The sequence below is a fragment of the Ochrobactrum sp. Q0168 genome (assembly GCF_016427605.1).
Lineage (GTDB): Bacteria > Pseudomonadota > Alphaproteobacteria > Rhizobiales > Rhizobiaceae > Brucella.
In genome coordinates, this window is sequence record NZ_JAELXQ010000001.1 from 342,651 (window position 1) to 400,321 (window position 57,671).

Sequence of the window (57,671 nt, forward strand, 5' to 3'; positions counted from 1 at the left end):
GCTTTGGCAGCCGGGCATGGACCATGCCGGTATCGCAACCCAGATGGTTGTCGAACGTCAGCTTGCTGAGCGGCAGGAGCCGAACCGCCATGCCATGGGCCGAGAGAAGTTCATCGAGCGTATCTGGCAGTGGAAATCCGAATCCGGCGGCATGATCTCCAATCAGCTGCGTCGGCTCGGCGCGTCGTGCGATTGGTCGCGTGAGCGCTTCACCATGGATGAAGGTCTGTCGCGCGCCGTTCTGGAAGTCTTCGTCACGCTTCACAAGCAGGGCTTGATCTATCGCGACAAGCGACTGGTCAACTGGGATCCGAAGCTGCTGACCGCGATTTCCGACATTGAAGTCGAATCCCGTGAGACGAAGGGTCATCTCTGGCACTTCCGCTATCCGCTGGAAAATGTGCCGTTCGATTCAGAGGATCCGCATACTTACATTGTTGTCGCGACGACCCGTCCGGAAACCATGCTGGGCGATACCGGCGTTGCGGTCAATCCGAAGGATGAACGCTATCACGCTCTGGTCGGCAATGATGTCGTGCTGCCGCTCGTTGGCCGCCATATTCCGATTGTTGCCGATGATTACGCTGATCCGGAAGCTGGATCTGGCGCAGTCAAGATCACGCCCGCGCATGATTTCAACGACTTCGAAGTCGGCAAGCGCAATGACCTGCGCGCGATCAATATTCTGACGCCAGCAGCTGCCGTCACGCTGAAAGACAATAACGACTTCCTCGAAGGCCTGCAGCTGACGCCGGAACTGAAGGCGCTGATTGCCGAGCTGGACGGGCAGGATCGCTTTGCAGTGCGCAAGCGCATTGTCGAGCTGATGGACGAGCGCGGCTATCTGGAAAAGGTCGAGGACCACACCCACGCCGTTCCGCATGGTGATCGCGGCGGCGTGCCGATCGAGCCTTATCTTACAGACCAGTGGTATGTGAATGCAGCCGAACTGGCAAAGCCTGCTATGGCCGCTGTTCGCGACGGTCGCACGCAGATTGTGCCTAAAAACTGGGAAAAGACCTATTTCGACTGGATGGAGAACATCCAGCCGTGGTGCGTTTCGCGTCAGCTCTGGTGGGGGCACCAGATTCCCGCCTGGTACGGACCGGACGGCACGTGTTTTGTCGAAAAGAGCGAAGCGGAAGCCAAGGCGGCAGCGAAGGCGCATTATGGCGAAGACGTTGCTCTGGAGCGCGATACCGACGTTCTAGACACCTGGTTCTCGTCGGCGCTGTGGCCTTTCTCGACGCTTGGCTGGCCAGACAAGACGCCGGAACTCGCGACCTATTACCCGACGAGCGTTCTGGTCACTGGTTTCGACCTGATTTTCTTTTGGATTGCCCGGATGATGATGATGGGCCTTCACTTCATGGAGGAAATCCCGTTCCACACCGTTTATATGCACGCTCTGGTGCGCGATAAGAACGGCGCCAAGATGTCGAAGTCGAAGGGCAACGTTATCGATCCGCTCGGACTGATAGACGAATATGGCGCCGATGCGCTGCGTTTTACGCTGGCGATCATGGCCGCGCAGGGCCGTGATGTTAAGCTCGATCCGGCGCGTATCGCCGGCTATCGCAATTTCGGCACCAAGCTGTGGAATGCGACGCGTTTTGCGCAGATGAATGGCGTCAAGATCGATGCAAATTTCCGTCCGGAAAACGCCAAGCTTGCAGTCAATCGCTGGATCCTGACTGAACTGACCAAAGCCACGCACGCCGTGACCGAAGGCATCGCCAATTACCGCTTCAATGAAGCGGCAGGTGCGGCGTATCGTTTTGTCTGGAACCAGTTCTGCGACTGGTATCTGGAACTGCTCAAGCCGATCTTCATGGGTGATGATGAAGCGGCAAAGGCCGAGGCACAGGCGACCGCTGCTTACTGTCTGGACCAGATCTACAAGCTGCTGCATCCATTCATGCCGTTTATGACCGAAGAACTCTGGGCGCTGACCGCTGGCGAAGGCAAGAAGCGCGATACGGTTCTGGCGCTGGCCGATTGGCCGGAGCTTTCCTTCGCGGATGAAGAAGCGGCTGCCGACATCAACTGGCTGGTCGATCTCGTCACAGGCATCCGGTCAGTGCGTGCGGAAATGAATGTTCCGGCTGGCGCAGTCGCGCCGGTCGTCGTTCTCGACGCCAATGCAACGACCACGGAACGCTTTGAGCGTCACGACGCTGCCATCAAGCGTCTGGCCCGTGTTGAAAGCGTGACCTTCGAAGCGCAGGCTCCTAAGGGCGCAGCGCAGATGCTGCACGGTGAAGCAACGATCTGCATTCCGCTCGGAAAGCTGATCGATCTCAAGGCCGAATCTGCCCGTCTGGCCAAGGAAGCTGGCAAAATCGCCGCTGATATTGATCGGATCGAGAACAAGCTGTCGAACGAGAAGTTCGTCGCGAATGCCAAGGAAGAGGTCGTTGAAGCCGAACGTGAGCGTTTGGCCGAGTTGAAGGAAGCCGCCGAACGGGTTGCGACGGCTGAGTCACGTATCCGTGACGCGGGTTAATTTGACCTGTTCCGTAACGTAAGGCATTCACGAATCAACACCCGGCAGCGAAACCTGCCGGGTGTTTTCTTATTTGGTATGTCGCGGGAAAGTTGCGTTTCAAGAGCTCCGAGACGATATCGAACCGGCGTTTCGATTGTTTTTTGATATTGTTGCGCATTCGCAACAAAGCCTGAATCTAGCCAAAAAAGCGGCAATTTGGGCGAATTTCTGGCTGTTATTGGTCTGAATATTTTCAGCGGACATGAAAACTCAACACATTTTAGGCATTTTTGATGTGGTTGCTTTCAGCACGTAACTGACCCGCGAATGATTGGATATTGCAGGTCGAATCCTTCCTGTTTTACGTTTGCGTCAACGTTAATGCCGTTGTTATCTGGGGAGGACATTTATGAGCGGACGCGGCTTAAAAATTGGGGGAATTGCGGCGGTACTGCTTGGGAGTGCGGTTGTCGCTCACGCGGGTGGTCTGGAACGTAGCTCGCAGGATTTCGATATTCTGTTTGAACAAGGAAACGCCGTCGATGCGTCCGGCACTTTTGTCGCTCCGCAGCGTAAGCTGAAGAACATTCGCGGCTCGGCGATCGGAGCGGCGACGGGCGGTAGAAATCCTTTCAACGGCGGTCAGCCTTACAGCACTGAAGTCGACGAAGCGACGAGCTATTGGGTGCCGAAGGCATCCGCAAAGTTCGACTTGACGTCGGATCTGGCTTGCGCAGCACAATATCGTCAGCCTTGGGGCATTCATACGGATGTTGGTCTGGACTCGGTTCGCAGCTTCGTCGCAGCAGAACAGAAGATCTCATCGAACGACTATGGCCTGAACTGTTCCTATCGTTTTGCAGCCGGTGAAAAGGGCTATTTCCGTATCCTCGGTGGCGTGAGCTATCAGGAACTGCGCGGCGAACAGACCAAGGCTATTCCGCCCATTGGTCATCCATTCGGTGGCACGTGGCGCGTTGCATCTCTCGACGTGGAAGATGAGTCCTATGGCTGGCGTCTTGGTGCGGCATACGAAATTCCGGAATATGCGATGCGCGCCAGCATCGTTTATCAGTCCGAGGTTAAGTATAATCTCGAAGGCACCATTGATAATCTGGCTCTGAACCCGCTGACCGGCAAGGGTTTGCCGATCAATGTATCGAGCGATGTCGCAACACCGCAGTCGGTTGAATTCAAGTTCCAGACCGGTATCGCGCCTGATTGGCTCGCATTTGGTTCGGTGAAGTGGACCGACTGGTCGTCGCTGACCTCGGTTGATTTCGCCTCTTCGGACAGCAAGATCGTGCCGACCGGCACAAAGATCACCAGTCTGAATCTTTACTATCAGGATGGCTGGACGGTTAGCGGTGGCGTCGGTCACAAGTTCAACGATCAGTGGTCGGTTGCAGGTACTGTGACCTGGGATCGTGGCACCAGCACGGGCCTGACCTCACAGACTGACATCTGGCTGTTTGGTCTTGGCACCAACTACAAACCGAATGATCAGGTTGAAATCCGTCTTGCAGGCGCTGCAGGCTGGCTGACTTCGGGCGAGCTGGACGATACCATCGTCGATGGAAAGCCCAGCCTGTCTGGCTCCAAGGGTGACTTCGGCAACGACTTTGTCGGCGGTCTCTCGCTGACCGCGAAGGTCAAGTTCTGATCGAACTGATCAGATACAAATCATGGGTCGGAGCATTTTTAACCAATGTTCCGGCCCATTATCTTTCAAGCCCGGCAGTTCTCGCTGCTGGGCTTTTTTGTGATATGTCCCTTTTAATTTTAAATTCCAGAAGCTTCTAAAACAACGAACCCATCATTTCGGTCGTTCAAGCACGCTGTTGTGTTTTCATAGCGAGCGAAGATATCGCCAAAAAGGGGTGATTTTGGTAGCACTGTGACCGCGACTTGTCGGATTTCCGTTGCCGAACCAGTTTGTTCGGTGCGCTCTGATCGTACAATTAAACCCGCAATTGGTTGGATATTGCCGGTCTCTTTCTTCCCGTTTTACGTTTGCGTCAACGTGAATTCCATGGCGGTCTTGGGGGGAGATTTATGGGAAGACGGAGCTTGAAAATTGTTGGTATTGCGGTGGCGCTGCTGGGAAGGGATGTTGTCGCTCACGCCGGTGCTTTCGAGACCAGTTCGCAGGATTTTGATATTCTGTTCGAACAGGGAAACGTAGTCGATAGTTCGGTCGTTTATGTAGCGCCACAGCGGCGATTGACGGAAATTGGTGGCTCGACCGCCAGTGACGAGAATGGCGGTATCAATCCAGCGACAGGCCGACCATTCGAAAAGGTAATAGAAGAGGCCAAGGGCTACTGGATGCCGAAGATTTCGGCCAAGTTCGACCTTACCAGCGATCTTGCCTGTGCTGCGCAATATCGTCGGCCCTGGGGTATCAGCACAGAGGTTGGCATTGAAACGGTCCGCTCTTACCCGTTGGCCAAGCAGAAAATCACGTCGAACGACTATGGTGTGAACTGTTCTTATCGTTTTGACGCAGGTGCTGTGGGCTATTTCCGTATTCTCGGCGGTGTCAGCTATCAGGAACTGCGTGGTCAGCAGACTCGGATGATCCCCCATTTTTCCCGGAGCCAAGACGGCATTCCGGGCAGCCCGTTTCGCGCCGCTTCTTTGGATGCAGATGACCAGTCTTTCGGCTGGCGTATTGGCGCTGCCTATGAAAATCCCGAATATGCCATGCGTGCGAGCCTCGTTTATCAATCCGAGGTTAAATATGGCCTTGAAGGTACCGTTGATAATCTGATTTTGAATCCGATCACTGGACGCGGTGTAGCGATCAATGTGGATAGTGACGTTTCGACACCTCAATCCGTCGAGTTCAAATTTCAGACAGGTATAGCGCCCGGCTGGCTGGCTTTTGGCTCGGTGGAATGGATGGATTGGTCAAGCGTGACGTCTGTTGATTTTGTCGCGTCTGATAATGAAGTTCTTCCAACTGGAACCAGGGTCACCAGCCTGAATCTCTATTATCAGGACGGTTGGACTTTGAGGGGCGGTATTGGTCACAGGTTCAATGACCACTGGTCTCTCGACGGGACTCTGACCTGGGATCGCGGCACCAGCACTGGGCTCACCACACAGACGGATCTCTGGTTGTTCACCCTTGGCACCGGTTACAAGCCAAGCGATAAGGTCGATATCCGCCTGGCTGGCGCTGCAGGCTGGCTAGTCTCAGGGAGGATTGACGCTACAGTGGACGACGGCAAGCGCAGCCTGTTGGGTTCCGAGGGCGTGCTCGACGATGATTTTGTCAGCGGCCTCTCGCTGACAGCGATGGTCAAGTTCTGATCGACTTGATGCAGTGCAAGCAGCAAAAGCCCGGCAGCGATGCCGGGCTTTTCTTTGAAATAGAAATCAAGCGAGGTTCACTTCTGCTCCAGACGCGCCAGCAAAGAAGACGTATCCCAGCGACTGCCGCCGATCTTCTGCACTTCCTTGTAGAACTGGTCGACAAGCGCCGTGACGGGCAGAAGCGCGCCGTTGCGATCCGCTTCATCAAGGCAGATGCCTAAATCCTTGCGCATCCAGTCCACGGCGAAGCCAAAATCATATTTGCCCTGATTCATTGTCGCGGAGCGGTTTTCCATCTGCCAGGAACCGGCAGCACCTTTGGAAATGACTGCGATGAGCTTTTCGATATCGAGTCCAGCCTTTTTGCCGAAATGAATGCCCTCAGCCAATCCCTGAACGAGACCGGCAATGCAAATCTGGTTCACCATCTTGGCAAGCTGCCCCGAACCAACGGGGCCCATAAGGCCGACAGAGCGGGCATAGGCGTCAATAATCGGCTTGGCGCGCTCGAAGACCGGTTCGCTGGCGCCGACCATCACCGTCAGCACGCCGTTTTCTGCGCCAGCTTGACCACCCGAAACCGGTGCATCGATGAAATGAATGTCGCGCTTTTGCGCTTCTTCCGAAAGCTCGCGTGCGACTTCGGCAGAGGCCGTCGTGTTATCGATGAAGATCGCGTCTTTTTTCATGGTCGAAAAAGCACCGTCCGGGCCGATGGTGACAGAGCGCAGATCGTCGTCATTGCCGACGCAGGCGAACACATAATCGGCATCGCGCGCGGCTTCTGCGGGCGTGGCGGCGAAGCTGCCGCTGAATTCCTTCGCCCATTTTTCAGCCTTGGCGGTCGTGCGATTATAGACCTTCACGTCGTGGCCGCCCTTGTTCTTCAAGTGGCCCGCCATCGGGTAGCCCATCACGCCCAGGCCGAGAAAGGCTACTTTTGCAGTCGTCGTCATTCGTTCATTCCTCTGGATAGTTTTTGGACCGTAGGATCAGGTGAGGGGTGTCATCACAGCTGACCGGTAGGCAGGGCGCTCTTTCAGGCGCTCGTACCATTTTTCCAGCTGCGGCAGCGAAGGGCGTTCGATGGGGAATTCGAACCAGGCATAGGCATAGCAGCCAACCGGAATGTCCCCGATACCGAACTCTTCTCCAGAGAACCACGACGCCTGACCGAGACCGTCATTCGCAATCTTCATGGAACGTGCAAGGCCATCGAGACCGCGTTGGAGTATGGCCGGGTCACGCTTGTCTTCCGGCAGGCGGATCATATGCTTCATGACATTGCTGAAATCGCTGTAGAGCGTGTTGGAGGCCCAATCCATCCACTTTTCCCCCTGCGCGCGCTTGGCCGGATTCTCGATCCACAGGCTATTATTTCCATAAGTCGCCGCCAGATAGCGCGTAATGACATTCGATTCCCACAGCACGGTCTCACCGTCTTCGAGCGATGGAATAAGGCCATTGGGATTGCGTGCGAGAAAGGCCGGATCGTCCAGCCCGCCGAACTGGCCGCCAACGTCGATCTGTTCGTAATCAAGGCCAAGTTCCTGCGCTATCCAGAGCGCTTTCTTGACATTGGTGGAATTGGTGCGACCCCAGATTTTCAACATGATATTGCCCATTGCTATGCTTCAGGAATTGGATGCGCCCAGCAGGGACGCGCTGTTGATTAAACAGATAGCCCCCGGAAGCTGCAAGGCTGCCGGGGGCTAAATTCAGGACCTTCTCGCTAAATCAGCGAACAAGATGTCGTGTCAGCCGTCGTTCGAGATAATCCCAGATATGTCGGAGCACTTCAACGATCAGCAGGTAGATCACTGCCGCCCAGAGATAGGTTTGGAAATCGAAAGTGCGGGAATAAGCGCGCCGCGTTTCACCCATCAGGTCGAGAACCGTGATGATGGCGACGATGGCCGAACCCTTGATCATGAGAATGATTTCATTGCCGTATGGACGCAGGGCGACGATCAGCGCCTGTGGAAGAATAACTTTCCAGAACGTCACGCGCTTCGAAATGCCGAGCGCCGCAGCACCTTCCCATTGGCCCATGCCAACGCTCTGGATCGCGCCACGCAGGATTTCCGCCTGATAGGCAGCCGTGTTGAGCGAGAAGGCGAGAATGGCACAATTCCATGCATCCCGGAAAAACACCCACAGGCCAATGCTTTCAAGAAAAGGCCGGAAAGTGCCGAAACCGTAATAGATCAGGAAGGTTTGCGCCAGAAGCGGGGTGCCGCGGAAGAAATAGACATAGCCGAACGCGATGGCTCTCAGCCAGCGATTGTTCGACATGCGTGCGGCGGCAATCGGGATCGACAGCGCCGCACCGACAAGGATCGACACCACGACCAGTTTCAACGTGACGAGAAGGCCGGACCAGTAGCGCGGTCCATAGGTCTCGAAGAGATCAATACGCCAGACATTGTAGAGATAGATGGCTAGTCCGACGAACATCAGCGCCCATATCCCCACAAAGATATGGCCAGCAATGCGTGCGCGTGTCCATTCACGGACGACTGGCGGCGGTGCCATGACGGCAGTGTTATTTCGTGTGACAGCTTCGTTCATGATCATGCACCCCGCGAACGATTGCTGCCAGCATCAGCCCATTGGGCGATGCGGTTGATGAAATAGGACGAGATGATCGCCAGAGCGAGGTAGAGCAGACAAGCGACGCCAAAGAATAGGAATGGCTCCTTGGTCACGCGCGCTGCAATGGAGGTCTGCCGCATGATGTCGGACAGTGTGATCACGGATACGAGCGAGGTGTCTTTCAGCAGCACCAGCCATAGATTGGCAAGGCCGGGCAGGGCGATGCGGATCAATTGCGGCAGGATGACCTTGCGCATCGTTTGCCAGTGCGACAGGCCGACCGCGTAACCGCCTTCATATTGCCCGCGCGGGATGGCGCGGAAGGCGGACAGGAAGACTTCACTCGAATAGGATGAGAAAACGAAACCGAGCGCCACCATACCGGCGGCGAAGGCATTGATCTCGACATTCGCGTTGACGCCAAATAGTGCCAACAGTTTCTGCAAGCCGAGCGAGGCACCGAAATAAACCAGAAACAGGGTCAGAAGCTCTGGAAGACCGCGGAAAATGGTCGTGTAGATATTCGAAGCCAGTCGGATTGACGGTTCGGTCGATTGCTTCCCCAAAGCAACCAGAAATCCAAGAACGAGGCCGACGGGCAGAGTGGCGATTGCCAGAGTGACCGTTACCAGAAGCCCCCAGGCGATGCTCCTCGACCAGCCTTCGGGGCCGAAACTCAATAAAGTGGCGTAATGTTCCATCGCCTTTTTCTTTTTTCTGGGCGGATACGTATCCGGCTCGCTCTGTTGCGAGCGCTTTCACCGAAGGGTCCGCCATAAACGCTGTGCGCCGGTTTGTTTTTGGGCACATCTTGTCCGAAAACCGCTACACACTTTTCGGGATATGCTTTTAATACAAACCGGCGCAGACTTCTTCAAAGAAACTTAGTTTTCGGCGCCGTAGGCGTCGAACTCGAAGTACTTATCGTTGATTTCCTTGTACTTTCCGTTGGCACGGATCGCCTTGATGGCTGCATTGAACTTTTCAACCAGCTCCGGGCGGCCCTTCTTGAAGGCAACGCCTGCGCCGGGACCGTGAATTTCAACAACCGGCGGGAAAGTGCCAACCATCTTGCAGCAGGCGCCATCCGGCGTCTTCAGCCATTCGCCGAGCGTGACGCTATCGTCATTGGCAGCGTCGAGACGACCATTGGCCAGATCGAGACGGTATTCTTCGGCGGTCGGGTAGGCCTTGATCGTGCTGTCGGTGAAGGTCTTTTCAGAGTAATTCGCGTGGGTGGTGGAAACCTGCACGCCGATCGTCTTGCCAGCGAGATCTTCCTTGGTCACACCCTTGATGTCGCTATCCTTCGGGGCGACGATGCCCGGAGGTGTATTGTAGTATTTGTTCGAGAAATCGACCTGCTTCTTGCGCTCATCGGTGATGGACATGGAAGCGATGAAGGCATCGAACTTGCCGGCCTGAAGGGCCGGAATTGCGCCGTCCCATTCCTGGGTGATGAACGTGCACTGGGCCTTCATTTCATCGCAAAGCGCATGTGCGATATCGACGTCAAACCCTGAAAGAGTGCCGTCCGGCTTGATGAAATTGAAGGGGGGATAAGCGCCTTCAGTGGCGATGGTGAGCTTCAAAGGCTCCTCAGCATTTGCGGCGCCGATGGCCAATCCGCCAGCCATGGTTGCAATGGTCGCAACCGAAGCTGCTGCTACGATACGCTTCAATACGCGCATAATTAGTCCTCTCGTTTACTCTGGCTGGTTCCCTGATTATTTTTCTGGTCAGCCATTTGTCGTGCAACTGCAATTTAAAATTGAGGATTAGTGATCGATAGTCGCTCCTCCCGCTGCTAGCAATAGATGGTCCAGCGGAGGCTGCGCAATAATTTTTCGCATGTTCGCCACCGCCCTCCAATCCGAAGACGATATTCCCACCACTTTTCACCGGAAGGCAAGATGGCTTGCGTAATAATTTTGCGTATAATTATTGCGGAATTCACAGGCTATTCCGCCGAAAGTCGGAGCAAAATAGTGAAAGCTGACGTTTCGGCGGAAAGCACTAGGGAATTGCTCAAAGCGCCATTTCATTTTGGATGAAATCGGCAATTTCATCGACCATATTGATATCGAAGACCGGCAGGCTTGAACTCTGTTGGGGATAATCGGTTGCAATGGCGACGATGCTTGGATCGTTTTCGGCGAGCGGTGGGCCGTCATGGCTGCCAATTCGACGGAGCTCGATTTTCTTGTGTGGCTCGCGCTTATAGCCCTCGACGAGAATCAAATCGCAGGGCGCGAGCTTGTCCGCGATGTCTTGCAGCGAGATCTCTGGCCCGTCGAGATTTTCATGCATGATGGCAAAGCGGCGCTCTGAAACGATGGCAACTTCCGCAGCGCCCGCCTGGCGATGTCGCCAGGAATCGGTGCCTTCGTGATCGATATCGAAATTATGATGCGCATGCTTGATGGTCGCGATGCGGTAGCCGCGTTCGGTCAGGCAGCGCACAAGCTTTTCGGTGAGCGTGGTCTTGCCGGAATTCTTCCAGCCTGTAATTCCGAACAGCTTGTGCGTCATGGCAAGGCTCCGTTCAAACGATTCAATCGCCGGGCTTCAACAAGATCGATGGGTCGGTTGATATTGAAAAATGGATCATAGCTTTCCGAGCCAACCTTCGTCGTTGCAAGTGGAAAGTCTACCGTTTCGAATTTTACATCGCGTGCAAAAGCTAGAACGCTGGCTTTCTCTGCGGTCGAAAGCCAGTCTCTCAGCCGATCCGCCAGTTGAGTGCGCCACAGGCCGAAAACCGGATGAACATGCCCAACTGAGCTGGCAAGAACGATGTCCTTGCCGCTCTGTCGTTGGCGCTCGAAGAGCTGCTCTGCGAGATTGGCAGGCAGAAACGGTGTGTCCGCTGCGGCGGTCAGGAGCCATGTTGAATTTCTAGCACGAATGAGCGCAGTGAGAATGCCAGCTAAGGGGCCACCATGGTTTGCGGGGATATCCGCGACGATCGGTTGACCAAGATCGGCCAATCGGGACGGGTCGCCATTGGCATTAATGAAAAGCGCGTCCACCTGCGGTTTCAGCCGCGCTGCAACTGCGGCGATGATACTGCTTGAACCTAAAGCCTGCAGGAATTTGTCGCCCGCTATTCCGCCTTCACGCATCCGGCTCGATAATCCGCCTGCGATGATCGCACCGACCACATCTTGCTTGATGGCCATCATTTCGGTCCGAGACCAGTTGGAATGGAAGCAAGGGTGCTTCTGCTCTTCTGTCGCTTCTTCAGCGCGTGTTCGCGATAGACCATGTAGATGCCGCTTCCGACGACGAGAACCGATCCAATGATTGTATACGTATCTGGCGCTTCGCCAAAGACCGCGATGCTCAGGCCTATCGCCCAAAGCAGGCTGGAATAACGGAACGGGGAAACGAAGGACACTTCACCCTCACGCATGGCGAGAATGATGAAGTGATATCCGATCAGCAGAAGCACGGCAGCGCCAAGCAAGGCCGCGATGGAGAGAAGGCCGACAGGCTGCCATCCGCCCATCGGGGCGGTCAGTACGCCGCCGGTTATCGCAATTGCACCGGCAGTCAGCGTTGAAAGGTAGAATGTCGGTACATGGGCGGGCACGCGGCGCGTCGCAATATCTCGCATGGCCGCAAAGCCGACGCTTGCCAGCAAAATGGCAATCGCACTGAAACTTGCCGCGCCGGCTGAACCGGGACGAATGATAATCAGCACACCGACAAGACCGACAAGAATAGAGGCCCAGCGCCGCCAGCCGACTTTTTCCTTGAGGAAGATTGCTGCGCCAAGCGTAACCAACAAAGGTGTCGCCTGAAATACCGCAGAACAGAAGGCTTGTGAGAGATTTCCTAACGAGACGATATAGGTAATTGTCGCAACGACTTCGCCCAGCACGCGCAGGACCGTCATCGGCTCCAGAGAAAGATTACGCAACGCGCCATGACGCCAGGCTAGAAAGCCGACCATTGCGGTCGCAAAAACGCCACGGATTAGCATGTACTGACCACTATTCATTTCCGTGAGAAGGAATTTGGTAATGCTGTCCCCGATGGTGAAAACACCCATGGCGAGAAGCATATAAATACTTGCGCGGAAATTCTCTGACTGCAGCACGGTATAGAATCCAATTTAGAATTCCATACCGTGTTAAAGTTTATTGCGCGACAATTATTTGCGAGTATTTTTGCTCAAAAGTAAAAGCGCCTTTAGCCGCCGGTCAGGCTCATATGCCGTGCCACCGCTGGCCGGTTATGATCACGGTCGATGATGAAATCATGGCCCTTGGGTTTGCGCGAAATCGCCTCATCGATAGCCCGGCTCAGGAAATCATTGCTGTCATTTTCCCGCAGCGCCTTGCGCAGATCGGCATCGTCATTCTGGCCGAGACACATATAGAGCATGCCCGTGCAGGTGAGGCGGACGCGGTTGCAACTTTCGCAGAAATTATGCGTCAAAGGCTTGATGAAACCGAGACGTCCGCCGGTTTCCTCAATCGTGACATAGCGGGCAGGGCCGCCCGTGCGATATGGAATATCGGTCATCGTGAACTGAACCGAAAGGTCGCTACGCAGCTGCGACAACGGCAAATACTGATCGGTGCGGTCGAACTCGATTTCGCCCATCGGCATGGTTTCGATCAGCGTCATATCCATGTCGCGGCTATGGGCCCAACGGATCAGCTCGGGGATTTCGAATTCGTTGAAATTTTTCAAGGCAACGGCGTTGATCTTCACGCGGATGCCAGCCTTCTGCGCGGCATCTATACCTTCAAGCACGCGCGCAAGGTCGCCCCAGCGGGTAATTTCGTGAAACTTGTCGGGATTTAGAGTATCGAGCGAGACATTGATGCGCTTTATGCCGCAATCTGCCAATTCATCGGCAAAGCGCGAAAGCTGCGAGCCATTGGTGGTCAGCGTCAATTCTTGCAGCGCACCGGACGCCAGGTGACGCGAAAGCCCACGGATCAGATGCATGATGTTCTTGCGCACCAGCGGTTCGCCGCCAGTAAGCCTCAGCTTACGCACGCCTTTATCGATGAACACGGTGCAGAGCCGTTCGAGCTCTTCCAGCGTCAGCAGATCCTTCTTGGGAAGAAAGGTCATGTGCTCCGCCATGCAATAGGTGCAACGGAAATCACAACGATCCGTCACCGAAACACGCAGATAGCTGACCGTCCGTCCGAAAGGATCGATCATCGGTTCGGTGGGAGAAACAAGGGGCTGTGCCTGTAAGGTTTTCATCTGTGAAGCCATTGTTTCCATGAGGGGCGACGCAGTATCTACCCGTTCTTATGAGATAAGACTTCCGCCGCGCATTGTCCAGTTTTGCCGGGCTGAAGCAGTTTCAATACCCTTGCGGTATTTCGACATGCAGCCTATCACAAGCAGGCTTCGACGATGACGGAGCAAGCTTAATATGGAGAAAAGCAATGAGCGACGTTTGGCCGACCGAACTGCGCGTTTCCAGCGACCGCAAATTGCTGACGGTGGCTTTCGACAGTGGCGAGCGATTTGAACTGACCGCCGAGCTGTTGCGCGTGCTTTCGCCGTCGGCAGAAGTGCAAGGGCATTCTCCCGAACAGCGCATTACGGTCGGCGGTAAGAGGAACGTAGAAATCATCAAGGTCGAGCCGGTCGGCAATTATGCGGTGCGCATCACCTTTGACGATATGCACGACACCGGCCTGTTTTCCTGGACCTATCTGCACAAGCTCGGCACCGAGAAAGAGGCGCTCTGGCAAACCTATCTCGATGAACTGGCAGAAAAAGGGCTCAAGCGCGACCGCTAATCCTTTTCCAGCATATCCGCGATACGCCGCATCATGTCGCCCATGGCGTTGCATTGCGACGCGGTGGAGTGGGCCATGACGCGGTCGATCAACTCGGTATAGACCGAAAGCGCTTCGCCGAGCAGCTTTTCACCATCGGGCGTGAGCGTGAGGCGGATAATCCGCTTGTCCACCGGATCGCCGCTGCGCGTCAGCAATCCCCGATTCTCCAGTTTCGGCAGCAACATCGTGATATTGGATCGCCCAACCAGAATTCTGCGAGCTAGATCGTGCTGCGATTCGCCTGGATGGCGATAAATATTCATCAACACATCGAGGTCAGCAATCTTCAGATCGAACGACGCCAGCCCCTGCGCCAGCGCGCGTTCGACCGCCTTGCCAGCTCTCGCAACGGCAATCCAGTTCTTGAAGCGCGGATTATCCCAAGGCAGCTTTTGATTCTTGTCTTGCATTTTGTTCATTCTTGTACAATTATTTGTTCAGGATTGAACATGATTGAGGCCTCGTTATGGCGACGTTATCTCTTCAGGTTACGCGATTCGGTCTGGGTGTGCTTGGCCACATTGCACCGGAACGTGCTGGTCGTGCGGCATTCAAGATTTTCTGCCGCACGCCGAGCCGCAAGCCCAAGACCAAAGCCTATGCGGAAAAGTTGCAACAGACGAGCGAAGAGTTGCTCAAGGCCAAAAGGCTCGATCTGATTATAGATCGCGGCGTTGTCGCAACCTATCTTTTCGAACCCGCAGGGATGGCTCGACAGACTGTCCGTACTTCGCTGGTTGTGCATGGCTGGGGCTCGCGCAGTGCGGATATGATGGCGATTATCAGCGCGCTGGTCGCACGCGGCGAGCGGGTCGTCGCCCTCGATCTGCCGGGACATGGCGCATCGGGGGGCCGTGAGCTCGATTTCATCCGGGCAATTGCCGCGGTAGATGCCGCATGGCGCCAGTATGGCCCGTTCTATGCGATGGTCGGGCATTCCTTTGGCGGTGCGGTCGTCGTCAACGCGGCTGCCGGGCCACTTGGCTGCTATCGCGAGCGACGTCCCGCCAAATTGGTAACCATTGCATCTCCGCATTCTATGGACGGCGTTTTCGAAGGTTTCGGAGAGGTTTTGCAGTTGAAGGCCGATGTGCGTCAGGCGATGAAGAATAGAGTTCAGCAAATCGCAGCGCGCCCGATCCACGATTTCGACACCGATAAGCATCTGCGCCGATTGTCGATCCCGACGCTGGTTATTCATGCACGCGACGACAAGGAAGTTCCGGCGCGCTGTGCCGAAATGGCTGCCAAAGCGGGGTCGCATGTCCGGCTGCATTGGGCTGATGGTCTTGGGCACCGAAGGATCATAGCCAGCCCGGATGTGGCCGGAAAAATTGCGGATTATGTGAGCGGCCCCATGCCTTTGCGGGCTGTGGCATAAGGGCGGAAACCGGAGGGCGGCTTTTAAGCCGCCCTTATCCGAATATCAATTGAGCGTTAATCAGCCCAGATTGAGTTCCTTGAAGAAATCATTGCCCTTGTCGTCGATGACGATGAAAGCCGGGAAATCTTCCACTTCAATGCGCCAGATGGCTTCCATGCCGAGTTCCGGATACTCGACCACTTCCACTTTCTTGATGCAGTCCTGCGCCAGACGAGCAGCCGGGCCACCGATGGAGCCGAGATAGAAACCGCCATGGCTTCCGCAGGCTTCGCGCACCTGACGCGAACGGTTGCCCTTGGCGAGCATCACCATGGAGCCGCCAAAAGATTGGAACTGGTCGACATAGGAATCCATACGGCCTGCCGTGGTTGGGCCGAACGAGCCCGATGCATAGCCGGCTGGCGTCTTCGCCGGACCCGCATAATAGATGGGGTGGTTCTTGAAATAATCCGGCATGGATTCGCCGTTTTCCAAACGCTCGCGAATTTTCGCATGCGCCAGATCGCGGGCGACGATGATCGGGCCGGTCAGCGATAGCTGCGTCTTGACGGGGTGCTTGGACAGCTCCTTCAAAATTTCGGCCATTGGCTGGTTGAGATCGATCTTCACCACATGCGAGGAAAGCTTTTCTTCGTCGATATCCGGCATGTATTGCGCCGGATTGGTTTCCAGCTGTTCCAGGAATATGCCTTCCTTGGTGATCTTGCCCTTGGCTTGACGGTCTGCCGAGCAGGAAACGCCGATGCCGATTGGCAGCGATGCGCCATGGCGCGGCAGACGGATGACGCGCACGTCGTGGCAGAAATATTTGCCGCCGAACTGCGCGCCGACCCCCAGTGACTGGGTCAGCTTGTGGATTTCGGCTTCCATTTCCAGATCGCGGAAAGCATGGCCGGTTTCCGAACCCTCCGTCGGCAGGCTGTCGAGATAGCGCGTGGAGGCGAGCTTGACGGTCTTGAGGTTCATTTCAGCCGATGTGCCGCCGATAACAATCGCCAGATGGTAAGGCGGGCAGGCGGCTGTACCGAGGCTCAGGATCTTGTCCTTGAGAAAGTCGATCATCCGGTCATGGGTCAAAAGTGAAGGCGTGCCCTGATAGAGGAACGTCTTGTTGGCCGAACCGCCGCCCTTTGCCACGAAAAGGAACTTATAGGCGTCTTCGCCTTCTTCATAGATGTCGATCTGCGCAGGCAGATTGTTCTTGGTGTTCTTTTCCTCGAACATGGAAAGCGGTGCCAGCTGCGAATAACGCAGGTTCTTCTTGTTATAGGCTTCGAGCACGCCGCTGCCGAGCGCATCGGCATCGCCGCCTTCCGTCCAGACGCGACGGCCCTTCTTGCCCATGATGATCGCGGTGCCGGTATCCTGACACATTGGCAGAACGCCGCCTGCGGCAATATTGGCGTTCTTCAGAAGGTCATAAGCGACAAAGCGATCATTGTCGGTCGCTTCCGGGTCTTCCATGATCTTTGCAAGCTGCTGCAAATGGCCAGGACGCAACAGATGGTTGATGTCGGCAAATGCCGCCTCGGACAGAAGACGCAGCCCTTCCGGGTCGACAGTCAGGATTTCTTGACCCTTGAAAGTATCGACCGAAACAAAGTCGGAGGTCAGTTTGCGGTATGGGGTGGTGTCTTCGCCAAGAGGAAAGAGATCGGCGGCGCTTGCATCTGCCATCGTGGTACCTCGCTTGCTTGCCTGCCGTACTGGCCAGAAATCGGCAGATCCCCAGCTTGCACGTATGTTGCTCAAAACCCGGATTTCTAGGCACCATCCGGGATAATCTGAGGGGCTTTTAGCGCGATGAGAGGCGGAATCCACTGCGGCACATTGCGCAATGAGGCAAAGAGAGGCGCTTCTGGTACAGGCCTGCTGTTGCCAGAATGCGCCTTCCTCAAAGTTTTGTGATTATTTTTGAGCAAGAAATTGAAAGAAGTGGCATTAGCGTTAAAACTTTCTATACGAGATTCATAAAATCTACGCGAATTGATTGAGACGGATTCGCCTTTTGGCGGACATGCTAACTTTGGCGGTTGAAATGCAGTTTTCTCGGCGCGCGCAGATGGATGTAAAGAAAATTCGCACCAGCGGATCTTATATTCGCAATGCGATGGTACTGGCTCTGGCCGCATCGGCCTTGTTCCCGGTCACGCAGGCTGAGGCAGCGAATTCACTTTTCGAGCTTTTTCAGCAGCGTCGCCAGCAGGCCGCGCAGCCCGTTGCACCGCTTCCGCCCGCCGCCGTTGCTCCCCGTGCTGCAGCTGCGGCCACGCCAACAGCGCCAACGCGGATCGCTCCTCCAGCGCAGCGTGTGACGGTGAAGGGACCCGAGATTTATGATTACAAGCCGGAAACGCTGATCAAGATCGATTTCACCGCGCTTGACATGCAGGTGACTGCTGCAACTGCTCCGGCAAGTGTTGTTGATCCGCTGACATCCGGCATGTCGCCGATCAGTGTGGAAAAGACGCATGAGGCCAATGATACGGCTGGCAATCGCGCTTTCGACGCCGCGATGGATTATTTGAAGTCCGTCGATGTGAAGGCTGAAAAGCCAATCGCTGAGGCGATAGTCTCCTATTATTCGACCAATCGCTCATTCATTTGGTCGGCTGACGGCAAGGTGCTTGATCGCGCCAAGGCGGTTGCAGCCTTCTTTGCTCGTGCTGGCGAAGACGGACTCAATCCGGATGAATATGCGGTCACGATCCCTTCCGATAATTTCGATCCCGCGCAGAACGAAGAACGTCAGCAGAAGCTGGCTGAGTTTGAAATCCGCATGTCGGCCCGTGCGCTGCGCTATGCGATGGACGCGGGCGAGGGGCGTGTGATCGCCGACCGCCTGAGCGGTTTCCATGACCTGCCGCGTGATCGCGTCGATCCGAAGACCGTGCTGGAAAGACTGGCCGGTGAAGCCGATCCGTCCGCTTATTTGCACGGGTTCCAGCCGGATAATGCGCAATATGCGGCTTTGAAGCAGGCTTTGTCCGAAACGGACGCGCCAGCAGGTGAAACCGTTCGCGTTTCTCTTGATGGTGTCATTCGTCCGGGCGACACCAGCGACCAGTTGGCCAATATAGTGGCGCTCATTATCAAACACGCGCCTGCTGATTATCTGGAAAAGCACCGCGATGTCTTGCAGGCTCATGCCGATACGAGCCTTTACGATCCGGAATTGGTTTCCGCGATCAAGGACTATCAAAAGCTTTCGGGCAGTGCGCCCGATGGCGTCATCGGACGCAACACGATTTCGGCGTTGCAGGGTGAGCAATCATCCGTCAAGCGCGACCGGATTCTCTATTCGATGGAACGCCTGCGCTGGCTGCCGCATGATTTTGGCACGCGTTATGTGATGGTCAACCAGCCAGCCTACCGCGCCGAATATTTCGAGGATGGTCAGGAAAAGCTGGGCATGAATGTGGTGATCGGCTCGCCGACCCATCAGACCTATTTCTTCTACAACAAGGTGCAGACGGTTGTGTTCAACCCTTCCTGGGGCGTGCCGCGTTCGATCATTCTGAACGAAATGCTGCCCAAGGTTATGCGCGACACCAGCTATCTCGACCGCAACGGCTATGAAGTTTATGTCGGTGGCAAGAAGGTTTCGGCGAGCGCGGTCAACTGGAGCGCCGTTGCATCAGGCAAATCGCATGTCGGTATCCGTCAGAAGCCAAGCCTCGACAATGCCCTGGGCGAGCTGAAGATCCTGTTCCCGAACGAACATGATATCTATATGCACGACACGCCCGCAAAGTCCTATTTCAGTCGCGACATGCGTGCGCTGAGCCATGGCTGTATTCGTCTGGAACGTCCACGCGACATGGCGGCAGCCGTGCTTGGCAAGCCCGTTGGCGATCTGGAGAAATATTTCGGCAAGAATGAGCGCGGCATCAAGGTGCCGGACCCGGTGCCGGTCTATATTTCCTACTTCACGGCATGGCCGGACACGAACGGCCAGATTCGCTATTACAGTGACGTTTATGATCGCGACTCAGGCATGCAGAAGGCCTCCGATAAAACGGCGGCATCGCGACTGGCGGCGCTTTAATCGACGCGCTGGCGTTCAGCGACAGCGGAGGTTTTCAGGCCTTGGAGACATGGCGGTTATTGTTCGCCGCCATTTTTATTGAGCCGCCTTGAACCGATCTCGGCTGTGAAAATCATTTGGGAAACAAGCGGTCGGCGCTTGACTTTGCCCCGAGCGGAACCGTATATCCGCGTCACCTTGATTGAGCCATACGGCTCTAAGGGCGCGTAGCTCAGCGGTAGAGCACTCCCTTCACACGGGAGGGGTCACAGGTTCAATCCCTGTCGCGCCCACCATTTTCCAACCGCCCCACATGCATTGCGAAAATCGTTCAGTTGCCGTTCGGTGCAGTGGCGCCTGCAACGCCGGTATTTGTCACGATATTTCTGTCGTCATCATATTGGGCGACGAGCATAAGTGCGACGAGGGCAACGATAATCGGCACAATAAGACACAACACCCTGACCGCGATCAGGGCGGTATGCCGTGTCCTTATCAGCGCTCTTTCTCTCATGGCTGATATTATCGCACGTATACGCCTCATCCGCCATATTGAGCGACATTAACAATAAGCAATCTCGGGCGGAAGAAGACGCTCCAAGTTTTTGTTTTTACCCATATATTGTCCGAAAACCGTGTCTGGCTTTTCCAGATGTGACCTTAGCGCGCGCAACGCTGTCGGTTGAGGCGCACCTTGATCTTGTCGGCTTTATCCGACCCGGAGGTTTTGGAAGAGACGATATGCGCCCGCACGGTGCAGGTTCCGGCCAGAACCTCGAAATTATTAGCCCGGATATACATGACAGTATTGATGGGGTTCTTGGGAAGTTCACGGGAAACCGCGTCGATGACAGCTTTCACTTCCTCGGCGCGCTGTTTGGGAGAAGTTACAGCTGCGCTGGTGTTGATTGCAGCGAAACCGCTCACCGATAATGCCGCGATGCAGATGAGAACAGCTTTCTTCATTGGCGTAGCCTCCGATTGAGCTCAGGAGATTCGGGTCTTCGAGTAAAAGACCCGTTGAATCGGTTATGGCCCCGAATCTATCACAGATCGGGGCCATCGCTGCCATTTGTTCAGCTTTTACTGAGCCGGGGCAGGCGCGGCGGGTGTTGTGGTTTCACCGCTCGCCGGAGCCTCGTTTTCCTTGGCTGCATTGGGATCGGCCACACCATTGGTGAAGACCTTGGAGCGGTCGAAGGCAGGGGCTGCGGTCAACTGGTCCTTCGTTGCGCTTAGAACTAGCCAAGTGTTTCCGTCGCTACGGGTCGCCAACTGCAGGACATCGGGGCTTACGGCGACATCCTTTTCGCCAACGCCGAGAAAACCGCCGACACCGATCACGGCGGCAACAACCGATCCGTCAGAACTGACGATAAGGTCATTCAGTTTACCGATTGATTTTGCGTCATTGGCATCGCTTTCATAAACACTGCGGCCGATGAAGCTGGAGACAAGGACTTCGCCTTCCTTGGGTTCCACAAAGCCGATCTTGTTTTTATCGGCAGAGGGAGCTGCTCCGAACATGTTCTTTGTCGATACAGGCAAGTCCTGTTGTGCGGGGGTATCCGTACCGGGCGTTGTCGCGGTGGGAGCCGCCGTCTGCGCAAGGGCCGGAGCACCAATCAAAAGTGCACACGCTGCCGTCAGAAGTGATGTTCTAAACATAACTGCTCTCCTTTCTGCATTGGGTGTCCATAGCTCTAACGGTTTGATTTCTGGATCGTTCCGACATTTTTGCCTGTTACGGAGCGAAACTCATGACTGTCACCATGCGCATGCGCGAAGTCTCGCGGAAAAGCAGCAGCCAGCTGCAGAATCCCGAGCAGCCTCGATTCTCAATTGTGCAGATGGAGGTTTCTAGCTGTTATTGTACGACTGGAGAGGGCGGACTTGGCTCGGATGGCGCAGGAGCGGCAACGGGCGCGGAAGAGGCGGGCCCACATCGATTTGCCCGCGGGTGGCGAACGCCTTTCGACAGGAATACAATCTCAACAGCGTCGCCAATCGGTGTGACGGTCACGTTTTCGCTGGCCTGCTGGTGATCGCTATCGCAAACCAGGTTGAGCGTAAACGTTCCCTTGTAATTGTCGAGTTTCATGACGGTGCACTGCATGTCGCGGCTATCGAAGCGCTCCCGCGAAATCGTGAAGCGCTTGTCGTTATTGCTGCACCAAGTACCCATGATCGCGGTCGGATCGACCGGCGGTTTGGGCGGATTGACGTTGGCTGAAGGTGACGTGCAGGATGCGAGCGCGGAAAGCGCCAGTACACAGGCAGCAACATTCAGTTTACGCGACATTTAAACCTCTGCGCAGCTGATCACGGAACAGTCGAGCTATTGGATATCGGGAAAGTCGCGCTGGCTCAAGCGCTGAACGCCGATCACTGTTGCGTCCGTCTTGGGAATATAGCGCAAGAAAAAACCCCGCCGTGGCGGGGTTTCATTCAGGACAGCCATTGCTGTCGATTATACCAGTCATCAATTTCGGATTTGGCCTTGTCTTTCGCGAGGCCATACCGTTCTTGAATTTTACCCTCAAGCTGTTCGCGTCGACCACTGATCTGGTCGAGATCATCGTCCGTCAGCTTGCCCCATTGTTCCTGAATCTTACCTTTGACCTGTTTCCAGTTGCCTTCAACACGATTCCAGTCCATCGGGATTTCCTCCGTTTACATTGGGAACAGGGGACTAACGCGCGAACTGCCGGATTGTTCATCGCTTTGATGTCAAACTTGCGTGTGTACCTGATGTATGGAGCGTTAAAACCAGACAGGGAGAAACCCCGACGTTTGTGTTAGGTGCATAATGACGCCGGGGTGCGCTTCAATGCTGATGCAATGAAGCGCATATGAAGATGATTGCATAAAGGCGGCAGAAAGATGAACCCGCAGAAGTTGAAACAGAAGAGATGCGCAACAAGGCTAGCATCAGGTGATAAACAATTATTATCGTTATAAAAATTTCTTGAAGAGTATTTTGTTTATCTTTTAAATCGATCACAGATCGTTGAATAGATGAAGCTGTTCATTTTGAGTTCATGCGTTAGGTTTCATGATGCTTCCTATCAAGAGGAGTAAAAAGAATGAAGCTCTTTAGTGGACTTATTGCAGGAATTGTTGGCGTTGGCTTGTTGGTGGGCGCCGGAGCAGCTTCCGCTGCACCTGTGGCCAATCTGGCAAAGCCCGGCGTGACTTCCAATGTCGAACAGGTTCGCGATCATCGCGGCTACCATTCGCATAAGCACTGGAAGAAGCGGCATTACCACAGACGGGACCACTGGCGGTCCGATCGGCGCCACTATCGCGATCACCGCTGGCAATCGCACCGTCACTATAAACGCGATTACTATCGCGGATATCACCGGCATCACAGCAGCCGTTGGAACGGTCCGGCCAGTTCCAACCGATAAAATCAGGGGCGCAGCAGCGCCCCTTTTTATATGGTCAGTTGTCGGACGGTAATTGACTGCAATCCCGTTTCGCAGAAACATACCGCAAGATGAGATTTGCATATTGCCCTGCTCAGGCAGGTTTGCCCTGAAAGAAACGGTATTTCATGTCGAAGTTTTTAAAGCGATTTTTCACGTTTCTCGTCGGTTTGGTCGTTCTGCTGTTAGTCGGCGTGGCGGCATGGCTCGGTTTCAACCCACCAGAGCTTTTGCGGGTGGGTACGGGTTATGCAGCAAAGATCGTGTGTTCCAATGTGTTTATTGCCAAACGAGACGCCGATGCGGTTCTCGCCGACGATGTTCAGGCGCCGGGAAATCCGCTGCTGAAATTCCTCAATGTTGCCGTGGATGAAGACACTGACACCGTAACTGTCCGGATTTTCGGCTTTTTTGCGCCCAGCAAATCTGTGTTTCTTCCCGGACAGGGATGCGCCAATGTTCAATCGACGGACAGCCGCAGTGTCGCGACCGATGAAACCGTGCAGACGTCGCCCAATCCGCTGCACGTGGCGATTTCCGCAGAAGTGCAGAACGTTATCGAAGACAACGAACTGGCAGGCCCGGGCATGCGGGCCATTGCGGTCATTCACAACGGTCAACTGATCGCCGAAACCTATGGTGAGGGCTTCAATGCGAATACACCGCTGCTTGGTTGGTCGATGACCAAATCCGTAATGGCGACGCTGATCGGGATGCGGATTGCTGAAAACCGCATGGATCTGGCCAAAAGCAATCTTCTGCCGGAATGGCAGAACGACGAGCGCGCCAAGATCACCGTCGCGAACTTGATGGCGATGGACAGCGGTCTGCGTTTTAACGAGAATTACGGTGCGGTGGCAGATGTCACCCGTATGTTGTTTCTGGAAAAGGACATGGCGGGATTTGCCGCTTCGCTACCGCTGGAAACGGAGCCTGGAACGAAGTTCAACTATTCGAGCGGGACGGCGAATATTCTATCCAAGCTGTTTATGGATAGTTTCGATAACCGGAACGAGGCGCTAGCCTATCCGCGCACTGCCTTGTTCGAACCGCTCGGCATGAGCAGCGCCCTCGTGGAAACGGACGCGTCGGGTGTGTTCGCTGGGTCGTCCTATATGTACGCGACCGCGCGTGACTGGGCCCGTATTGGCGCGTTTCTGGCGGGAGACGGAAAGCTCGATGGAAGACAGGTTCTGCCTGCCGATTTCGTGTCCTTCATGCGCAAACCGTCTGCGGCCTCGGATGGCCGTTATGGCTCCGCGCAGGTCTGGTTGCAGTCCGGTGGCGCCAAAGCGGGCGAGGATGGCATTCCTGATGATGCGTTCTGGATGTCTGGCCATGACGGTCAAACCGTCATGATCATACCGTCCATGCATCTTTCTGTGGTGCGTCTCGGGCTGACGCCATCCCGTTCAGGCTATACCGTGCAGAAGCTGGATGCAAAGATCATCAAGGCTCTCCGTTAGAAGTTTGTTTTCGTTGATGGTTGCTGTTCAAAGGGAGGCGGTTATGCCGCCATCAACATAGAGCACATGGCCATTGACGAAGGAGGAAGCTCCCGACGCAAGGAAAATGCAGGCGCCGACGAGCTCATCCACCTTGCCCCAGCGCCCCGCAGGCGTCCGCTTTTCAAGCCAGCTGGAAAAGGTCGGATCAGAAACGAGGGCGGCATTGAGTGGCGTGTCGAAATATCCGGGAGCAATGGCGTTGCATTGCAAGCCGTATCTGGCCCAGTCGGTGGCCATGCCCTTGGTCAGATTGCCAACGGCGCCTTTGGTGGCGGTGTAGGGGGCTATGCCCGGTCTGGCGAGGGCAGTCTGGACGCTTGCGATGTTGATAATCTTGCCCGCTCCGCGCTTGATCATATGTCTGGCAACAGCCTGCCCCACATTGAAAACGCTCGATACATTGGCTTTCAGCAAGCGCTCAAAGGCATCGGCTGGGAAGTCTTCAAGCGGGGTACGATGCTGCATACCCGCATTGTTGACGAGAACGTCGATAGGACCGACATCCGCCTCGAACCGGTCTATGGCCGCGCGAACAGCTTCATGGTCTGTCGCGTCGAAGGCCAGCCTGTGCTTCACCCCAAGGCTTTCTGCGGCGGCCTTCAGCTTGGCCGCATCGCGTCCGTTAAGAACGACATCAGCTCCGGCGGCGGCAAGGCCCTTTGCCAGCGCATAGCCGATCCCTTGCGACGAGCCGGTCACAAGCGCGCGTTTGCCCGTCAGATCGAAGAGTTGAACGCTCATATTTCCTCCTGGAGCGATAGAACCTGTCTCGCACTTTTTTGAAGTTCCTTAGTTGAATGCAATCTGGGTTTTCATCGATTGCGTTTTATCTGACGCGATATCGAAGGACCTCAGCGCATCAGTGAGCGGCAGAGTTTGCGTGATGAGTGGTTTGACGTCGATCAATCCGTCTTGCATGAGCTTTACAGCGAGAGCGAATTCTTCGTGGAAACGGAAGGAACCGCGCAAATCGAGTTCTTTGGCCGTTATCGTGTTGATCGGCAGGTTCATCTCACCACCCACTCCGAGCTGCACGATGATACCGCGTGGTCTAAGCGCGTGAATGCCTGCCACAAGGGCAGACGCCGCGCCAGAACATTCGTACAATATGTCGAATGCTCCTTTGTTCTGGCTGAATTCGGTCAGACCTTCAGGGTTCTGCGAGAGGTTGACGGTACGGTCCGCGCTGACCTTGCGGGCGAAATCAAGCGCTGGCCCGGAAATATCCGCAGCGACGATCTCCGCAGCACCAGCGCGACGCGCCGACAGGATTGAAAGCGTGCCGATGGGGCCACAGCCGGTCACCAGCACGCGTTTACCCAATATCTCGCCTGCACGGCGGGTGGCGTGCAGCGTGACCGCGAGCGGTTCAGCCATTGCCGCTTCACCGGCGCTGAGGCCGTCGGCTTTCACGCATTGGCTGGCTTTTGCAACGAGCCGTTCACGGAATGCGCCTTGAATATGCGGGAAGGGCATAGCCGATCCATAAAAGCGCATGTTGAAGCAATGGTTGGGTAGTCCCTGGTGGCAATATTCGCAGTGACCACAGGGACGGGACGGCGATATGGCGACCAGATCGCCAATGGCAAGCCCGGAAACGCCTTCGCCAAGTGCAGCAATGTGGCCGGAAACCTCGTGTCCGAGGATCATCGGTTCCTTGACGCGTACGGTGCCAAATCCGCCATGGTTGTAATAATGCAGGTCCGAGCCGCATATGCCGCCCGTGGCGAGACGAATTTCAACCTCGCCGGGACCGGGCGTCTCGGGCTCACGCTCGTCAATGCGCAAGTCCCTTGCAGCGTGGATGACAATCGCTTTCATCGCGTCCTCACAGAACCGGAATGGGGATCGGTCGACCCATGAAGTGAGCCGACAAATTATCGAAGCAGAATGTACGGCTTGTTTTCGCCCATCACAAATGGAAAGAGCGCCCCGAGAGGCGCTCTTTATCTCAATGAATATGGTCGCGGTTTTACGTCGCCATTCGATCAGCTGCAGCCGCTGGTTGCGCCGCAGGTGTCGCACTTCAGGCAGGTGCCGTTGCGCACCATGGTGAAGTTCTGGCACTCGGTGCAGCTGTCGCCGGTGTAACCCTGCATCATCGACTTGATGCGACGGTCGGCTTCTAGCTTCTTTGCCGAGTTGGCGCTTTCGGCGCGGGCCGAAGCGGCGTCGGCTGCAGCCTTGTCGGAGAACAGTTCCGTTGCAGCCGAGGTTTCCTGCTGCTGTGCCGGAGCAGGAGCTGTCTGTTCTTCGAACTCACGCTTGAAAGCCGTCGCACCTTCCGTCACCAGACCGATGGTCGCTGGGCGACCAGCCGGGGTAGCACTCGACTTCAAGGTCGTGACATTCGAAGCCTGCGGCGCGGATGCCGAGGATCCCTTGGCTTCACTGCCGCCCGGCATCGTGTTGGTCACCAGTGTCGGCTTGTAGCCGCGTGTCCAGCCGGTCGAAACCAGATTGGTCTTGCCTTCCTGGATACCCTTGCCGAGCGCCGTGTTCGAGAAATCGCTGGTGTCGACATGAGCGAGATCGTTGCGGCCCAGATAGGACACGGCCAGTTCGCGGAACACATAGTCGATGATCGACGTTGCGGTCTTGATCGCGTCATTGCCGATGACGATGCCAGCCGGTTCGAACTTGGTGAAGGTGAACGCCTCCACATATTCTTCCAGCGGCACGCCATATTGCAAGCCGAGCGACACGGCGATGGCGAAGTTGTTCATCATCGCACGGAAAGCAGCGCCTTCCTTGTGCATGTCGATGAAGATTTCACCGAGGCGTCCGTCACCGAACTCGCCAGTGCGCAGATAGACCTTGTGTCCGCCGACGACTGCCTTCTGGGTGTAGCCCTGACGGCGGTTCGGAAGCTTTTCGCGCTCATGCACGATCTTCTCGATGACCTTCTCGACGATGCGTTCCGTCACCTGAACGGCACGGGCGGCTGCCGGTGCCTCGATCAGCGCTTCGACTGCATCATCTTCGTCTTCATCATCCGAGATCAGCGCGGCGTTGAGTGGCTGCGAAAGCTTGGAACCGTCGCGGTAAAGCGCATTGGCCTTCAGAGCCAGCTTCCAGGACAGCATGTAAGCGTTCTTGCAGTCTTCGACGGTCGCATCGTTCGGCATGTTGATCGTCTTGGAAATCGCGCCCGAAATGAACGGCTGCGCGGCTGCCATCATTCGGATGTGGCTATCCACCGACAGATAACGCTTGCCGATCTTGCCGCACGGATTGGCGCAATCGAACACGGCGTAATGCTCTTCCTTGAGGAACGGTGCGCCTTCGAGGGTCATCGCGCCGCAAACGTGGATGTTGGCGGCTTCAATGTCCTTCTTGGAGAAGCCGAGCGTGGGCAGCATTTCGAACGAGAAATCGTTCAGCTGTTCGTCGGTGAGTTTTAGCACGTCCTTGCAGAAATCTTCGCCCAGCGTCCACTTGTTGAAAGCGAACTTGATGTCGAAGGCGCTCTTGAGCGCTGCATTCAGGGCTTCGATCTTCTCATCGGTGAAGCCTTTGCCGCGCAGCGACGAAGGATTGACGCCCGGAGCCTGATTGATGTTGCCGTGACCGACAGCATAGGCTTCGATTTCGGCAATCTGGCTTTCCGAGTAGCCGAGCGTGCGGAGTGCTTCCGGCACGGCGCGGTTGATGATCTTGAAGTAGCCGCCACCGGCCAGCTTCTTGAACTTCACCAGCGCGAAGTCAGGCTCGATACCGGTCGTGTCGCAATCCATGACGAGGCCGATCGTGCCGGTTGGCGCGATAACGGTCGACTGGGCGTTGCGGTAGCCGTGCTTTTCACCGAGTTCCAGCGCCTTGTCCCAGGCCGCACGGGCATGGGTGATCAGGTCCTGATCCGGGCAGTCCTCGGCAATCAGCGCCACCGGGTTGACGGCGAGGCCTTCATAACCTTCCGTTTTGCCATGAGCGGCCAGACGATGGTTGCGCATGACGCGCAGCATATGCTCGGCGTTTGGTTCGTAGCTTGGGAAGGTGCCCAGTTCCTTCGCCATTTCAGCGGAGGTTGCGTAGGCAATACCGGTCATGATCGCGGTCAGCGCACCGCAGATGGCGCGGCCTTCATCGGAGTCATAAGGAATACCGGAGGTCATCAGCAGGCCGCCAATATTGGCATAGCCGAGACCGAGCGTGCGGTATTCGTAGGAGAGACGGGCGATTTCCTTGGACGGGAACTGCGCCATCATCACCGAGATTTCGAGAACGATGGTCCACAGGCGGGCCGTATGCTCGTAAGCCGCAATGTCGAACGAACCGTCCTTGTTGCGATAGGTGAGCAGGTTGATCGACGCCAGGTTACAAGCCGTATCGTCAAGGAACATATATTCCGAGCACGGATTGGAGGCGCGGATCGGACCGGCGACCGGGCAGGTGTGCCAGTCGTTCATGGTCGTGTTGTAGTGCAGGCCCGGATCAGCGGACGCCCATGCCGCATAACCGATCTTTTCCCAAAGATCGCGCGCCTTCAAGGTCTTCATGACCTTGCCGTCCTTGCGTGCGGTCAGGTTCCAGTCGCTGTCGTTTTCGACGGCGCGCAGGAATTCGTCCTTCAACGAGACGGAGTTGTTCGAGTTCTGGCCCGAAACCGTGAGATAGGCTTCCGAATCCCAATCCGTGTCATAGGTCTTGAACTGAATGTCGGTATAGCCCTGACGCGCAAACTGGATCACGCGCTTGACGTAGTTTTCAGGAACCTGGTTCTTCTTGGCCGCCCTGATTTCGCGTTTCAGGGCAGGGTTCTTCGACGGATCGAAGCAATCATCATTATCGGCTTCGCAGTTGATGCAAGCCTTCATGATCGCAGCCAGATGCTGCTTGACGATCTTGGAGCCTGTGACGAGCGAAGCGACCTTCTGCTCTTCCTTCACCTTCCAGTCGATATATTCTTCGATATCCGGATGGTCGATGTCGACAACGACCATCTTCGCGGCGCGGCGCGTCGTGCCGCCCGACTTGATGGCGCCCGCAGCACGGTCGCCGATCTTGAGGAAGCTCATAAGGCCAGACGACTTGCCGCCGCCGGAAAGCTTTTCGCCTTCGCCGCGCAGATGGCTGAAGTTGGAGCCCGTGCCGGAGCCGTATTTGAACAGGCGCGCTTCGCGAACCCAAAGGTCCATGATGCCGCCTTCATTGACCAGATCGTCAGCGACGGACTGGATGAAGCAGGCATGCGGCTGCGGGTGTTCATAGGACGACTTGGATTTGGTCAGCTTGCCGGTCTGCCAGTCGACATAGAAATGGCCCTGGCCGGGACCGTCAATACCATAAGCCCAATGCAGGCCGGTGTTGAACCATTGCGGGCTGTTTGGCGCGACGCGCTGGGTGGCGAGCATATAGGCAAGCTCGTCACGGAAGGCGAGCGCGTCTTCCTCCGAACCGAAATAGCCGCCCTTCCAGCCCCAGTAGGTCCAGGTGCCGGCTAGCCGGTCGAAAACCTGACAGGCATCCATTTCAGAGCCGTAACGCTCGTTCTGTGGCAGCGACGCCAGCGCATCCTCATCGGCGACCGAGCGCCACAGCCACGACGGAACGTCGTTTTCCTCGACTTTCTTCAGACGCGCGGGCACGCCAGCCTTGCGGAAATACTTCTGCGCAAGAATATCGGCTGCAACCTGACTGAACTGAGCCGGTACATTGATGTTTTCCAGGCGGAATACGATGGATCCATCGGGATTCTTGATCTCGCTGGTCGCAGTCCGAAACGCGATGTCCGCATAGGCCGACTGATTCTCTTTCGTGAAACGGCGTTCGATCTTCATCTTTTCCATCCAAACGTTCTATATATAGTAGCCCCAAGGGTGAGTTTCCACCATGGCCTGCCACGTACTGTCTGTACCGCGTCTCTGTTTTGAAAGCCCACCTGCGGGGAAGGGCTTCTTGGTGAGGACACCGGTAAAGATCCGGGGTCCCAAAATCCTGCTCCTGCTTCCTCTGGCGCGCAACAAAACACCCCAAGGCGGTCGGAACCATCCTCGTCAGGGCATTGCAAACCAACAAATCAGCAGATCGAGAAATACTCTATCTTGTAAGAAGCATGAGCGCAAATACTAAATCTAGTGTTAACGCTCTTTCGTCATGTGGCTGCATCTGCTTCTCCAAAGGTGGTCCGGCCCGGAAATCGGGCACGACGAAGCCCGGAGCGAAAACTACACTGAATAGCGCAACGCCCGTTCCAGAACTTGACTAACCTGAAAGAAAGACCGGCTATTCAGACGCCCGGCCACGCCACTTACGCAACGATAAGTTCATAAAAAACGACTCGGCTTCGAGCGTCAAGCATTGGTTTGTTGTAAGGCGCCTGACGCTAGATATTGTGCGTCAGCTGCTGGGGGCGAGTGTGGATAACGGGGAGAAGAGACGCTTTTGTGAACGAAGCCGGCTAAAACGCTTTTACCCCTTTTTAACCAATCCTTGAGGGCGATTATTTTGCAAAAACAGCAGGATCAGGCCGCTCGCTAATGCGAGCTTTGAGCAAAATGCGTCTTCAGGTCTCGCCATTCACGCTGCAATTGCCGAAAAATGCCGCCGTTGGAGGCTCGAGATTTTCCCCGTCGGCGTGATGCCCACGGGGATCATAAGGCTCCATGGCTGGAATAGCCGCAGGAAACGCCGCATCAAAGCCGAATGACGATGGATAAAAAGCGTTGAGGGGGAAACGACGCTGTTATTCGGCGGCGGCGACCATACCCGAATCACCAAAACGGAGAAGAATCTGCTTCAACTCGGTCTCTTCGACGCGCCGGGCGGCTTCGTCCGGGCAAACCCATTCGCAAATACGCTGATCCCGCTCCGGCCAGCTCTTTTCCTGGCCGGTAAAACGGACGGCATAAACAGCGACTGAAAACTGATTGATCCGTTCGGGTGGCATATCCATTTTGCAGTAATTATAGCTGCCAATTGGTTCGGAAGAGACATCGCCGCGTATGCCTGCTTCTTCGAAGGCTTCGCGCAAGGCTGTTTCCGCAAGCGTGCGACCGATTTGCGGCCAACCTTTGGGGATGATCCAGCGGCCCGTGCCACGGCTTGTGATAACGAGAACCTGAAGGGCATCCATTTCGCGGCGATAGACAAGGGCCGCAACCTGCTGCAAACGACCAGAAGGCGTGAGAATACGCTTTTCCGTTGCAATAAGTTGTTTGGCTGCCGACTTCACTGCTGGGTTCCCTCTTTTCCTTAAAATGGAACGATTCGTCAAAATAACAACTGATCAAATGCGCAACAGTTCTTACAAAGGGCCAAAAAAGTCCTTTATTTTAAAGCCGCTATTAAAATACAGGGGAGGCGTCTCGTTTTCGAACGCCGAACCTGAGCGCGATCAGCGTCATTTCATCTATTTTCTATAGCACGTGAATACGGCAAAAATATCCTTTTTTTGCTTTCGCTTTCTTTCGTTTTCGCACGTCCTTGAAAAGCCTCGTGGTTTTTTGAGAAAGTACCGATTATGCAGTCGGTCTCGGCTCGAAACAGCCATAGAAATAAAAAATGCCAGCCGGTGAGGCTGGCATCTCCAATTTACTATCGCGTGTTAGAGCGCGCATCCTGTCTGAAAACGGTTTCACACTTTTCGGGATGCGCTCTAAGCGAAGACTATCCGCGCTTGTCGCCTGCAATCGGTTCCAGATAAGTGTAGCCCATATCCCAGGGGAAATAGATCCAGGTGTCCTGCGATACTTCGGTCACGAAGGTATCAACCAGCGGACGGCCTTTCGGCTTGGCATAAACCGTTGCAAAATGTGCCTTCGGCATCATTTCGCGCACGATAGCGGCGGTCTTGCCGGTATCGGTAAGGTCGTCGACGACGATCACGCCTTCGCCGCCATTTTCCAGCAGCTGTTCGCCGATGCCTTTCAAGATCTGCATTTCGCCCTGCGACGTGTAATCGTGATAGGAGGCAATGCAGACGGTTTCGATAAGGCGGATGCCGAGTTCACGGCAGATAATGGCCGCAGGCACCAGACCGCCGCGCGTAATCGCGACGATTGCACGCCAATCGCGCCCCATGCCGGAAATGCGCCATGCAAGCGCGCGGGCATCGCGGTGGAACTGATCCCAGGACACGGGAAAGGCTTTATCGGGCAAGGACATCGAAACGCTCCATGGAACAGTCCGTGGGCTGTGGCCCACAGACTGGCTAAACCAAAAATGCGCGATGACCACCGTCAAGCGCGCTGAACTGTGTAGACCTTCGCTTTCGCCATCTGCGCCCGCCATCAAGGGGGCTGCAATACGATGAAAAGGTTTCTTCAACCCGGCACAGTCAGCGCCGGGTAGTGCTGATAACCGCAAAAACACTGATCTTGCAAGTCTGTTATGGCTTGAAGGGGCTTGATGCGACGAATTGGGGATAATTGCTCGCTAGAAATGAGCGGACATGTCACCGCGAAAACAGTGTCAGAACGGGGAGATCATTGAGCATCGAGCGCGTTACGCCACCGAAAACCAGCTCGCGCAGGCGCGAATGGCTATAGGCGCCCATGACGAGCAGATCGGCACGTTCCGCAACGATGTGCTCCCGCAGCGCATCCTGCGCATAGCGTCCATGCGAGGCGAGCGGCGTAACATCGACCTCAATGCCATGGCGGGCGATGGATTCGGCCAGTTCGGTTCCAGCGAGCGCTTCGTCCTCGCCCTCGGCTTCCGGTGGATCGACCCAGACGATTTCCGTTCGTCCTGCCTGTTTCATTAGGGGCAGCGCATCGAAAGCGGCGCGCGCCGCTTCCCGCTTGCCGTTGAAGGCAACGACGATCCGGTCCAGCGACAATTGCGGCAAGACTGGCGCGTAAGGCACGAGCAGCACCGGGCAGCTTGCATTGAAGACAATCGTGTCGGCGGTTTCGTCATTGGTAGCCGGATCATCCGGGTCCGGCTGACCCGCGACCAGCAATTCGGCGCCGAGACAGGAGGTCAACACACCGTCAGCGGCGGTACCGGTTTCCGAGCGGGTGATACGGAATTCGAAATGCGCATCCTGTCTGCGCATTTCTTCTTCAAAGGCGTGTTTCAGCCGCTCGGAGAGTTCCTTGTGCTGCTTGTCGTGCAGCTCGAACATGCCGGGATCGATAAAACCGTTGGGATCGGCATAGACGATAGGAGAGGGGATGGAATAGAGGCCGATGACATGAAGATCGGGGACTTTTCGCATCAAAAGCGCGACGGCGGATAGTACCCGCTTCAGCTCGGCCTCGCTCCTGGAATAGGCAACCACCGTTTTGTAGGTCATGACCGATCTCCTTCCAGCTGTGTTTCTATTTTAGCATAGAAAGCAACGCGTTGCGTAGGCAAAAGGTTGCAAGGCATAAAGACATGTCAGCTTGCGCCGGAAATAATCAGTTCAGCAATCATTGCTTCTATTTCGACAGCCGCGGCGTCAATTTTCTGCGGATCGCTGCCGCGCACCACAAGCTCGGTGCTAAAACGCCCATTTTCGAATTTTGGATAGGATCCGATGATCGTGTCGGGGTTCTGCCTCTGGATTTCAGCCAGCGGCGCGCCGATGACGCCTTCGCCGAAAGGGCACAGCACCGCGCGCGACAAGAGCTTGCGGCCGGTCCGCAATGTGGGGATTACATTGTCCAGCATGGCCTGAAAAACGGAGGGAACGCCCGCCATCACATAGACATTGCCAATATGAAAGCCCGGTGCGGCAGAAACCGGATTGTCGATATGTTCCGACCCCTGCGGCATACGGGCCATGCGCTTGCGGGAATCGGTGAATTCCAGACCGCGCCGCGCATAATTGTCGCCGAGAAGCTTCATGGCCTTTTCATCATAGATGCAGGGCACACCAAAGGCTTTTGAAACGGCGTCGGCGGTGATGTCGTCATGGGTCGGCCCAATGCCGCCAGAAGTGAAGACATAATCAAAATTCGGACGCAGGGCATTGAGCGCGGCGACAATGGCGTCTTCCTCGTCCGGCACGATGCGCACTTCCTTGAGATCGATGCCCACAGCTGTCAGCAGATCGGCGAGATGCCCGATATTCTTGTCCTTGGTGCGCCCGGAAAGAAGTTCGTCGCCGATGGCGAGCATTGCAGCCCTGACGGCCTGCTGCGAAGTGTCGGTCATGCCCAGACTCCATTTCAATTTGGCGACAGTTAAGCCTCAGGCGCACCGCGCCGCAACCGGTTTGTCGCAAAAGACAAAATGTTCCTCCCGTGGGCCATCTTTCCAAAATGAAAATGCTCTCTAGTTGAGTGATTGCGGAAAAGGGGTTCCGTAAAATCGAAAACGGAGACGTCAGATGGTAAAAGTTCTGGTGCTGTACTATTCGTCCTATGGACATATGGAGCAGATGGCCAAGGCTGCGGCCGAAGGTGCGCGCGAAGGCGGCGCAGAGGTCACGATCAAGCGGGTGCCCGAACTGGTGCCGCTCGAAGTCGCCAAGGCTTCGCATTATAAAGTGGATCAGGACGCACCCATCGCATCGCCGAACGATCTGGTCGAATATGACGCCATTATATTGGGCACGGCGACCCGCTATGGCATGATGGCTTCGCAGATGAAGAATTTTCTCGACCAGACCGGTGGCCTGTGGGCTAAGGGCGCGCTGCTCAATAAGGTTGGCTCGGTGATGGTTTCAACGGCGACGCAACATGGCGGTGCGGAACTGGCGCTGATTTCGGCGCAGTGGCAGTTGCAGCATCATGGCATGATCATCGTGCCGCTTTCCTATGCCTATCAGGGGCAGATGGGCAATGATGTGGTGCGCGGCGGGGCGCCCTATGGCATGACGACGACGGCAGACGGCGATGGTTCGCGCCAGCCATCGGCGCAGGAACTGGAAGGCGCACGTTTTCAGGGCAAGCGCGTCGCTGAAATCACCGCCAAACTGCACGGGTGACGGCATTTCATCAAAACAAAAGCCGCTGGGAAAACTCGGCGGCTTTTGCATGAAAAATTGTGGTGCGGTCGGCGGGACTTGAACCCGCAAGCCTAAAAGGCGACGGATTTTAAGTCCGTTGCGTATACCAGTTTCGCCACGACCGCAGCGACAGGATTTCTATGTCATGATTTGCGCGTCGATTTCAAGACAGAAAGCTTGCCAGCAATAACAGCTGAATTATCGAATATCCTTATGTTCTAAAATAGAAAAGCGGTATGATCGGCGTGTTTTCCCGGCCATGAATTTGATCGGTTCGCGCCAGATGCCATTATTTCCGCAAAAGCCTGTCAGCTGACGAATTTTGGATATGACAAGCTGTCAGGAATGATTTACGCCTACAGATGGACCGCTACGCGGCGGTCCGGGGCGTAGCAACCCCTTATATCACTCAGCGGTTGGTGTCACCGAAAGACGCCGAACCTTCGTCCTTTATGGTCAGGGTGCTTGCGACGTATGTCCAAGCTTCTCTGAAGCCAAAGGTCGTGAGGCCGTCTGAGTGCGGTTGCTAACACCCTGATCACCAAAGATCGAAGGGCACAATGCGGGGGCGTACCGCGAAAGTGCTTTGGGGGCGTGACTGGTATGGCAGATACTGTAACCTATTACACAATCACCTATGATCATGTTCAGGATTGGTGCGGCGGATTTTTCCGCCAGGACCAGCGCGCAGAAGCCGAGGCCGCGCTTCGTTTGATGCATCGCGAAATACGGAGGGAACGGTCAGTTTCGTGGCAGGCGCTTTACCTCGAAGAAATAACGATCCCGCTTCCAATTAACGAAGCCGTTCTGTTCGAACTCCTGAATGACGGTCCGCTGGTCGTCTTCGGAGACCGCAAGATCGTCAATATTTATTACGTTGGTTAGAGACGTTCCCTTCATCCTTGTTTGCATGGGCAAACCCGTATAGCGATAAGCCCTATCGAGTAGGAATGAAGAGAGTTTCAGTATGACCGCCTTCGTCAAATCCGTGGCTCAGGCCGAAAAGGCAATGCGTGCGCTTTTCCCCGAGACGCAATTGCAGCTCAACGATTATCTCTCCCGCAAATATGGTGCAGAGATTTGGTTGAAGCGCGAAGATCTGACGCCGGTGCGCTCCTACAAGATTCGTGGCGCTTTCAATTTCATCTCCAAGGCAGTGAAAACGACCGATGAGAACGTCGTGTTTGTCTGCGCTTCGGCAGGCAATCACGCGCAGGGCTTTGCGTTCGTCTGCCGCCATTTCGGTCGCAAGGGCGTTGTTTTCATGCCGGTGACGACGCCGCAGCAGAAAATCGACAAGACCCGCGCTTTCGGTGGTGAATTCATCGAAATCAAGCTCGTCGGCGATATTTTCGACGTCTGCTATGCTGCTTCGCAGGAATTTGCGGCCAGCAACAATGGCGTCATGGTGCCACCTTTCGATCATCCGCGTATTGTGGAAGGTCAGGCGACCGTCGCGCTGGAGATCGCACGACAATTGCCGGAGGGCAAAAAGCCGGATCTGGTTTTGTTGCCGGTGGGCGGCGGCGGGCTTTCCGGCGGGGTGACGCAATATATTTCCGATCTTGGCTGGAAAACCGCGTTTCGCTTTGTCGAACCGAAGGGAGCGGCAAGCCTGCAAGCCAGTCTGGAAGCGGGCAAGCGTATCAAGCTTACCCATGTCGATAATTTCGTGGATGGCGCGGCTGTCGCTGAGATTGGCAAGGAAAATTTCAAGCTTCTCAAAGGCTTCGACGCGAAATCTGTCATAACGGTTCCGGAAAATCGCCTCTGCGCGACGATCATCGAAATGCTCAATATCGAGGGCGTGGTGCTGGAACCAGCAGGCGCTTTGGGCATTGACGCGCTGAAGGATTTCAAGAAAAGCGAAATCAAGGGCAAGCGCATCGTGATTGTCGTTTCGGGTGGCAATTTCGATTTCGAACGCCTGCCGGATGTTCGCGAAAGAGCGCTTCGCTTTGAAGGTTTGAAGAAATATTTCATTTTCCGCTTCCCGCAGCGTCCGGGCGCATTGCGCTCGTTCCTTGATCTGCTGGGGCCGGAAGATGACATCGCCCGCTTCGAATATCTGAAGAAATCCGCCCGCAATTTCGGCTCGGTGCTGATCGGCATTGAAACGAAGGATGCCGCGAATTTCAAACTTCTGGAAAAGAAGTTCGGCGAGGCCGGTTGGGCTTATCAGGACATTACGGACAATCAGGTTCTGGCTGATTTCATCATTTGAACCGAAGCCAAGCGTCTGAATCAAAAAGGCGAAAGGCCATGGCGAAAATGGTGATTTCGAGAACCGGAGCGGAGCGTACTTTTGGGTACGTGAGCCTAGGTAAGCGCAGAAATTGCCATTTGCAGACCGGCATGACGGCTTTTGGATCACGCGCGAAAACGAAATCATTTGCTTTTTCGCTCAAACCACCCCATATGGGCGGCAGGCGCATGGGCCGACGTTAGTTGTCGGCTTTCCCGGCATTGGACTTGTTGCGTCACACCTTCGTCTTCTGGAATGGTCTGGAAGCGGAGTGGACCTGAGATTTGCTCGGGCACGGCTGCGCAAGTCGCCAGGGGTTTTCCCGGCGTCCCGTCGTTATCATAAAAATGGATTTGGCTCGGGCAAGTTGCGCTTTCCCGGCATTGAAAGCGGACCGCAAATGTGCGGTGCCGCCGAAAGAGATTGAATTGACAAATGAAAATACGGGCGGCTTTGCCGCTCTTGGCGTCACCGGCGTTTTGCTCAAAGGTGTCGAAGCTGCTGGCATGACCGAACCCAAGCCGATCCAGACGCAGGCTATCCCGCCGCAGCTGGAAGGCAAGGACATTCTCGGTATTGCGCAGACCGGCTCGGGCAAGACTGCTGCTTTCAGCCTGCCGATCCTGCAAAAGATCATCGGTCTTGGCGATAAGCGCCGCCCGAAGACGGCGCGCGCGCTTGTGCTTGCACCAACCCGCGAACTGGCCGTCCAGATTGAACAGACGATCCGCAACGTTTCCAAGGCCGCGCATATCTCGACGGCGCTCGTGCTTGGCGGCGTATCGAAGCTGACGCAGATCAAGCGTATCGCACCCGGCATCGACGTGCTGATTGCAACGCCGGGCCGCCTGACGGATCTGATGCGCGAAGGTCTGGTTGACCTTTCGCAGACCCGCTGGCTGGTGCTCGATGAAGCGGATCGCATGCTCGATATGGGCTTCATCAACGATGTGAAGCGCATCGCCAAGGCAACCCATGCCGACCGTCAGACCGCGCTTTTCTCGGCAACCATGCCAAAGGAAATTGCAGCACTCGCAGGCAGCCTGCTTCGTGATCCAGTTCGCGTGGAAGTTGCGCCGCAGGGCACGACGGCTGCCGAAATCACCCAGGTCGTGCATCCTGTGCCGACCAAGGAAAAGCGCCGCCTTCTGTCGGCTCTGTTGGCGGATAAGAACATGCGTTCGGTTATCGTCTTCACCCGCACCAAGCATGGTGCGGATGCGGTCGTGCGCCACCTTGAACGTGACAAGTTCGACGTTGCGGCCATTCACGGCAACAAGTCGCAGAATGCCCGCCAGCGCGCGCTGAATGGTTTCCGCGACGGCACGCTGCGAATTCTGGTTGCAACCGATATCGCTGCGCGCGGTATTGATGTTCCCGGCATCAGCCATGTGGTCAACTACGACCTCCCGGACGAGCCGGAAACCTATGTACACCGTATCGGCCGCACCGGACGCAATGGCGCCAGCGGTGCCTCGATCACCCTGTACGATCAGGCGACCGAGGATTCGAAGCTGCGTGCAGTGGAACGCGTGACCCGCACCAAGCTTCCGATCAAGGATGCTCCGGTCAAGCTTGCACCGGCACCAGCAGCAGCACCGCGCATTTCGATTGTGGGCGAGGACAAGCCGCAGAAGACGCAGCACCGCAAGGGCCCGTCACCGCAGCAGCATCGTCGTCCAGCGCAGAAGCCGGGCGAGCATCGTTCAGGCAATCACGCTTCCACAGGCGGCCATGCCAATGCGACTGGCGAAGCGGCACCAAAGGCAAAGCGTCCATTCCGTCGTAAGCGCCGCAACGGCAATGGCGGCGGCGGACAGCGCGCTGCCTGACCTCTCGCAGAACATCTTTTACAAAAGCCGCCCATTTCGGGCGGCTTTTTCTTTGGAACCGCTTTTTTGTGGTTTGAGTTTGCGGGTTGTCTTGGAAAATTATTCCATCCTTCCTTGAAGGGCAGGGCGGTTCCTCATACTTTCCGGGCAAACAGCTCGGCCCAAGATGAAGGATGGAAGCTATGCTCCAGTCGGTTCTAGACGCAATCGGTAACACGCCATTGATTCGTCTCAAGAAGGCTTCCGAGATCACCGGCTGCGAGATTTACGGCAAGGCTGAATTTCTCAATCCGGGACAATCGGTCAAGGACCGCGCGGCGCTTTACATTATCCGTGATGCCGAAAAGCGCGGCCTGCTTCGTCCGGGTGGCGTGATTGTCGAGGGAACGGCGGGCAATACGGGCATTGGCCTGACCCTTGTTGCGAAGGCGCTCGGCTATCGCACGGTCATCGTCATTCCCGAAACGCAGAGCCAGGAAAAGAAGGACGCGCTGCGTCTGCTCGGTGCGGAACTGATCGAGGTTCCAGCCGCGCCTTATCGTAATCCCAACAACTATGTGCGCCTGTCTGGCCGCTTGGCCGAACAGCTTGCCAAAACCGAACCGAATGGCGCGATCTGGGCCAACCAGTTCGATAATCCGATCAATCGTCAGGCGCATATCGAAACCACCGCGCCGGAAATCTGGCGCGATACCCATGGCAAGGTCGATGGTTTCGTGGCGGCTGTCGGATCGGGCGGCACGCTTGTCGGAACGGCCTTCGGCCTGAAGGAACATAATCGCGATATCAAAATAGGGCTCGCCGATCCCTATGGCGCAGCACTCTATTCCTATTACACGACCGGCGAATTGAAAGCCGAGGGCGATTCGATCACCGAAGGGATCGGGCAGGGACGAATCACGGCCAATCTGGAAGGGTTCACGCCTGATTTTTCCTACCGCATTTCGGATGCAGATGCGCTCGATGTCGTGTTCGATCTGGTGGAGAATGAGGGGCTTTGCCTCGGCGGTTCATCCGGCATCAACATCGCCGGTGCGATCCGGCTTGCAAAAGATCTCGGTCCGGGCCACACAATTGTGACGGTGCTTTGCGACTATGGTAATCGTTACCAGTCGAAAATGTTCAATCCATCCTTCCTGCGCGGCAAGAACTTGCCGGTGCCAGGCTGGCTGGAAACCAAAACCGAGATAGACATACCGTTCGAGGAATAAAACAATGGCCTATGAGACCGATGCGCTTTTCCGTGAAGATTCCTATCTTTCAACGGCGGAGGGCAAGGTTCTCGCCATGACCGAAACCGGCGGTATTATTCTGGACCAGACGAATTTCTACGCCACCTCCGGCGGACAGCCGGGGGATATCGGCTTTTTCGAGCGCGCCGATGGATCGCGGATCGAGATTGCAGCGACCGTTACCGGCGAAAACAAGAATGAAATCGTTCATGTGCCAGCCGAAGGGCAGTCAGCGCCGACGGTCGGTGAAACGCTTGTCCTGCATATCGATTGGCCGCGTCGTTACAAGCTGATGCGCATGCACACCGCTTGCCATCTTTTGTCGGTCGCCTGTCCGTTCCCGATCACCGGTGCAGCAGTCGGCGAAGATGAAAGCCGTGTCGATTTCGATCTACCTGATCCGACCTATACGAAGGAATTCGTGACCGAAAAGATCATGGAGCTGGTTAAAGCCAACGACCCTGTTTCGATCAACTGGATCAGCGATGAAGAGTTCCTCGCCAACCCCGATATCGTGAAATCGAAGAATGTCCGCCCGCCTGTCGGGCTCGGACGCATCCGGCTCGTCGCCATTGGTGAAAATGGCGCGGTGGATTCCCAGCCATGCGGCGGCACTCATGTGTCCGAAACGCAGGAAGTAGGCGAAATCCATATCGGCAAGATCGAGAAAAAGGGCAAGGAAAACCGCCGTTTTCGTATTCGCTTCGGTGCTTTGCCAGAAGCGTGAGCATTCAGGAGTATTATTATGGGTGAGAAAAGCGCATTCGTCGTTTCGCGCGACTGGTTGAAGGAGCGGCTTGAAAAGCCCGGCATCGCAATTGTGGATGCGTCTTGGTATCTGCCAGCGGCGGGGCGCAATGGACTGGAAGAGTATCATGCGGCGCATATTCCGGGCGCGGTCTTCTTCGATCAGGACGTGATCGCCGACAAGGATTCTGGCCTGCCGCACACCTTGCCGTCGCCGGAACTCTTCGCACAGCATGTCGGTGCGATGGGCATCACTGCCGATGAGACGATCATCGTCTATGACGGTCCGGGCATGTTTGCAGCGCCCCGCGTTTGGTGGATGTTCCGCGTCATGGGCGTCAAGAACGTGTTTGTTCTCGACGGCGGTTTCGATGGCTGGAAGGCAGCTGGCTACCCCGTAACCGACGAGCCGACGAAGATTGCGGCCACGCTTTTTACGCCTGATTTTGACGCAGCAGGCGTTGTCGATTTCGCGGAAATGCGGGAAATCGTTGACGAACGCCGTTCACAGATCGCCGATGCGCGCGCGGCAGGACGTTTTACCGGTCAGGAAGCCGAACCGCGCGCAGGAATGCGTTCCGGTCACATGCCGGGTGCGCGTAATGTTCCCGTGGGTACGTTGTCGGAGAATGGCGAACTGAAAGACCTGGACAGTCTGCGCGCAATTTTTGACAAGGCTGGTGTCGATCTCGCCAAACCTGTCGTCACAAGTTGCGGTTCGGGCGTCACGGCGGCGGTCATCATGCTGGCGCTGGCGTCGCTCGGGCATGAGGATAACCGGCTCTATGACGGTTCATGGAGCGAATGGGGCAGCAGGCAGGATACGCCGGTGGTGACAGGCGAAGCCGACTGATCATGGTCGAAAAGCTGAAAGCTCGAATTACGCATCTGGAGATGCAGACGCGACCGGCGATTTCTGTGCCGGTTCCCTCCGGTGTGCGGCTGGCCATCATGCGGGCCAGCGGCATGCCGGTGCATTTCTATCGCTATCTTTACGAGCAGGTAGGGCGGCGGCATCACTGGATGATGCGCCGCATGCAGAGCGATGTGGAAGTGGCCAGCATTATCCACGCGGAGACGAGTGAAATCCATGTGCTTTACGCGGATGGCAATCCAGCTGGTTTTGTAGAGCTCGACCTGACGGCTATACCGGAAACAGCGGAGATCCTGTATTTTGGCCTGATGGCCGATTTTCAGGGGCGGGGACTTGGCCGGTTCTTCCTGAGCGAAGCCATTTCTGCCGCCTGGGCTCATGGCCCCCAGAAAGTCACCATCCATACCAACACGCTCGACAGTCCGCGCGCATTGCAACTCTACCAGAAGATGGGGTTTGTTGCAGTCAGTTGGTCGGAGGAAGAAGTCACGCCGTGGGTGGACTAACCATTTAAGGCTAGCTCCGCGCTCTTTCGCGGCCATTGTTGATTGAAACAACAGAAGCGCTCGCCAGTCGGGCGCTTTCTTCATCAAGCACCACGCAATTGCGTCCGCGCTGCTTGGCCATATAAAGGCAGCGGTCGGCACGGCTCATCACTTGCGAATTTGTCTCGGTTTTTGGAGCCGACGCCACGCCGATGCTGATCGTCAGCGGATAGACCTGATATTCTGTTGAATGAAAGGGCGTGCCTTCCACTTCGGTGCGGATGCGTTGCGCCACGCGCATACCGGTTTCACTGCTGGCGCCCGGCAGGAAGACGCAGAATTCCTCGCCGCCGATCCGCCCAACCAGATCACCTTTGCGCGTTACGTTTTGCAGGGCGAAGGCGATCAGCTTCAAAGCGCGGTCCCCGGCGCTGTGGCCGAATGTATCGTTGATGGCTTTGAAGTGGTCGGCGTCGATCACCATTAATACGCCTGTTTCAATGCGTGAGCGGCTGACTTTCATGGCATCGAACAGGGCTTCGCGGTTGAGCAATCCCGTCATATGGTCGATGCGTGAGCGCGCTTGCAGCTCAATATGTGTTCTTTCGAGCTGGGCGTAGGCATCTTTCAGCCTGTTATGCTGCCGGAAAATATAGGCGAGCGACGGAAAGGCCGTGGCGAATGGAATACCAGAGCTCAGCGCCAGCGCCAGTATACCCGGCCTTTCGCCAGAGAGAACGGCAAGGGTCCAGGTGAGGGCGACAGAAAACAGCACAACAGAAAGGGTTATCACTCCTGCTTTCCATAAGGCTGCCTTCATTTCCTTGCTCCCCGTCCCCGGATCAGGATTATTTATTTGTCGCTCGAAACCTTACGTTTAAGGGAGCAATTGACTGGACGGCTTATAAGAGCATCTGCTCGTCAGGAAAAGATGCCAAAAGTCATGGGTGCAACTTTTTCACGAACCGTTTCATGAAAGACACAATTTAGGGTTTCAAAACCTAGAGCTGATCAAGACAAAAATCAAAAAAGAGCGGGGGATATATCGGGATTTTCGAATAATCTAACCGAATAATGTAATGGCTAACATAAGGGAAGGACCGAGACAACCATAGAGTAGTTTCAGCGAAAGTTGAATCGCCGGAGCGGCCCTAATGTTTTGCTTTTCACGCAGGCGACGGAGACGAGCTTTTCGAAGCGCGCGGATGGCCAGGACGCTTCGAATGAACTCGTCTCATCACTAGTGTTGACTTACGATAAGTGCATTACTTGGGAGATTTTGGGTGTGAATTGAAAGGGTAATAGTCGTCAGAAGACAGCGAGATACTTCAGTAGTGAGATGATGCCGATAATGATCACGATAACCTGAGCGATCTGCTTCACCTTCGCATCCAGCGGCAGCATGTTGATGAGATAAAGCACAAGGAAGATAACAAGAATTGTTATCAGAAGGCCGATGAGGATTGACATAGCTGTTCTGACCCTTACTGGAACGGCGCTGTTGTTCTCACTGTCTGACCGCCGCTCCTCCTGGACGCCAGACTGAACGTTACACGAAAAGACTGGTGCACGAGTCCAATCCTTTCGCAGCATTCTCGTTTCCCATTGGAAAACGATATGCCGGATAACGTTTCGACGTGGAGAAAGTTCCGCTCAAACCGCGAGCGGGTACAGGGCGAGGGGGACCGGATTTGGAAATCGGGTCCCCGATGGGGATACTTATCCAAGCTTCATGGTGCCGCTTTGACGACGGCGTGAATGCCAGCTGAAAGCTTCTTCCAGAAGGTGCGGCGTGTGACCGCCACGAGCGCAGGCGCGCTCGAAATAATCATTGAGCAGATCGCGATAATCCGGATGCGCGCAATTGTCGATGATGACGCGGGCGCGCTCGCGCGGTGCAAGGCCGCGCAGGTCGGCAAGACCCTGCTCGGTTACCAGAATATCGACGTCGTGTTCGGTGTGATCCACATGGCTGACCATCGGCACAATGGAGGAGATGGCGCCACTCTTGGCTTCAGACTTGCTGACGAAAATGGATATATAGGCATTGCGTGCGAAATCACCAGAGCCGCCAATACCATTCATCATATGCGTGCCATCGACATGGGTGGAATTCACATTGCCATAAATATCAAACTCAAGCGCCGTGTTAATGCCGATAATACCGAGACGGCGGATGACTTCGGGGTGGTTGCTGATTTCCTGCGGACGCAGAATCAGCTTGTCGCGATAGCGGTCGATATTGTTGAAGACGCGCTCGCCGACTGCCGGGCTGAGCGTGATCGACGCGCCGGAGGCGTAGTCCAGTTTTCCGGCATCGAAAAGCTCGAACGTGCTGTCCTGCAGCACTTCGCTATACATGCGCAGATTGTGGAAAGGGCTGTCGACAAAGCCGTTGAGGACCGCATTTGCAATGGTGCCAATACCGGCCTGCAGCGGGTTCAGCGTCAGATCAAGACGACCATGCGCCACTTCGTCTTTCAGGAAATCGATCAGGTGGCCGGCAATGGCAATCGTTTCGCTGTCGGCTGGCTCGACCGTAGAGGCGCTGTCATTTTCCTGGGTGATGACGATACCGGCGATCTTCTCGACCGGGATCGGAATATAGGGCAGGCCGACACGGCTGTCGCAGGCCGTAACCGGGATAGGATCGCGGGTAGGGCGCTTGGTCGGGATATAAATATCGTGCAGACCTTCCAGCGCCATTGGCTGGTTGAGATTGACCTCGACGATCACCTTGTCGGCCAGAATGGCGAAGCTTGCCGAATTGCCGACAGAGGTGGTGGGGATGATGCCGCCGCTTTCGGTGATCGCCAGAGCTTCCACAACGGCATAGTCGATCGGACCGATCTGGTTGGAACGCAACTGCTCAACTGTCTCAGACAAATGCTGATCGATGAACATGACCTCGCCGCGATTGATAGCGGAACGCAGGGTGCGGTCGACTTGAAACGGCATACGGCGCGCAAGAACATGCGCTTCCGTCAGGATTTTGTCGACGTCGTGTCCGAGCGAGGCGCCGGTAATCAGCGTGATCTGAAAAGGATCGGTTGCCGCACGCGCGGCCATGGCGACCGGAACAGCCTTGGCGTCACCGGCGCGGGTAAAGCCGCTCATGCCGACGATCATGCCATCCTTAATGAGGCTAGCTGCCTGCTCAGGCGTGATGATCTTCTCTCGCAGCGAAGCGTTTCGAATACGTGCTTCCAACATCTATAACTCTACCTTCTATCCCATCCAGCCAGCGGGCCGGGAGTGCCCGTTCAATATGCGCTATGACCGAAAATGCCGGTCAGGAACGCGAGCGCTGGAACCCATGTCGGGTCATACAACATGTATAAGATGATTACATGCTGCTTTGGTCTTAGTCCGTTCAGGGCTCCGTACACTTTTTACTCATTCTCATGATGCAGGCAGTGGGGGAATGATTTTAATCAAGCGTCGAATTTGTCAATCACGCAAGAGATCAAAGGCCCGACCAGTCACGACCTAAGCGTCGGTCCGATCAGGTTTTTCGCATTCGTTATCTTAATATAATTAGATATTACTTATATTGATTAAAAATAAAACAAATATAGTTGCAATATACATTTCAATCCATCATATTAAATTGACAACAGGGTGGGGGATATGAATATATTATTATATAATTTATATTATCGACTAATATCCATTCTCTTTTTCGTTTTGTTTCTGTTGACGATTTGCGCAAATGCTTATGCGCAAGGGCCGTCACAAGCCCCAAAGCCTGTGCAGGTTGGCGTGTATGTCAGCGAACCTTTCGTCAACAATGAGGGCAGTAGGCAGAACATCGCCGCACGCCTGAATATTGCATCGCATTATGTGGAATTTCAGAACTACGGCGCGCTGATGAAGGCGGTTTCGGAAGGCACAGTCGATGCAGCCGTTACCAATCTGACCATCACCGAAAGCCGGGCTGAGGTCGCCGATTTTACCTATCCATGGTTTGATGCCGGTCTGCGTATCATGGTGCATACCCAGGCCGGAACCGGATGGGATGACCTTATCGGACGCCTCGACCGCGCTGGCCATCTGACCACCTATGGCTGGATTCTGGGCATTCTGCTTGCGGCAACGGTGCTTCTGACACTGTTCGACAGACGCTTTGATGAGAGCTTTCCAAAGCGCTGGCGAGAAGGGTTGGCAGAGAGCTTCCATCACGTGGTTTCGATTGCGACTTCCGGCAAAACCTCACGCAAAAATCTGTTTGGGTGGATTGGGCGTATCTGGCAAACCTTCTGGATGGTCTTCGGTATCGCCATCATTGCCTATGTCACATCATCGATCACCAGCGTGATGACCTTGGCGCATATCGACAACAGGGTATCGAACCTGAGCGACCTCCAGAGAAAATCCGTCGGGGTGCGAACCGGAAGCGTTGCAGAACAGTTTCTGAAATCACGATCCATCGCCACGGTTTCGTTCGATCATTTGCCGGAAGCTGTTGCAGCGCTCGTGAATGACGAGATCGCAGCAATCGTCGCTGATGGTCCTGTGCTCGAATATTACATGCATCAGCATATTGATCAGCCGCTTGATCTAGCCGGTGGTTCATTCAGCCCAGACAAATATGGATTTGCATTTCCGCGTCACAGCGAACTAGTCCAGCCCGCCAGCGTGGCTATCATCAGTCTGCATGAAAGCGAGGAGATCGCGAAGCTCAGGACCAAATATCTCGGCGAGGCGAAGTGAGCGAGGGCACGAAGCGCTTATGGCTTCTTACGTTTCGAAGTGAACGATATGCCGTCGGCATCATGCTCATACCGCCGGTCAGATCCGTATCGCCATCGTGGGACGGTCGCACTTCAAGCTAGAACCCACCCCGGCTATATATATGGATCACATAAGATAGATTATGGAACAATCCTGCAAGCATCCGGATCGCCGCCAAGTGCAGTTAGGCGATAAACCCTGAAACAGATGTTTGCGCCAATAATGGCTCAATGAGCGCGGTTTAGGTAAACCGCGCTGCGCCGAAATGTCAGCGACGTCGTGCGACGTAAAGATGTCCGGGAACCGGCGATCCTTGTTCGCTGCGCACGGTGATGTTTTCACAGCGGATGCAGTCCATGCCGTGCGCATCCAGCATTGCCGTCACGTATGATTTGGCATGCGCGAAACGCTGATAATCACCGACCATAAACGCCCGGCCCGCGAAGCGCGTGTCGTCCTGCGTTTCACTTGAGAAGCCAAAATAGCCGTCCGGCTCGAGCTGCGTCGCCACGCCAGCAAAGAAACGGTCCAGCTCACCCATGTAAGGCAGCACATCCGTCGCCACGATCAGGTCCCAATTGTCCTCGGCAGTAGTTTCCAGAAAGCGCACAGCTTCGCCGACAAACAGCGCGTCGTAATCGCCTTTTTCAAAAGCGACTTCGATCATGTTTTCAGAAATATCGACGCCCGTCTTGTGCGTCGCCATATCATCGAGCGCATCGGCGGAAAGGCCCGTGCCGCAACCAAGATCAAGCATACGATCACGATGAAACTCGTCATCGATCTCCAGCAATATTTCGCGCAATTGCAGCGGCACGTCATAGCCAAGCTGGTCCACCAGAATCGTGTCGAACATTTCCGCGTGCTGGTCGAACAACGTCGCCACATAAGCATCGGGCGCCTTCAGCGGAACAGCGCCGCGTCCCATGCTGGCAAGGCGCACTGCCGCGCCGCCATGATCGTCGGGGTCGATGGCCAGAACTTCTTCATAGGCTTTCGCAGCGCCGTCGAAATCGCCAGCCTTTTCAAGCGCAAGCGCACGATCATAGGCTTCCGCCAGAGCGTCCTCATCGAAGGATTTGTCGTCAGTCTGCGCCATTGCCTTATGCCTTTTCAAAGTCTGTATTCGTTCGGGCAGCTTATTTATGATCGGCCAATTTTCGCGCAATCACCGCGCAAGCCATGAGCTGAATCTGATGAAACAGCATCAATGGTAGCACAATACTACCCACATTGGCGCTCGCGAAAATGGCGCTTGCCATCGGTGCACCACTGGCAAGGCTCTTCTTGGAACCGCAAAACATGATGGTAATGCAATCGGCGCGATTAAAGCCCAGTCGCTTGCTGCCGTACCAGGTAATCAGCAGGACGGCAATCAGCAGCACGATGTTGACGCCGACCATCATCACCAGATCATCCAATGAGACGGATTTCCAAAGGCCTTCCACGATGGCTTCGCTGAAAGCCAGATAGACGACCATCAGGATGGAACCGCGATCCACAAAGCTGAGCGGCTTGCTGTTGCGCCGCATGAAATTGCCGATCCAGGGTTGCAGGATTTGCCCAAGAACGAAGGGCAGCAGCAATTGCAGCAAAATAGCTTCGAAAGCATCGAGCGAGATACCGCCTCCCCCGCTCTGCACCGCGAATAGCAGCCCCACCAGCAGCGGCGTCAGAAACATGCCGAAAATATTAGAGGCAGAAGCCGAGACAATCGCGGCAGACACATTGCCGCCCGCCATCGATGTGAAAGCGATGGATGATTGGACCGTCGAAGGCAGAACGCAAATGTAGAGAATGCCGGTATAGAAGGCCGATTGTGCGAGACCCGGAATAACCCAGCCCGCGGCAAGTCCGAGGATCGGAAACAATACAAAGGTCGACAGGAAGACAGCCAGATGCAGCCTCCAATGCGTGATGCCCGAAATGACCGCTTCACGCGAGAGCCGTGCGCCATGCAGGAAGAACAGAAGGCCGACGGCAACCTTTGTCGCCATGCCGAACCATTCCGCGAATTCGCCTTGCACCGGAAACACCGACGCCAGCAAGATCGTGGCAATCAGCATCGACGTGAATTTATCCGGCAGGAAACGCATTCTTTCGTCCAATCGTCTTCGGTGCGCCTTGGGAAACAGCCCGGCGCCGTGTCGCGTCCATGAAACATGGAAGATGTTCGGGGAGACAGGCCCTGTTTTGCAGGGCCGTTTAATAAACGCATCGGACCTGTTTTCAATCCATGACGATTCGAAAACAGGCCCGTTTGCTTCACTTTTACGGGATGTGACTGCGATTAACTGGTGGCTGCCTGTTTATTCGTAGCCATTTGGGTTCTTCGACTGCCAGTTCCACATATCCTGGCACATCTCACGCAGATTCTTCTCAGCGGACCAGCCAAGGAAGTTATTGGCAAAGGATGGATCGGCATAGCATTCAGCAACATCACCAGGACGTCGCGGCGCGATCTCGTAATGGATCTGGCGGTTGGAAACATGTTCGAACGCCTTGACGACATCGAGAACGCTATAGCCCTGCCCCGTGCCAAGATTAACGGCGAAGCATTTTGGTTCATCCAACTTTTTCAGCGCTTTAAGATGCCCAGCGGCCAAATCAACCACGTGGATATAATCACGAACGCCCGTGCCATCCGGCGTCGCATAATCATTGCCCCAGATGTTGAGCTTTTCACGGCGTCCCGTCGCAACCTGCGCGATGATCGGCATCAGATTGTTCGGTATGCCTTTCGGATCTTCGCCAATCAGGCCGCTTTCATGCGCGCCGACAGGGTTGAAGTAGCGCAGAATGGCAATCTTCCAGCTGTTGTCGCTGTTATAGAGATCGCGCAGCATTTCTTCGATGATGAGTTTGGTGCGACCATAAGGATTTGTCGCAGAAAGCTGCTGATCTTCGGTGATCGGGAGCTTTTGCGGATCGCCGTATACGGTGGCGGATGAGGAGAATACCAGCGTTTTGACGCCGGTTGCTTCCATCGCCTGCAACAGCCGCAGCGTGCCCAGCACGTTGCAGTCATAGTAATGCAGCGGCTTTTCGCTTGATTCCCCGACAGCCTTCAGGCCCGCGAAGTGGATCACCGCTGTGCATTTGTGGCGCGTGATGATCTGTTCAAGAAGTGCGCGATCACGAATGTCCCCCGGTTCGCGAATGGGCGCGCGTCCGGTAATTTTTTCGATCCGATGAAGGGCTTCCGGGTTACTGTTGTCAAAATTATCGACCACGACCACTTCATGGCCTGCCTCGATCAGTTGAACGCAGGTATGAGAGCCGATATAGCCGGCGCCACCAGTCACAAGAATTGTCATCGATCAAGTATCCACTTGTTGAACATGCCGCCCCGATGTGCGATCCCGAGCCGACTATGCAAAATCGGCAACGGACTTCAAGCCGTTCCAGATGATTCTTTGGGAGCAACTGGCAACGGTATTAACGAAGTTCGATGGAGCGCAGATGACCCCTTCCCGCAATATCGACCGCCTGCTTGAAATTATGGCCGCCCTTCGCGATCCGGAAACCGGCTGCCCCTGGGATGTGGAGCAGAACTTCCGCTCGATCATGCCATATACGCTGGAAGAAGCCTATGAAGTTCTCGACGCCATCGAGCGCGACGATATGGACGATCTGCGCGAGGAATTGGGCGATCTTCTGCTGCAGGTGGTTTTCCATGCGCGGATGGCCGAAGAGCAAGGCAGTTTCGATTTCGGCAACGTGGTAGAGGCGATTACCCATAAGATGATCCGCCGTCACCCGCATGTCTTTGGAGATGAGGACGCCCGTCGCGTTGGCATGGCCAAGGGCTCGTGGAACCGGATCAAGGCGGAAGAAAAGGCGGAGCGCGCGGAACGACGCGCTAATCTCGGGCTCGACACGCATGAGAATAACGGTTTTCTCGACGATATTCCAACCAACTTCCCTGCCCTGGTTCGTGCGCTGAAACTGCAGCAGAAAGCGGCAAAAGTCGGCTTTGACTGGTCGGAAGCAGCGCCAATTCTCGATAAGATTTCCGAAGAGACAGCCGAGCTGAAGGAAGCAATGGCCGCGCAGAACAAGGCCAATATTGCGGAAGAATATGGCGACCTGCTGTTCGCCATGGTCAATCTTGGCCGTCACCTCGATATTGACGCTGAAACGGCGCTGATTGCCGCCAATGACAAATTCAAGCGGCGCTTCCATTTCATCGAGAAGACGCTGGATGAGGCCGGAAGCGATCTCGATTCAGCAAGCCTCGAAGAAATGGAAGAAATCTGGACAGATGCCAAGAAAAAGGGGCTCTAACCCCTCCCTACTTATCGGTCCATTTCGGCCGAAACATCTGATAGACACTCTCTGTCGTGGCGTAATCCATATAGCCGAGACGCGTCACGGGTTTGACCTTCGCTATATCGACCAGACCGTCCGTCAGAATGCTTTCATCGATATGAACGCCGACGACTTCACCGATAACCATGTAATTGTCGGTCGGCTGGCCTTCCTTATCCTGTAATCGCCTGATGTCGACAGCGACACATTCCAGCGACGCATAAGCCTCTTTCACACGCGGAGCAGCGATGATTTCCGACGGCGCGCGGGTCAATCCGGCATAATCGAACTCGCTGGTGCCGCGCGGCGCATCCACGGACGAGGCGTTCATATGCGTCTTGAGGTGGTCACTCACCAGATTGGTGGTGAACTCACCGGTTTCCTCGATGAAAGTCACGCTGTCCTTGATGCCGCTTGATGAAAACATCACCATGGGTGGCGTGTCGCAGATCGCATTGAAGAAAGAATACGGAGCGAGATTGACCGCTCCGTCCTTCGAGCATGTGCCGATCCAGCCGATCGGGCGCGGTGCGACAATGGCCTTGAAGGGGTTATGGGGTAGAGGATGCCCCTCTTTTGGCTCATAAAACATAGCTATTTCCTTGTATTAGGAAATGATATTAAAGCTATACATTATTCCGCCCATGGGCCGGAATAATCCGAAACGATCTTGTCCATATCGGCGCGAGGACGTTCCGGCATCTTGTTTTCTGCGGTCCCCATATGAACAAAACCGGCCACGCGTTCATTCGGAGCAAGACCAAGATATGCGCGCGATGGTGTATCGTCTGAATACCAGTTTGTAATCCAGTTGGTCGCATAGCCGAGCGCATTGGCGGCAATGCAGAGGTTCATCGCGACGGCACCAGCCGACAGGAACTGCTCCCATTGCGGAATTCGCTCATGCGCCACGGGCGACGACACGATGCCGATAACGAGCGGCGCGCGCGAAAAACGGTTCAATTCCTGTTCCTTGCGGCTTTCGGACAATGGGCCTTCGCGCTCTTCGGCGCGCTTGGCCAGAAACTCCCCTACCCGTTTGCGAGCATCGCCACGGTAGAGAATGAAGCGCCAGGGCGTCAGGCGGCCATGATCGGGAACGCGGGCTGCGACCTTGAGCAGTTCAGCCAGTTCTTCGCCCTCAGGTGCCGGAGCGCCAATTGCGGAAATCGGCGTGGAACTACGCTGAGCTAGAAAATCGAACACCGGATGCGCCACGGAAAACCTCACGACTGGACCTTGCTAAAACCTGAATTGCAACTCTTCTTTTCAAAGTGCCGTCTCTTCTCGCCCGTCGCAAGGGCGGTGTAAAGTCAAAATTCGGGCAAAGCGCGGTGTGGCAACGGCTAAAAAATGCCGGTGTCATTCGCGATTTGGCCTTGAATTCGACACCGGCATAGGCTCAAAAAAGCTATGTCGGTTTTCAAACTTCTGCCTTGCTTTCAAATATCCCGTTACTTTCGCGGCGAAGGACTCGCTGTCGCGTTGCTGGCCGTTCTGTCGGGTGCGCCTGCAGGGGCGCAGGGCCTTGACCCTGCCGCCGAGGCAAGCAGTGGATTGAACCTTCCCGAACCTGCGCTTAATCTACCGACGCTCAGCCCCTATGCGTCGCCGACGAGCCCGGAAAACAATCCGCTGGTGAAAACCACCGAGCTGGACCTCAAAGCGCGCCTCATTGAGGATGGCAGCGACATACCGACAGGACTGGTCTGGCGCGTTTTTTCACCCAATGTCGGGCCGGACGGGCAATTGCCGCTGATCGCCAGCGCACAGGGCGGTAGCGCCGCGTTCAATCTGCCGGAGGGAAGCTACCTCGTGCACGTTGCCTATGGGCGCGCCGGCGCCACCAAGCGCATCACCCTTGGCAACAATGCCCGGCACGAGCTGATGATGCTGGATGCCGGAGGAATGAAGCTAAGTGCGGTCCTGCCCGATAAGGGCAAGATCAACGAAGATCTGCTGCGGTTCTCGATCTATGCCGATGAGGACAATAGCGAGCGTTCGCTGATCGTCCCGGATGTGAAGCCTAATGCGATTATCCGGCTCAACAGCGGCACTTATCATGTTGTCTCGAATTATGGCTCCGCCAACGCCATTATCCGCGCTGATATTCGTGTCGAAGCAGGCAAGCTCACCGAAGCGACGGTCGAGCATCGTGCTGCAGAAGTGACCTTGAAGCTGGTGCGCGAACATGGCGGCGAAGCGCTGGCCGACACTTCCTGGTCTGTTCTCAATGCTTCCGGCGACGTGGTGCGCGAAAGTGTGGGCGCTTATTCGTCGCTGGTTCTGATCGAAGGCGATTATGTCGCCGTGGCCAAAAACAAGGATCGCATCTATCAGCGAGACTTCAAGGTTTCTTCCGGGAAGAATGAAGAAGTCGAAGTCATTGCCAACAAGGAATTCGAGGCATCTGACGACAGCCTCGATTGAGATAACAATTGCTCTTAAACAGAAAAGACCGCGCCTCGGCGCGGTCTTTTTGTTTGGAACACGGCTCTTTTTATCTGCAGCCGTTCTTGAGGCGGATCAAATCCGGAGGGGTTGCCTCTTCAACAAGACGGGCAATCGCCTCATCGCGTGTCATCGGTTCCTGATCACGCGAGCCGAAGCGGCGCATATTGACCGTCTGTTCTTCCGCTTCACGCTTGCCGCAGACGAGAATGACCGGAACCTTCTGGAGCGAATGTTCACGAACTTTGTAGTTGATCTTCTCGTTGCGCAGATCAGTGACAACCTGCAAACCGGCGGCCTTCAGCTTGGCAGCCGTTTCGACGGCATAATCGTCGGCGTCCGAAGTGATCGTCGTCACCACGACCTGAACCGGCGCAAACCAGAGCGGCATGTGACCGGCAAAGTTTTCGATCAGAATGCCGAGGAAACGTTCCATGGAGCCGCAGATGGCGCGATGGATCATGACCGGCTGGCGCTTTTCCGATTCATTGTCGATGTAGAAGGCGCCAAAACGTTCCGGCAGGTTGAAATCGACCTGTGTGGTGCCGCATTGCCATTCACGGCCGATGGCGTCCTTCAGCGTATATTCGAACTTCGGTCCGTAGAAAGCACCCTCGCCCGGCAGGATACCGGTCTTGATATCGTTTGACTGCGCCTGAATTTCTTCAAGAACCTTCATCATCACGCTTTCAGCGCGATCCCAAAGTTCGTCCGAACCGACGCGCTTCTCAGGGCGGGTCGAGAGCTTGATTGTGATCCCTTCAAAGCCGAAATCCTTATAGACCGACAAAATGAGATCGTTGATGCGCAGGCATTCCGCCGCCATCTGCTCTTCGGTGCAGAAGATATGCGCATCGTCCTGCGTGAAGCCGCGCACGCGCATCAGGCCGTGCAGAGCGCCCGACGGTTCATAGCGATGCACATTGCCGAACTCGGCGAGCTTGATCGGCAGATCGCGGTAAGACTTGAGGCCGTGCTTGAAAATCTGCACGTGGCCAGGGCAGTTCATCGGCTTCAATGCAAAGACGCGGTCGTCGTCGGTGTCGTCACCGGCAACCGTTACCTTGAACATGTTGTCGCGATACCAGCCCCAGTGGCCAGAGGTCTCCCAAAGCGACTTGTCCAGCACCTGCGGCGCGTTGACTTCCTGATAGCCGTGGCTATCGAGGCGACGACGCATATAGCTCACCAGATTCTGGAACATTTTCCAGCCCTTGGCGTGCCAGAACACGACTCCCGGTCCTTCTTCCTGGAAATGGAACAAGTCCATTTCGCGACCAAGGCGACGGTGATCGCGCTTTTCGGCCTCTTCAAGCATATGCAGATAGGCCTGAAGGTCGTTGTCATTGGCGAAAGCGGTGCCGTAGATGCGCGTCAGCATCGGATTGTTGGAATCACCGCGCCAATAGGCCCCGGCAACCTTCATCAGCTTGAAGGAATTGCCGATCTGGCCGGTGGAAGCCATATGCGGACCACGGCAAAGATCGAACCAGTCACCCTGGTAATAGATTTTGAGGTCCTGTCCTTCTGGAATGGCGTCGACGAGTTCGACCTTATAGGCTTCGCCCTTGTCGGCAAAAACCTGCTTGGCCTTGTCGCGCGACCAGATTTCCTTGGTGAAGGGCTTGTTGCGCTGAATGATCTCGCGCATCTTCTTTTCGATCACCGGCAAATCGTCCGGGGTGAACGGTTCATTACGCGCAAAGTCGTAATAGAAGCCGTTTTCGATGACGGGGCCAATGGTAACCTGCGTACCCGGGAAAAGCTCCTGAACGGCCTCTGCCAGAACGTGCGCCGTATCGTGACGGATCAGTTCAAGCGCGCGCGGGTCTTCGCGGGTGAGAATCTCGATCTTGCCGGAAGCGCCAAGCGGATCGGAAAGATCGCGCACGGTACCGTCGACGGCATAGGCCACTGCCTTTTTTGCGAGAGATTTGGAGATTGATTCCGCGAGTGCAGCGCCGGTGGTCGACGCATCATAGTCCCGTACGGAACCATCGGGGAATTGCATGGAAACGGTATTCGACATTCTATTCGTCCTTATCCAGTCCCGCCAACGATTGCGGGTGGTTCATGATCATGCGTTGTCAGTATTGTGAGGCTTCTAGTATTTTTTGTCCGGCCAGTAAAGCGCGACATCCCGACAGGGCTATTTGTCGGGATGTAAAAACAAACGGTAAATGGGATGTCAGCCCTTGATGGGCAAGCAGTCGATAAGCTGCTTCTTGAGCTTGGCGCAGGCCTTCTCAGCGGAAGCGGAATCCTTGAACCCGCCGAACCAGACGCGATAGACCTTGCGGCGCTTGCCGTCCGGCGAAATCTCGCCCTTCAAACCACGAGCAACCTGATCCACTGCGGGGCGCAGCTTTTCCTGAAGTTCGGTAGCTCCAGCACGCGTCGGTGTTGCAGCAAGCTGGATACGCCAGGCTGCGCCTGCCGATGCCACGAGATAGCCGCCATCGCCCTGCTCGATCTGGGAATCGTCGATCAGGTCGGCAACCGAATCCTTCTTCGGGGTTTCTTTCGGCGATGGTGCAAAAGCGACCGGTTTTGCCATAGCCACAGCCGTCCCCTCGCCGTTCGCATTGCCATAGCGGGTCAGAAGCTTGGCCATCTGACCGTCGCGCTCGCCTGCCGATCCGGCGCCCAGTACCACACCTACAAGATGCTTGCCGCCAATAATGGCGGACGAAACGAGATTATAGCCGGATACGTTCGTATAGCCGGTCTTGATGCCATCGACCCCGCCATAGCGGTACATCAGATTGTTGTGGCCGTTATAAACCCGTCCGCGATAGGTAAAGGAGCGCTGGGAGAACAGTGCATATTGTTCAGGGAAATCGCGACGCAGCGCCATGCCGAGCACAGCCATGTCGCGCGCGGTAGTGAGCTGGGTCATGTTGGCCGTCAGCCCCGATGGATTGACGAAAAAGGTGCTCTTCATGCCGATCTGGCGCGCGCGCTGCGTCATCAGGCGGCCGAACCCCGCTTCCGATCCGGCGATATACTCACCCATCACGGTCGCCGCATCATTTGCCGAAATGATGATCATTGCATTGACAGCATCGCGCACGGAAATGGTCTGGTCCGGCTTGAGCCAGAGCTTCATGCGCACCTTCGCAGCAGCATTTTTCGAGACCGGCATCTCGTCGTCCCAATGGAGGCGACCTGTCTTGAGTGCTTCGAAGGTGATGTAAAGCGTCATCATTTTGGCGAGCGACGCCGGTGCGCGCTGGAAGTTGGCGTCGTCCTGGCCGAGAATCCGGTTATTGTCCGCGTCGAACACGACCCACGAGGGCTTG

General features: G+C 55.5%; 51 protein-coding genes and 2 tRNA genes (2 of these 53 cut by a window edge). 20 read left to right on the top strand and 33 right to left on the bottom strand.

Translation table 11 applies throughout. The features are described 5' to 3' along the window. The 3 genes from JAU75_RS01695 to JAU75_RS01705 form a co-directional block, all read left to right on the top strand. Positions 1-2,506: the 3' portion of a valine--tRNA ligase gene (locus tag JAU75_RS01695; protein ID WP_199054068.1), read on the top strand. It extends 227 nt beyond the left edge of the window; 2,506 of the gene's 2,733 nt are visible here — the last part of the coding sequence; its start codon lies off the left edge, out of view; the stop codon is at positions 2,504-2,506. A 391-nt stretch (positions 2,507-2,897) separates the two neighbouring features. Further along, positions 2,898-4,151, top strand: coding sequence for an OmpP1/FadL family transporter (locus JAU75_RS01700; RefSeq protein WP_199054069.1), 1,254 nt, complete (start codon positions 2,898-2,900; stop codon positions 4,149-4,151). Positions 4,152-4,543: 392 nt separating this feature from the next. Then, positions 4,544-5,806, top strand: a complete 1,263-nt coding sequence (locus JAU75_RS01705; RefSeq protein WP_199054890.1) for an OmpP1/FadL family transporter — start codon at positions 4,544-4,546, stop codon at positions 5,804-5,806. 77 nt (positions 5,807-5,883) lie between these two features. On the opposite strand, the gene JAU75_RS01710 is transcribed toward JAU75_RS01705, so the two are convergent. From JAU75_RS01710 to moaA, 9 genes are all read right to left on the bottom strand, one after another. Continuing rightward, on the bottom strand, positions 5,884-6,765 hold the full coding sequence (locus tag JAU75_RS01710) for an NAD(P)-dependent oxidoreductase (protein WP_199054071.1): 882 nt from the start codon (positions 6,763-6,765) through the stop codon (positions 5,884-5,886). A gap of 36 nt (positions 6,766-6,801) precedes the next feature. Then, positions 6,802-7,422, bottom strand: a complete 621-nt coding sequence (locus tag JAU75_RS01715) for a glutathione S-transferase (protein WP_199054073.1) — start codon at positions 7,420-7,422, stop codon at positions 6,802-6,804. A 124-nt stretch (positions 7,423-7,546) separates the two neighbouring features. After that, positions 7,547-8,380: an ABC transporter permease gene (locus JAU75_RS01720; protein ID WP_199054074.1), complete on the bottom strand. Its 834-nt coding sequence runs from the start codon at positions 8,378-8,380 to the stop codon at positions 7,547-7,549. Between the two features lie 2 nt (positions 8,381-8,382). Continuing rightward, a complete protein-coding gene (locus tag JAU75_RS01725) occupies positions 8,383-9,105 on the bottom strand; it encodes an ABC transporter permease (protein ID WP_199054075.1) in 723 nt (240 codons plus the stop codon). Positions 9,106-9,288: 183 nt separating this feature from the next. Beyond that, positions 9,289-10,095, bottom strand: coding sequence for an ABC transporter substrate-binding protein (locus JAU75_RS01730; RefSeq protein WP_199054076.1), 807 nt, complete (start codon positions 10,093-10,095; stop codon positions 9,289-9,291). 337 nt (positions 10,096-10,432) lie between these two features. Continuing rightward, positions 10,433-10,936, bottom strand: a complete 504-nt coding sequence (mobB, locus tag JAU75_RS01735; protein ID WP_199054077.1) for a molybdopterin-guanine dinucleotide biosynthesis protein B — start codon at positions 10,934-10,936, stop codon at positions 10,433-10,435. Beyond that, a complete protein-coding gene (gene mobA, locus JAU75_RS01740) occupies positions 10,933-11,589 on the bottom strand; it encodes a molybdenum cofactor guanylyltransferase MobA (protein ID WP_371836096.1) in 657 nt (218 codons plus the stop codon). Before mobA ends, mobB begins: the two co-directional genes overlap by 4 nt. Continuing rightward, on the bottom strand, positions 11,586-12,473 hold the full coding sequence (locus tag JAU75_RS01745) for a DMT family transporter (RefSeq protein WP_199054891.1): 888 nt from the start codon (positions 12,471-12,473) through the stop codon (positions 11,586-11,588). The genes mobA and JAU75_RS01745 overlap by 4 nt, the downstream gene beginning before the upstream one ends. A 128-nt stretch (positions 12,474-12,601) precedes the next feature. After that, the gene (gene moaA / locus JAU75_RS01750; RefSeq protein ID WP_199054079.1) at positions 12,602-13,636 is read right to left on the bottom strand and encodes a GTP 3',8-cyclase MoaA; all 1,035 of its coding nucleotides are present in this window, start codon (positions 13,634-13,636) and stop codon (positions 12,602-12,604) included. A 188-nt stretch (positions 13,637-13,824) separates the two neighbouring features. On the opposite strand from moaA, the gene JAU75_RS01755 reads away from it, so the two are divergent. Further along, the gene (locus JAU75_RS01755; protein ID WP_199054081.1) at positions 13,825-14,184 is read left to right on the top strand and encodes a gamma-butyrobetaine hydroxylase-like domain-containing protein; all 360 of its coding nucleotides are present in this window, start codon (positions 13,825-13,827) and stop codon (positions 14,182-14,184) included. On the opposite strand, the gene JAU75_RS01760 is transcribed toward JAU75_RS01755, so the two are convergent. Then, positions 14,181-14,645, bottom strand: coding sequence for a MarR family transcriptional regulator (locus JAU75_RS01760; protein ID WP_199054082.1), 465 nt, complete (start codon positions 14,643-14,645; stop codon positions 14,181-14,183). The genes JAU75_RS01755 and JAU75_RS01760 overlap by 4 nt on opposite strands. A 47-nt stretch (positions 14,646-14,692) precedes the next feature. Here JAU75_RS01760 and JAU75_RS01765 point away from each other — a divergent pair, with 47 nt between their 5' ends. Next, complete coding sequence (locus tag JAU75_RS01765) at positions 14,693-15,607, top strand: alpha/beta fold hydrolase (protein WP_199054083.1); 915 nt, start codon at positions 14,693-14,695, stop codon at positions 15,605-15,607. A 60-nt stretch (positions 15,608-15,667) separates the two neighbouring features. Here JAU75_RS01765 and JAU75_RS01770 read toward each other — a convergent pair whose 3' ends face one another. Beyond that, positions 15,668-17,287: a fumarate hydratase gene (locus JAU75_RS01770; RefSeq protein ID WP_199054085.1), complete on the bottom strand. Its 1,620-nt coding sequence runs from the start codon at positions 17,285-17,287 to the stop codon at positions 15,668-15,670. A 361-nt stretch (positions 17,288-17,648) separates the two neighbouring features. Here JAU75_RS01770 and JAU75_RS01775 point away from each other — a divergent pair, with 361 nt between their 5' ends. Together JAU75_RS01775 and JAU75_RS01780 are read left to right on the top strand one after the other, a co-directional pair. Beyond that, positions 17,649-19,658: a murein L,D-transpeptidase gene (locus JAU75_RS01775; RefSeq protein WP_199054087.1), complete on the top strand. Its 2,010-nt coding sequence runs from the start codon at positions 17,649-17,651 to the stop codon at positions 19,656-19,658. A 200-nt stretch (positions 19,659-19,858) separates the two neighbouring features. Then, a tRNA-Val gene (locus tag JAU75_RS01780) sits at positions 19,859-19,933 on the top strand. Between the two features lie 364 nt (positions 19,934-20,297). On the opposite strand, the gene JAU75_RS01785 is transcribed toward JAU75_RS01780, so the two are convergent. From JAU75_RS01785 to JAU75_RS01800, 4 genes are all read right to left on the bottom strand, one after another. Beyond that, entirely contained in the window at positions 20,298-20,603 is a 306-nt protein-coding gene (locus JAU75_RS01785; protein WP_199054089.1) for a hypothetical protein, read from the bottom strand. Positions 20,604-20,720: 117 nt separating this feature from the next. After that, complete coding sequence (locus JAU75_RS01790; protein WP_199054091.1) at positions 20,721-21,305, bottom strand: PRC-barrel domain-containing protein; 585 nt, start codon at positions 21,303-21,305, stop codon at positions 20,721-20,723. Between the two features lie 199 nt (positions 21,306-21,504). Next, on the bottom strand, positions 21,505-21,939 hold the full coding sequence (locus JAU75_RS01795; protein WP_199054094.1) for a hypothetical protein: 435 nt from the start codon (positions 21,937-21,939) through the stop codon (positions 21,505-21,507). Positions 21,940-22,085: 146 nt separating this feature from the next. Then, entirely contained in the window at positions 22,086-22,295 is a 210-nt protein-coding gene (locus tag JAU75_RS01800) for a CsbD family protein (protein WP_199054096.1), read from the bottom strand. A gap of 428 nt (positions 22,296-22,723) precedes the next feature. Here JAU75_RS01800 and JAU75_RS01805 point away from each other — a divergent pair, with 428 nt between their 5' ends. Together JAU75_RS01805 and JAU75_RS01810 are read left to right on the top strand one after the other, a co-directional pair. Beyond that, positions 22,724-23,050 carry a hypothetical protein gene (locus JAU75_RS01805; protein WP_199054098.1) on the top strand — a complete coding sequence of 109 codons (327 nt, stop codon included), beginning with the start codon at positions 22,724-22,726 and terminating at the stop codon, positions 23,048-23,050. 146 nt (positions 23,051-23,196) lie between these two features. Then, positions 23,197-24,534 carry a serine hydrolase gene (locus JAU75_RS01810; protein ID WP_199054100.1) on the top strand — a complete coding sequence of 446 codons (1,338 nt, stop codon included), beginning with the start codon at positions 23,197-23,199 and terminating at the stop codon, positions 24,532-24,534. A 27-nt stretch (positions 24,535-24,561) separates the two neighbouring features. Here the strand turns inward: JAU75_RS01810 and JAU75_RS01815 are convergent, their stop codons facing one another. From JAU75_RS01815 to JAU75_RS01845, 7 genes are all read right to left on the bottom strand, one after another. Next, positions 24,562-25,317 carry an SDR family oxidoreductase gene (locus JAU75_RS01815; protein WP_199054102.1) on the bottom strand — a complete coding sequence of 252 codons (756 nt, stop codon included), beginning with the start codon at positions 25,315-25,317 and terminating at the stop codon, positions 24,562-24,564. A gap of 48 nt (positions 25,318-25,365) precedes the next feature. Further along, positions 25,366-26,397, bottom strand: a complete 1,032-nt coding sequence (locus JAU75_RS01820; RefSeq protein WP_199054104.1) for an L-idonate 5-dehydrogenase — start codon at positions 26,395-26,397, stop codon at positions 25,366-25,368. 167 nt (positions 26,398-26,564) lie between these two features. Next, positions 26,565-30,356 carry a vitamin B12-dependent ribonucleotide reductase gene (locus JAU75_RS01825; RefSeq protein WP_199054106.1) on the bottom strand — a complete coding sequence of 1,264 codons (3,792 nt, stop codon included), beginning with the start codon at positions 30,354-30,356 and terminating at the stop codon, positions 26,565-26,567. Between the two features lie 905 nt (positions 30,357-31,261). Next, on the bottom strand, positions 31,262-31,750 hold the full coding sequence (locus JAU75_RS01830) for an NUDIX hydrolase (protein WP_199054108.1): 489 nt from the start codon (positions 31,748-31,750) through the stop codon (positions 31,262-31,264). A gap of 434 nt (positions 31,751-32,184) precedes the next feature. Further along, entirely contained in the window at positions 32,185-32,682 is a 498-nt protein-coding gene (gpt, locus tag JAU75_RS01835; protein ID WP_078340451.1) for a xanthine phosphoribosyltransferase, read from the bottom strand. A gap of 289 nt (positions 32,683-32,971) precedes the next feature. Then, on the bottom strand, positions 32,972-33,817 hold the full coding sequence (locus JAU75_RS01840; RefSeq protein ID WP_199054110.1) for a universal stress protein: 846 nt from the start codon (positions 33,815-33,817) through the stop codon (positions 32,972-32,974). A gap of 86 nt (positions 33,818-33,903) precedes the next feature. Continuing rightward, positions 33,904-34,662 (bottom strand): competence/damage-inducible protein A, encoded by a 759-nt coding sequence (locus tag JAU75_RS01845; RefSeq protein WP_199054113.1) that lies wholly within the window; start codon positions 34,660-34,662, stop codon positions 33,904-33,906. A 175-nt stretch (positions 34,663-34,837) separates the two neighbouring features. Here JAU75_RS01845 and wrbA point away from each other — a divergent pair, with 175 nt between their 5' ends. After that, the gene (gene wrbA / locus JAU75_RS01850) at positions 34,838-35,437 is read left to right on the top strand and encodes an NAD(P)H:quinone oxidoreductase type IV (protein WP_199054116.1); all 600 of its coding nucleotides are present in this window, start codon (positions 34,838-34,840) and stop codon (positions 35,435-35,437) included. A gap of 60 nt (positions 35,438-35,497) precedes the next feature. On the opposite strand, the gene JAU75_RS01855 is transcribed toward wrbA, so the two are convergent. After that, positions 35,498-35,583 (bottom strand) — tRNA-Leu (locus JAU75_RS01855). 478 nt (positions 35,584-36,061) lie between these two features. Here JAU75_RS01855 and JAU75_RS01860 point away from each other — a divergent pair. From JAU75_RS01860 to JAU75_RS01890, 7 genes are all read left to right on the top strand, one after another. Then, on the top strand, positions 36,062-36,343 hold the full coding sequence (locus tag JAU75_RS01860; RefSeq protein ID WP_199054118.1) for a hypothetical protein: 282 nt from the start codon (positions 36,062-36,064) through the stop codon (positions 36,341-36,343). A gap of 82 nt (positions 36,344-36,425) precedes the next feature. After that, the gene (gene ilvA / locus JAU75_RS01865) at positions 36,426-37,682 is read left to right on the top strand and encodes a threonine ammonia-lyase IlvA (protein ID WP_199054120.1); all 1,257 of its coding nucleotides are present in this window, start codon (positions 36,426-36,428) and stop codon (positions 37,680-37,682) included. 368 nt (positions 37,683-38,050) lie between these two features. Further along, positions 38,051-39,535 carry a DEAD/DEAH box helicase gene (locus JAU75_RS01870; RefSeq protein WP_199054122.1) on the top strand — a complete coding sequence of 495 codons (1,485 nt, stop codon included), beginning with the start codon at positions 38,051-38,053 and terminating at the stop codon, positions 39,533-39,535. Positions 39,536-39,717: 182 nt separating this feature from the next. Next, entirely contained in the window at positions 39,718-40,746 is a 1,029-nt protein-coding gene (locus JAU75_RS01875) for a cysteine synthase A (RefSeq protein ID WP_199054124.1), read from the top strand. Between the two features lie 4 nt (positions 40,747-40,750). Further along, the gene (locus JAU75_RS01880) at positions 40,751-41,494 is read left to right on the top strand and encodes an alanyl-tRNA editing protein (protein WP_199054126.1); all 744 of its coding nucleotides are present in this window, start codon (positions 40,751-40,753) and stop codon (positions 41,492-41,494) included. Positions 41,495-41,512: 18 nt separating this feature from the next. After that, positions 41,513-42,367 (top strand): 3-mercaptopyruvate sulfurtransferase, encoded by an 855-nt coding sequence (gene sseA / locus JAU75_RS01885; protein ID WP_199054128.1) that lies wholly within the window; start codon positions 41,513-41,515, stop codon positions 42,365-42,367. A 2-nt stretch (positions 42,368-42,369) separates the two neighbouring features. Continuing rightward, positions 42,370-42,894, top strand: a complete 525-nt coding sequence (locus JAU75_RS01890) for a GNAT family N-acetyltransferase (RefSeq protein ID WP_199054130.1) — start codon at positions 42,370-42,372, stop codon at positions 42,892-42,894. Between the two features lie 10 nt (positions 42,895-42,904). Here JAU75_RS01890 and JAU75_RS01895 read toward each other — a convergent pair whose 3' ends face one another. The 3 genes from JAU75_RS01895 to JAU75_RS01905 form a co-directional block, all read right to left on the bottom strand. After that, a complete protein-coding gene (locus tag JAU75_RS01895; RefSeq protein ID WP_199054132.1) occupies positions 42,905-43,693 on the bottom strand; it encodes a GGDEF domain-containing protein in 789 nt (262 codons plus the stop codon). Positions 43,694-44,181: 488 nt separating this feature from the next. Continuing rightward, the gene (locus tag JAU75_RS01900) at positions 44,182-44,343 is read right to left on the bottom strand and encodes a Thivi_2564 family membrane protein (protein ID WP_167836030.1); all 162 of its coding nucleotides are present in this window, start codon (positions 44,341-44,343) and stop codon (positions 44,182-44,184) included. Between the two features lie 249 nt (positions 44,344-44,592). Next, the gene (locus JAU75_RS01905) at positions 44,593-46,086 is read right to left on the bottom strand and encodes an acetyl-CoA hydrolase/transferase family protein (protein WP_199054134.1); all 1,494 of its coding nucleotides are present in this window, start codon (positions 46,084-46,086) and stop codon (positions 44,593-44,595) included. Positions 46,087-46,635: 549 nt separating this feature from the next. Between JAU75_RS01905 and JAU75_RS01910 the strand changes: the two genes are divergently transcribed. Next, positions 46,636-47,586: a transporter substrate-binding domain-containing protein gene (locus JAU75_RS01910; RefSeq protein ID WP_371836097.1), complete on the top strand. Its 951-nt coding sequence runs from the start codon at positions 46,636-46,638 to the stop codon at positions 47,584-47,586. A gap of 289 nt (positions 47,587-47,875) precedes the next feature. On the opposite strand, the gene JAU75_RS01915 is transcribed toward JAU75_RS01910, so the two are convergent. From JAU75_RS01915 to galE, 3 genes are all read right to left on the bottom strand, one after another. Next, the gene (locus JAU75_RS01915; RefSeq protein WP_199054138.1) at positions 47,876-48,706 is read right to left on the bottom strand and encodes a methyltransferase domain-containing protein; all 831 of its coding nucleotides are present in this window, start codon (positions 48,704-48,706) and stop codon (positions 47,876-47,878) included. Between the two features lie 40 nt (positions 48,707-48,746). Next, positions 48,747-49,703: a bile acid:sodium symporter family protein gene (locus JAU75_RS01920; RefSeq protein ID WP_199054140.1), complete on the bottom strand. Its 957-nt coding sequence runs from the start codon at positions 49,701-49,703 to the stop codon at positions 48,747-48,749. A 213-nt stretch (positions 49,704-49,916) separates the two neighbouring features. After that, complete coding sequence (gene galE, locus JAU75_RS01925; protein ID WP_199054142.1) at positions 49,917-50,924, bottom strand: UDP-glucose 4-epimerase GalE; 1,008 nt, start codon at positions 50,922-50,924, stop codon at positions 49,917-49,919. 145 nt (positions 50,925-51,069) lie between these two features. Between galE and mazG the strand changes: the two genes are divergently transcribed. Next, entirely contained in the window at positions 51,070-51,894 is an 825-nt protein-coding gene (mazG, locus tag JAU75_RS01930) for a nucleoside triphosphate pyrophosphohydrolase (protein WP_199054144.1), read from the top strand. Positions 51,895-51,901: 7 nt separating this feature from the next. On the opposite strand, the gene JAU75_RS01935 is transcribed toward mazG, so the two are convergent. After that, positions 51,902-52,510, bottom strand: a complete 609-nt coding sequence (locus JAU75_RS01935) for a flavin reductase family protein (RefSeq protein WP_199054146.1) — start codon at positions 52,508-52,510, stop codon at positions 51,902-51,904. A 41-nt stretch (positions 52,511-52,551) separates the two neighbouring features. Then, positions 52,552-53,136 (bottom strand): nitroreductase, encoded by a 585-nt coding sequence (locus JAU75_RS01940; RefSeq protein ID WP_199054892.1) that lies wholly within the window; start codon positions 53,134-53,136, stop codon positions 52,552-52,554. 195 nt (positions 53,137-53,331) lie between these two features. Here JAU75_RS01940 and JAU75_RS01945 point away from each other — a divergent pair, with 195 nt between their 5' ends. Then, positions 53,332-54,348: a hypothetical protein gene (locus JAU75_RS01945; RefSeq protein ID WP_247880356.1), complete on the top strand. Its 1,017-nt coding sequence runs from the start codon at positions 53,332-53,334 to the stop codon at positions 54,346-54,348. 70 nt (positions 54,349-54,418) lie between these two features. On the opposite strand, the gene thrS is transcribed toward JAU75_RS01945, so the two are convergent. Then, positions 54,419-56,398: a threonine--tRNA ligase gene (gene thrS, locus JAU75_RS01950; protein ID WP_199054148.1), complete on the bottom strand. Its 1,980-nt coding sequence runs from the start codon at positions 56,396-56,398 to the stop codon at positions 54,419-54,421. A gap of 159 nt (positions 56,399-56,557) precedes the next feature. Further along, positions 56,558-57,671, bottom strand: partial view of a D-alanyl-D-alanine carboxypeptidase gene (locus JAU75_RS01955; RefSeq protein WP_199054150.1) — the 3' portion only. The gene runs 86 nt beyond the window's last position; only the last 1,114 of its 1,200 coding nucleotides appear in the window; the start codon falls outside the window, past its right edge; the stop codon is at positions 56,558-56,560.

Excerpts from the sequence above, each read along its gene's own strand:
- JAU75_RS01700 (WP_199054069.1), top strand. The coding sequence starts at position 2,898 with ATGAGCGGACGCGGCTTAAAAATTGGGGGAATTGCGGCGGTACTGCTT.
- JAU75_RS01705 (WP_199054890.1), top strand. The coding sequence starts at position 4,544 with ATGGGAAGACGGAGCTTGAAAATTGTTGGTATTGCGGTGGCGCTGCTG.
- JAU75_RS01710 (WP_199054071.1), bottom strand. The coding sequence starts at position 6,765 with ATGACGACGACTGCAAAAGTAGCCTTTCTCGGCCTGGGCGTGATGGGC.
- JAU75_RS01715 (WP_199054073.1), bottom strand. The coding sequence starts at position 7,422 with ATGTTGAAAATCTGGGGTCGCACCAATTCCACCAATGTCAAGAAAGCG.
- JAU75_RS01720 (WP_199054074.1), bottom strand. The coding sequence starts at position 8,380 with ATGAACGAAGCTGTCACACGAAATAACACTGCCGTCATGGCACCGCCG.
- JAU75_RS01725 (WP_199054075.1), bottom strand. The coding sequence starts at position 9,105 with ATGGAACATTACGCCACTTTATTGAGTTTCGGCCCCGAAGGCTGGTCG.
- JAU75_RS01730 (WP_199054076.1), bottom strand. The coding sequence starts at position 10,095 with ATGCGCGTATTGAAGCGTATCGTAGCAGCAGCTTCGGTTGCGACCATT.
- mobB (WP_199054077.1), bottom strand. The coding sequence starts at position 10,936 with ATGACGCACAAGCTGTTCGGAATTACAGGCTGGAAGAATTCCGGCAAG.
- mobA (WP_371836096.1), bottom strand. The coding sequence starts at position 11,589 with ATGATGGCCATCAAGCAAGATGTGGTCGGTGCGATCATCGCAGGCGGA.
- JAU75_RS01745 (WP_199054891.1), bottom strand. The coding sequence starts at position 12,473 with ATGCTTCTCGCCATGGGTGTTTTCACCATCGGGGACAGCATTACCAAA.
- moaA (WP_199054079.1), bottom strand. The coding sequence starts at position 13,636 with ATGAAAACCTTACAGGCACAGCCCCTTGTTTCTCCCACCGAACCGATG.
- JAU75_RS01755 (WP_199054081.1), top strand. The coding sequence starts at position 13,825 with ATGAGCGACGTTTGGCCGACCGAACTGCGCGTTTCCAGCGACCGCAAA.
- JAU75_RS01760 (WP_199054082.1), bottom strand. The coding sequence starts at position 14,645 with ATGAACAAAATGCAAGACAAGAATCAAAAGCTGCCTTGGGATAATCCG.
- JAU75_RS01765 (WP_199054083.1), top strand. The coding sequence starts at position 14,693 with ATGGCGACGTTATCTCTTCAGGTTACGCGATTCGGTCTGGGTGTGCTT.
- JAU75_RS01770 (WP_199054085.1), bottom strand. The coding sequence starts at position 17,287 with ATGGCAGATGCAAGCGCCGCCGATCTCTTTCCTCTTGGCGAAGACACC.
- JAU75_RS01775 (WP_199054087.1), top strand. The coding sequence starts at position 17,649 with ATGCAGTTTTCTCGGCGCGCGCAGATGGATGTAAAGAAAATTCGCACC.
- JAU75_RS01785 (WP_199054089.1), bottom strand. The coding sequence starts at position 20,603 with ATGAAGAAAGCTGTTCTCATCTGCATCGCGGCATTATCGGTGAGCGGT.
- JAU75_RS01790 (WP_199054091.1), bottom strand. The coding sequence starts at position 21,305 with ATGTTTAGAACATCACTTCTGACGGCAGCGTGTGCACTTTTGATTGGT.
- JAU75_RS01795 (WP_199054094.1), bottom strand. The coding sequence starts at position 21,939 with ATGTCGCGTAAACTGAATGTTGCTGCCTGTGTACTGGCGCTTTCCGCG.
- JAU75_RS01800 (WP_199054096.1), bottom strand. The coding sequence starts at position 22,295 with ATGGACTGGAATCGTGTTGAAGGCAACTGGAAACAGGTCAAAGGTAAG.
- JAU75_RS01805 (WP_199054098.1), top strand. The coding sequence starts at position 22,724 with ATGAAGCTCTTTAGTGGACTTATTGCAGGAATTGTTGGCGTTGGCTTG.
- JAU75_RS01810 (WP_199054100.1), top strand. The coding sequence starts at position 23,197 with ATGTCGAAGTTTTTAAAGCGATTTTTCACGTTTCTCGTCGGTTTGGTC.
- JAU75_RS01815 (WP_199054102.1), bottom strand. The coding sequence starts at position 25,317 with ATGAGCGTTCAACTCTTCGATCTGACGGGCAAACGCGCGCTTGTGACC.
- JAU75_RS01820 (WP_199054104.1), bottom strand. The coding sequence starts at position 26,397 with ATGAAAGCGATTGTCATCCACGCTGCAAGGGACTTGCGCATTGACGAG.
- JAU75_RS01825 (WP_199054106.1), bottom strand. The coding sequence starts at position 30,356 with ATGAAGATCGAACGCCGTTTCACGAAAGAGAATCAGTCGGCCTATGCG.
- gpt (WP_078340451.1), bottom strand. The coding sequence starts at position 32,682 with ATGTCCTTGCCCGATAAAGCCTTTCCCGTGTCCTGGGATCAGTTCCAC.
- JAU75_RS01840 (WP_199054110.1), bottom strand. The coding sequence starts at position 33,817 with ATGACCTACAAAACGGTGGTTGCCTATTCCAGGAGCGAGGCCGAGCTG.
- JAU75_RS01845 (WP_199054113.1), bottom strand. The coding sequence starts at position 34,662 with ATGACCGACACTTCGCAGCAGGCCGTCAGGGCTGCAATGCTCGCCATC.
- wrbA (WP_199054116.1), top strand. The coding sequence starts at position 34,838 with ATGGTAAAAGTTCTGGTGCTGTACTATTCGTCCTATGGACATATGGAG.
- JAU75_RS01860 (WP_199054118.1), top strand. The coding sequence starts at position 36,062 with ATGGCAGATACTGTAACCTATTACACAATCACCTATGATCATGTTCAG.
- ilvA (WP_199054120.1), top strand. The coding sequence starts at position 36,426 with ATGACCGCCTTCGTCAAATCCGTGGCTCAGGCCGAAAAGGCAATGCGT.
- JAU75_RS01870 (WP_199054122.1), top strand. The coding sequence starts at position 38,051 with ATGGATTTGGCTCGGGCAAGTTGCGCTTTCCCGGCATTGAAAGCGGAC.
- JAU75_RS01875 (WP_199054124.1), top strand. The coding sequence starts at position 39,718 with ATGCTCCAGTCGGTTCTAGACGCAATCGGTAACACGCCATTGATTCGT.
- JAU75_RS01880 (WP_199054126.1), top strand. The coding sequence starts at position 40,751 with ATGGCCTATGAGACCGATGCGCTTTTCCGTGAAGATTCCTATCTTTCA.
- sseA (WP_199054128.1), top strand. The coding sequence starts at position 41,513 with ATGGGTGAGAAAAGCGCATTCGTCGTTTCGCGCGACTGGTTGAAGGAG.
- JAU75_RS01890 (WP_199054130.1), top strand. The coding sequence starts at position 42,370 with ATGGTCGAAAAGCTGAAAGCTCGAATTACGCATCTGGAGATGCAGACG.
- JAU75_RS01895 (WP_199054132.1), bottom strand. The coding sequence starts at position 43,693 with ATGAAGGCAGCCTTATGGAAAGCAGGAGTGATAACCCTTTCTGTTGTG.
- JAU75_RS01900 (WP_167836030.1), bottom strand. The coding sequence starts at position 44,343 with ATGTCAATCCTCATCGGCCTTCTGATAACAATTCTTGTTATCTTCCTT.
- JAU75_RS01905 (WP_199054134.1), bottom strand. The coding sequence starts at position 46,086 with ATGTTGGAAGCACGTATTCGAAACGCTTCGCTGCGAGAGAAGATCATC.
- JAU75_RS01915 (WP_199054138.1), bottom strand. The coding sequence starts at position 48,706 with ATGGCGCAGACTGACGACAAATCCTTCGATGAGGACGCTCTGGCGGAA.
- JAU75_RS01920 (WP_199054140.1), bottom strand. The coding sequence starts at position 49,703 with ATGCGTTTCCTGCCGGATAAATTCACGTCGATGCTGATTGCCACGATC.
- galE (WP_199054142.1), bottom strand. The coding sequence starts at position 50,924 with ATGACAATTCTTGTGACTGGTGGCGCCGGCTATATCGGCTCTCATACC.
- mazG (WP_199054144.1), top strand. The coding sequence starts at position 51,070 with ATGACCCCTTCCCGCAATATCGACCGCCTGCTTGAAATTATGGCCGCC.
- JAU75_RS01935 (WP_199054146.1), bottom strand. The coding sequence starts at position 52,510 with ATGTTTTATGAGCCAAAAGAGGGGCATCCTCTACCCCATAACCCCTTC.
- JAU75_RS01945 (WP_247880356.1), top strand. The coding sequence starts at position 53,332 with ATGTCGGTTTTCAAACTTCTGCCTTGCTTTCAAATATCCCGTTACTTT.
- thrS (WP_199054148.1), bottom strand. The coding sequence starts at position 56,398 with ATGTCGAATACCGTTTCCATGCAATTCCCCGATGGTTCCGTACGGGAC.